The organism is Kineosporia mesophila, from assembly GCF_021129235.1.
Taxonomy (GTDB): domain Bacteria; phylum Actinomycetota; class Actinomycetes; order Actinomycetales; family Kineosporiaceae; genus Kineosporia; species Kineosporia mesophila.
The window spans coordinates 1-57,671 of the sequence record NZ_JAJOMA010000030.1; the positions used below are offsets into that span (position 1 = coordinate 1).

Genomic DNA, 57,671 nt, shown 5'->3' on the forward strand with positions numbered 1-57,671 from the left:
CCCGCGGCGCGGCCCAGCCCGCCCGGCCCGCCAGCCACTGCCTCACGACCGCCCAGATCGACCACGTCGTCCTCGAGCGCCATCACGTGGGCTTTGAGTGGTCCGAAAGACGCTGGGACAGTTTTAGTCTGGTGACACCCAACTATCAGTGCCTTCTCCCGGGACACGAGTACAGCGCCGGCGACCCCGACGGGTTCATGGTGCGCGAGGAGATCGTCGACTACCTGCGGGACTACGCGCGGACGTTCGATCCGCCGATCCACGAGGGCGTCGAGGTGATCCGGATGACGCATGACGGTCACCGATTCCAATTGCGGACGACGCGGGGCACCTTTCAGGCGTCCCAGGTCGTCATCGCCACCGGTGCCTATCATCGGCCGCGCATTCCTCGATTCGCGGAACGGCTCCCGGGCAGCGTGATTCAGATTCACTCCTCCGACTACAAGAACCCGGACCAGCTTCCCGAGGGCGCCACGCTGGTCGTCGGCACGGGTCAGTCCGGCTGCCAGATCGCCGAGGACCTGCACCTGGCCGGTCGCACCGTGCACCTGGCGACCGGTCAGGCACCGCGGGTGGCCCGGTTCTACCGGGGCCGGGACTGCATGACCTGGCTCGACGAGATAGGCCACTACACCAAGGGAATCACCGAGTTCGCCGATCAGGACGCGACTCGGCACAAAGTGAACCACTACGTCACGGGCAGGGGCGGCGGCCGGGACATCGACCTGCGTGCCTTCGCCCGCGACGGCATGCATCTGTACGGCCGCCTCAAAGACATCACGGCCGAGGGCATCACGTTCGACGACGACCTGAAGGCGAATCTGGACGGCGCCGATGCGGTCGCCGAGGGCATCAAGGATCTGATCGATGCCTACATCGAGTCCGAAAACCTCGACCAGCCGACCGAAGACCGCTACACACCGGTCTGGGAACCCGACCCCGACGTCCTCACTCATCTCGATCCGGCGAAAAGCGCTATCACCTCGGTGATCTGGTGCACCGGCTTCGACGCCGACTACCGCTGGGTGGATCTGCCGGTGTTCAACGGCCACGGCTACCCCTCGCACCACCGGGGCGTCACGAGCATGCCCGGACTGTACGTGCTCGGCCTGCCCTGGCAATGGACCTGGGGCTCGGGCCGGTTCCGCGGTGTCGGTGACGACGCGCGTCACCTGACCGAGCACATCGTGCGCAACACCCAGAGCAAGCGCCAGGTCGCATGAGTCACTGCGATGCCCATCGCCATCTCGGCGTGATGCCGGAATTCCCGTTCTACGGCGGCCCTCCGATCCGCGCGGATGTCACCGCCCGGGCCACGATCAAGGAGCTGATCGAGGACCTCGACCGGGAGAACACCGAGCGCGCGCTGGTCATCCCGAACTACGGCGTGCCGCAGCCGGATCTGGCCTTCGGCTTCAACGAGCTGGTGGTCGAGGCCGCCCAGACCGACGATCGGATCCGGGCCGGGCTGTGGGTCTCGGCCAAGCCGTCAGACGCCGAACGCACCGATCAGGCACTGAAACTGGCCGGGGAGCAGGGCGTCAAGGCACTCAAGCTCAGCTTCCTGCTGGGTGGCACGGTGGACGACGAGGCCGTGCAACGGGGTCTCGCCAGGATCTTCACCACCGCGCGCGAGAAGAACCTCGTCGTTCACGTACACACCAGCCCGGGCGGCGCGAGTGACATCGACGAGATCGGCAAGCTCGTCGACCTCTACGCCGACGACGTCAAGCTGCATCTGGTGCACTTCGGCGGCGGCATGAGCGGCCACATGAAACTCATCGGCGGCCGCTTCTTCGACTGGATCGGGCAGGGCAAGCAGGTCTACACAGACCTGTCCTGGGCGATCGGCTTCGCGCCGCGCTGGCTGGCGCAGGAGATCTCCCGGCGCGGCCTCGGCCACGACCGGGTGCTGTTCGCAAGTGATCAGCCCTGGGGCGATTTCGAGGGTGAATACGCCCGCCTGAAGGCAGGGTTCGGGGACGGCGAACTGGCCGACCACGCGCTCCGCCGCACGTTCGGCACGCTGTACGACTAGGTCCCGACATCACCGGAGGAAAAGTCATGGCCGACCTGACCGAGCTCGAGCGCAAGAGTCTCGACGAGATCCCCCACCCCTCGCTGCCCGAGGGTTCCAGCATCTACGGCGGCACCAAGGTCTTCCCCGACTACAAGGCCGAGAACGGCGAGACCTACTTCACGCTCGTGCACGGTATCGCCCACGAGTCGTCGGTCAGCTTCGTCGCGATCCTGCAGGCCACCCGCGCTCTGCGGAAAGGCTTCGAGTCAGCGATCTACTTCTACGGCCCGGGCTCGCTCAATGCCCTGGCCACGCGCGGTTTCCCGACCACCGGAAACAGCGCCTTCCCGGGTGAGCACAACATCAACGACTCGCTGAAGACATTCATCAAGGAGGGCGGCAAGGTCTACTGCTGCCGTTTCGGCCTGTCGCTGCACGGCGCCCGCGAGGAAGACCTGATCGAAGGGGTCATCCCGACGCATCCTCTCGACGTCCAGGACGCGGTGATCCACTACGCACGCAAGGGCGCCATCATCAACTCGACCTACATGATCTGAGGTTCCCCTCATGGACACCGTCACGAGAGTGAACCTCGCGGTGCACGGCGTGCGCGTCGACGCCCCGGTGCGGCGCAGTAAGGGCGCCGGGCCGAGCGACGACGGGCACCTGGTTCTCGACGGCGAGAACGCGGCCCTGCCGATCGTTTCCGACAGCCCCTACGTCATCCGAGAGGGCCGGGTCTACGAGGGCAGGATCGATCTCGGGCTGTCGGTGAACACCGTGCGGCGGCCGAAGTTCTACGACCTGGTCACGGCCGACGGTGTCCCCTACGAGAAGATCGCCCTGCTGCACGGTCAAGACGTGCTGGCCACCACGGTCGTGCAGACCTGCGTCCGCTACGACGAGGCGGAACGCTGCCGGTTCTGCGCGATCGAGGAATCGCTGCGGCAGGGCTCGACCATCGCCGCGAAAACGCCCGCGCAGCTGGCGGAGGTGGCCGAGGCCGCGGTCCGGCTGGACGGTGTGCGGCAGATGGTCATGACCACCGGCACCACCACCGGCCCGGACCGCGGCGCACGCAATCTGGTGCGCTCGGTCCGGGCGGTGATAAAAGCCGTTCCCGGGTTGCCCATCCAGGTGCAGATCGAGCCGCCGAAAGATCTTCAGGTCATCACCGACCTGAAAGAGGCCGGGGCCCAGGCCATCGGCATCCACGTCGAGAGCATGGACGACGAGCTGCGACGCCGCTGGATGCCCGGCAAGGGCAGCGTGCCGATGGCCGAGTACGAGGCCGCCTGGGACGAGGCCGTGCGGGTCTTCGGCCGCAACAAGGTCTCCACGTACCTCCTCATCGGCCTGGGCGAGACGCCCGACGAGCTGGTGGCCGGGGCGAAAACCCTGATCGACCGCGGTGTCTACCCGTTCGTCGTCCCCATGCGCCCGATGATGGGCACCCTGGCCCGCCGCGACGGCGCCACCACGGCGCCCGCGTCCGTCGTGACCGAGGTCACCGCCCGCGTCGGAGCCCTGCTGCGGGAGGCCGGGATGACCGGTGACGACCAGGGCGCCGGCTGCGCGGCCTGTGGAGCCTGTAGCGCTCTCAAGGCGGCCGGCGGATGACCGAGATCCTGTTCCGCACGCTGCCGCGCGGGGGTGAACTCGGCGAGGCTCTCCTGCGTGACCTGTCGGTACCGCGGCGCACGAGCGGTTTCGTGCTTGAGGACGCGGACGGTGAGACTCTCGCCGCCTATCACGCCTTGCGGCGTGAACAGTTCGTGGAGGAGCAAGGGCTCTTCGAGGGTAGCGACCTCGACGAGGTGGACGAAGACCCGCGCACCGTCGTGCTCGTGGCCCGCACCGCCGACGGCACGGTGCTCGGAGGGGTTCGACTCGGACCCGTCGGCGACCAGCCGGATGTCGGCTGGTGGCAGGGCGGGCGTCTGGTCGGCCGGGGCAATCTCGGGGCCGGTCCCGCGCTGGTGCGAGCGGCCTGCGCCCGGGCCGAGGCCGAGGGCGTGCTGCGGTTCGACGCCACCGTGCAGCCGCGGTACCGCCCGTTCTTCGCGAAACTCGGCTGGGACCACGTGCGCGCCATCGAGGTCGCCGGTGCACCCCACGAACTCATGCGCTGGCCCGTCCACCGCATCCAGACTCTCACCGAGGCGACCAAACGCGACCTCGGCGTCCTCTTGCACGATTTCACCCACGATCAGAAGGGCCTCGGCGGAGCCGGTTTCATCGGCGACGACGGTGCCCCGGTGCCCGGTAGCGACCTGGTGGCCGCCTGCGACGCCATCCTGCCCTCAATGGTGGAACGCGACCCGGACTGGGCCGGCTGGTGCTCGGTGCTGGTCAATCTCAACGACCTGGCCGCGATGGGCGCCACCCCGGTCGCCCTGCTCGACTCCGTGGGCGCCCGCGACAGCTCCTTCGCCGCGCGCGTTCTCGGTGGTCTGCGCCGGGCGGGCCAGGCCTACGGAGTGCCGGTGATCGGCGGGCACACCCAGTTCGGCGTTCCGGCCTCGCTCAGTGTCACGGCTCTGGGCCGCACCGACAGCCCGGTGCCGGGAGGTGGCGGCCGGTCCGGCGACCGGATCCGGCTCACCGCCGACCTCGAGGGCGGATGGCGGCCGGGCTACAGCGGCCGGCAGTGGGACTCCACCTCGCACCGCACCACCACCGAGCTCCGGTCCATGCTGAGTATGGTCGGGAGAAGTCTGCCCCGGGCCGCGAAAGACGTGTCGATGGCCGGGATCGCCGGAACGCTCGGCATGCTCGCCGAGGCCGGAGGGTGCGGGGCCGTGCTCGACGTGGCCGACGTGCCCCGTCCCGGTTCGGCCACCACCGGTGATTGGCTGACCTGCTTCCCGGGGTTCGGCATGATCACGGCCGAGGAACCGGGATCGGGTGAGCCCTGGGCCGGACCGGCCGTCTCCGCGGTCTGCGGTGAGCTGGTCGAGGGCGCGGGAGTGCAGTTGCGCTGGCCCGACGGGGACATCACGCAAGCCGTTCCGGGAGCGGTGACAGGCCTCGGAAGTGCCTGACCACGAACAGGAGTTGGAGTCATGAGCGCCATTACGCTGGGGGTCGTCTCGGCGCCGTTCGACCGCGATCTGGAGGGCGACTTCGCCCGGGTCGCCGTGCTGATCGACGAGGCCCGGGGCCGGGGTGTGCAGTTGCTCGCCCTGCCCGAGGCCACGCTCGGCGGCTACCTCAGTGACCTACGCGGAAGCGCCCCACCGCCACCGGCTTTCCGGCAGGACGGGCCGGAGATCGCCCGCCTGGCCGCGCTGGCCGGGGAGATGGTGGTCTGCGCCGGTTACTGCGAGCAGACCGACGACGGGAAGCTCTACAACAGCGTGGTCTGCGTCGACGGCAGCGGGGTGCTGGGTAACCACCGCAAGGTGCACCAGCCGCTGCGGGAAGACGCGCACTACGCGGCGGGCCAGGAGTTCGCGGCGTTCGACACACCGGTCGGCCGGATCGGCATGATGATCTGTTATGACAAGGCATTCCCCGAGTCCGCGCGTTCGCTGGCCCTCGACGGCGCCCAGATCGTCGTCTGTGTCTCCGCGTGGCCAGGCAGTCGCACCAACGCCCCGGAGAATCTCGAGGACGACCGCTGGAAGCATCGTTTCGACATCTTCGACCAGGCCCGGGCGCTGGAGAACCAGATCGTCTGGCTCTCGGCCAACCAGAGCGGCAGTTTCGGTTCACTGCGCTTCGTCTCCAGCGCCAAGATCGTCGGGCCGGGTGGGGACGTGCTGGTCGGCACCGGGGTCGCCGAGGGTCTCGCGGTGGTGGAGGTCGATGTGGACGACGCCCTCACCCAGGCGCGGCGCTCGATGGGGCACTTGCGCGACCGGCGTCCGGCGGCTTACACGACGCACGAACCGGTCGCTGTCGGGAGCTGACGAATGAGCGAGGTCACGATCGCGGCCGTGGCGGCCGGCTTCGGCCGCGACCTGGACTTCGACCTGGCCCGGGTGCAGACGCTGATCGAGCAGGCCCGCCGGGCCGGTGCGGAACTGCTGGTCCTGCCCGACGCGGCTCTGGGCGGATACCTGCCCGACCTGCGCAATCCCGATCCGGAATCGCTGCCACCGGCCCTGGAACCCGACCACGAGCTGATCGGCAAGGTGGCCGCGTCCGCTGCTGAGATGGTCGTCTGCATCGGCTACTGCGAGCTGGGCGACGACGGTGAGACCCGGTACAACAGCGCGGTCTGCCTGAGCGGTGACGGGGTGCTCGGGCGGCACCGCAAGGTGCACCTGCCCCGGGGCGAGGAACGGGCCTACGCCCCCGGCCACACGTTCAGCGCGTTCGACACCCCGGTCGGCCGGGTCGGCATGCTCATCGACTACGACAAGACCTTTCCCGAGTCGGCGCGCTCCCTGGCCCTGGACGGGGCGGGCATCCTGGCCTGCCTGTCGGCCTGGCCGACGAACATCAGTAACCGGGCGCCCCGGATGAGCGACGACCGGCAGTCCCGGTTGTTCGACCTCTACGACCGCTCCCGCGCCGCCGAGAACCAGGTGGTGCTGGCGTCGGCCAACCAGACCGGATCCCTGGGCGGCATGCGCTTCCTCGGGCAGGCCAAGGTGGTCGGCCCGGGTGGCGACATCCTGGCCCGCACCTGGGCCAAGGCCGGGCTGGCGGTGGCCACGGTCGATGTCGACGCGGAGATCACCCAGGCCCGCCGGGTCCTGGACCACCTCAGCGAACGCCGTCCCGACACCTACCGCTAGCGAACGGAAAACTCATGCCCGAGATGTACTTCCGCGTCACCTGGCCCGACGGAACGGCCCAGCGCTGCTACTCGCCGAGCCTGGTGATCGAGGACTTCCTGAAGCCCGGCGAGCGCTACCCGGTGGCGGATTTCGTACGGCGCAGTGACGAGGCCCTGACCATCGCCTCGAACCGGGTGCGGGAGAAGTACGGCTTCGCCTGTACCAGCGCGGCGGCGATGCGTGACGAGATCTGGGCCCGGGCGAAGGCCTGTCCGGAGGGTGAGGTTACGGTGGTGAGCTTCGAGCATCCCTGAACGGAGGTCTTCGCGGTGGCGGAACGGGAACCGAGAAGTGTCGTGGACGGCGCCTTCCGGGTGTTGCGGGCGCTGCCCGGCAGTGGGCCGGAGCATCAGGTGGCGACGCTCGCGCGGGCGACCGGGCTGCCCCGCCCCACGGTGCACCGTCTTCTGCGTCAGCTGCGGGAGTCCGGTGCGGTGGAGCTGCAGAACGGGCACTGGCACCTGGCCGCATCGCTGCTGGGCCTGGCCCAGCAGGTGGAGCCCCTGACCGGTCTTCGGGGAACCGCCTCGAAAGCGATGGCCGAGTTGCGTGAACAGACCGGGGCAGCGGTGTCTTTCGTGGTGCCGTCGGAAGATTCGTTCGTGGCGCTGGAGATGCTGCCCGGCCGTGACGCCCTGCCGATCGACGCCCGGAGCGGTGCACAGATGCCCGCGTCGACGGCGGCGGCGATGGTGCTCACGCCCGGTCGCATCCCGGCGGCGCGGCGGCGGTCGTTCGGGGCGGCGGTCGACGACGAGCAGGTGCTGCCCGGGCTCACCTGCTACGCGGTGCCGGTCGCCCTGCCCCGGGGGCGGCGAGCGTCCTTGCAGGTCGCCACCGCCGCGCACCGGCCGGCGGAGCGTCTCGCGGCGCCCGTCCACCATGCCGCCGCGGCTCTCGAACAGGCTCTTGTCCGTTCAGCGGACAGGGCGTAGGGGCCGGGCGGACCTTCCTCCATCGTGGCGGCGACCCATCCACGAACGGAAGGAACTCTCATGGCAGACCGGAAGATCGCCCTGGTCACCGGGGCCGGGCGCGGGCTCGGGCGGAGCATGGCCCAGCACCTGACGAGCGCGGGCGTGGCGGTGGTGGGTACCTGTCACCGCAGCGAACGGCCGGCGGACTCGGACGACCTCGTTTTCTGCCGGCTCGACGCCACCCGCACCGACACCTACCCGGAGTTCGTCGACACGGTGCGGCAGACGCTGCACGACCGCTTCGGCACGCAGACCCTCGACCACCTGGTCAACAACGCCGGGATCGGCACCTACGCACCCTACGACCGGACCACCCCGGAGCAGTTCGACGAGCTGGTCGGCATCAACCTGCGGGCGCCGTTCTTCCTCACCCAGGCCCTGCTGCCCCTGATCAACGACGGTGGCCGCGTGCTCAACGTGACGACCGCCCTGACCCGGGGCGTCGTCCCCGGGATGTCCGCGTACGCCGCGACCAAGGGAGCGATCGAGGTGCTGACCCGCTATCAGGCCGTGGAGCTGGCCGACCGCGGCATCCGGGTCAACACCCTGATGGGCGGGGCCGTGCTGACCGACTTCGGTGGGGGCATGATGCGCTCACCGCAGGTCCAGGAACTCGCCGCGCACACCATCGCCCAGGGCCGCATCGCCGAGCCCGACGACATCACCGCGGCCGTACCCGCCATCCTGTCCGACGGATTCCAGTGGGCCACCGGCTCGATCATCGACCTGTCGGGCGGCCAGAGCCTGTGAGCACGCAGGGGTAGCCCGGCATGCGTCTGGGGTCGTACACGGGGGCGAGGCAATGCCCGCCCCTGGTCTGACGACCGGCACCTCACATTGCGCCAGGATGAGATCACGGCGCGGCGCTGCTGCCACGCCGGCCATCGTCCGAGTGAGAGGTACCGATGAAGAAGCTCGCCACAGTAGGGGTTGTCGCGTTGGCTCTCGGTGGGACGGTGCTGATGTCGCCGGCCGCACAGGCCGCCACGGCGTTGCCCGCGACCGGTCACCAGACGGCCTACGTGCAGCGGGGTGACACCGTCACGGTGTACCGCGACGGCGCGGTGAAGGCCAAGGTGACCGCCGTGTCGTCCGCGCACCCCGGTGGCGACGGCAAGCTGGTGCTGACCGTCGAGACGAAGAAGGCCCTCTCGTTCAGCGCCGGTGACTGGCTCTGGGAAGACCCCAGCGGCGGCGACCACGAGGCCGACGACGCCAACCGCAAGATCAGCGTCCCGGCGAACACCACCAAGAAGGTGACCATCGACTACACCGGGGTGGGCAACGGCGACGTGATCTGGGCCCCGGGCCTGAAGACCGTGGCCGGTGCCTGGTACGTCAAGGGGCGGACGGTCACGGGGGCCTCTGAGCTCCTGCCCGCCAGTTACGTGCAGCGTGGCAGTGCGGTCACCGTCTACCAGGCCGGGAAGGCCGTCGCCAAGGTGACACCGACGTCGGCCAGGCACCCGGACGGCAAGGGCACGCTGAAGCTGAAGGTCGAGGCCCTGAAGAAGTTCTCCTTCAAGCCCGCCGGGTTCGTCTGGGAGGACGCGGACGGCGGGGACCACCAGGCGGTCAACGGCAAGAAGGCCGTCACGGTGAAGGCGAAGACGAACAAGACGATCACGGTGAAGTACACGGACGTGGCCGACGGTGCGCTGTTCTGGTCACCCCGGGCGGACGTCATCGCCGGAGCCTGGAAGATCGGCTGATCCTGGTCCGGGCTGACCCGCCGGTGGGTCAGCCCGGGGTGGGGTTCTGGAGTTCCTGGAGCCCGAGCACCCTCAGGAGGTCCAGCTTCTGCTCGTCCGGCGACCCCGGGAGGGCCGTCATGATGACGTTCGTCTGGTCACCCGGACCGCCGGTGACCCCCACGGCCTGGGTCCCGACCTGAGCTACTGCGCCTGCAGCGCTTCCTTCACCGCCTCCTCGACCCGCGCGTCCTCCCGGGCCTTCCGGCGGGCCCGGTTCCGGCGTGACACCACGACAGCGGTGACGATCAGGGCGATCAGGGCGACGATCACCAGCAGCAGAGTCCAGGGCAGCGCCCAGGCGTGGGTGGTGGCGGAGATCGCCGGGAGGCTGGTCGTCGAACCCGCCGCGTCGGTGATGACCGGCAGCAGGTGGGTGGTCGCGCTCAGGCGGCCCGAGGGCACGACGCCGGCGATCGTGCCGGTGACCTTCCAGCGCTCCCCCGGCAGGAGCTGCTGCGGGAGGCCCGACTGGCCGGCCGAGACCTTGAACCAGCCGAAGGGACCCTTCAGGGACGTCGCGGCCGAGCCCGACAGGATCGCGTTGCCGGTGTTGCGGAGCGTGTAACTGACTTCAGTAGAACCTTTTCCGGCCGGGTTGAGGGTGCCCTGGTAACCGACGGAGAGGTCTTCGATCGCGACTGCGGGCTTCAGGTCACCGTCCACGCGCAGCTTGATCTGGATCCCCAGGCGCCGGTCGACGTTGATGGTCTCGTCGGAGTCGGCCTGGGTCAGTGAGGTGATGATGCCGCCGGCGTGGTCGCCGGGCGTGGCGTTCTCCGGAATCTGCACGGTGAAGGGAAGTTCGGCGGTCTTGCCGGGTTCCACCAGCACGCTGGCGCGCTCGGCGTGCACCCAGGCGCCGACACCGATCGACTCGGCGTCCTTCGTCACCAGGTCCATCTGACCCGCCTCGGTGGTGAAACCGTCGGCGGCGTAAACCTTCAGGGTGAGCGGCGCGTTTCCCCGGTTGGCCACCACCATGGCGTCGTCGAGGGTGGCGCCGGGTTTCAGGTCGTAGCTGAAACTGGTGCGGCTGTCGCCGAGGTCGTTGGACGCCGTCCGTACGGTCCAGGTCACGTCATCAGTGGCAGCGGACGCGGTACCCGCACCCAGCAGGGTGGTCGCGAGGGCCAGCACGACCGCCGCAGTGGTTTTCAGGTGTCTCACGGTAACTCGTTCCTCGGGCGGAAGGAGTGGGGTGACCTTCCGGGGAAGGCCACCCCACCAGGGAAAATCAGCTGCTGAGAGCGGTGATCGTCAGGGTGGCGCGATAGCTACCCTGATCGACGCTGCTCGGGATCTTCAGGTCGAGGTCGGCGGCCAGCTTGGCCTCGCCCTTCTCGTGACCCGGATCCGCCTGACCCAGGGTGCGGGAGACGGACAGACCCTCACCCCCGTTCAGGCCGGACTCCACGGCGGTACCGGCCTTGGCGCCGGCCCCGGCCGTCGCGACCGCGGGCGTCCACCCGAGGAAGGAACCCGAGAACGTCTTGTCGGCGTCCTTGAAGTCACCCACCGCGGCCGAGATCGACCACGGGGAGAGCGAACTACGGGTGTCCTTCACGGTGATCGGGTTGATCGAGCCGGTGGCACCCAGGTACTTACCATCGTTGTCCTTGGCCGTACCCAGGTCGACCAGGCCGTTCTTGCCGTCGATCGTCCACCCGAACTCACCGGGGGCGGCCTTCGGCACGCGGACCTGGATCTGCTGGCCCTCACCGTGGTACGGGTGCACCGTGACCTTGTCGACCGTCGAGCCGACATTGGCCTCGCTGCGGATGTTCTCGACCACGAGCTGATCGTTGCGCACCTTCACCTTGACGTAGGTGCGGGTGTGCTCCTGGTTCTGGACCGAGTTGTACCAGTAGCGGGTCGGGTCCAGCGGGTCGGGACCGTTGCCCGCACCGCTCGTGCCACTGTTGTCCGGCGCGGTGATGTCGTAGTACTTGGAACCCGAGGCCGAGTTGGCCGTCACGTAGAGCACGCCACCGGGGCCCGGGTACACGTCGGCGGCACCGGGCTGCTCGTCCGCGTCCGCCTTCGCACCATTCTTGATCAGGTAGCTACGCGTGTAGGCGTGGTCGTGGCCCTGGAGCACCAGGTCCACGCCGAGCTTCGAGAAGGTGGTGGGGAAGTCGACCCGGCGGACCTTGTTGTCGGCATCCTTGGCGTGCGAGGCCGGCGAGTAGATCGAGTGGTGGTAGACGAGCACCTTGTACTTGGCGTCGGCACCGTGCTTGGTGATGACGTCGGTGACGTAGCTCAGGTGCGCCTCGTCACCGCCACCGCCCGAGGAGCTGGTGTAGCTGTTGCTGTTCAGGTCGATGAACAGCACGTCCTTGTACATGTACCAGTAGTCGCCGCCCGAGGTGTTGGACGTCGGGTTGCCGTTCACGTAATAGGACGCCGAGCGGTCGGTGTTCGGCGTGGCCAGGTGCTGCTCGTAGGCCTTGCCACCGACGTCGTGGTTACCGATGGTCGCGGCGTACGGCACCTGGCGCAGCTGCTCGGGGGCCAGGAACGCGTTCCACTGCGACTCGGTGTTGGCCGTCTCGACCTGATCGCCGCCGGACACCAGGATCTCGGCGTCCGGGTTGGCCTTCGTCGCCACGTCGAGCGTGTCGGCCCAGCCCGCCTGGTCGTTCGCGACGTTGCCCGACGCCCCGATCTGCGGGTCGCCGAGGAACAGGAAGTCGTACTCGCCGTCGAAGTCCTGGGTCTTGAAGGTGTAGGTCTTCGACCAGTTCCCGTCCGAACCCACGTGGTACGAGTAGGTGGTGTTCTCGGCCAGCCCGGTCAGCGTGGCGTGCCGGTTGTAACCACCGCTGGTCGCGATGTTGGCCCCGCCGACGGCGGAGAAGCTGCTGGCACCGGCCGGGAACTCACCGTTGACCACCTGGGCGGCCGGGGCGATCTGCGCCGCCTGGACGGTGTCGGCGGAGGAGTACCAGGTCACCATGCGCTGGGTCTCGTCGGCGCCGACGCCGAGGATGACGCCGGTGAGAGTGGCCGCGTCCGCCGCCTGGGCGGGAGCGGCGAAACCCGTGACACAGGTCACGAGGCCGAGTCCCAGGGCGGCGACCGGCCGGGCCAGTCGTCTCGCCCGGGATGCGTCTGTCAAAGACACTTTGGTTTCATCCCTTTCAGGGTGAACAGAATTGAGGCGGGCTCAACCTTCTGCCCCGCAATGAACGGATCATGAACCACAGAGGTGATTCCCGTTGCGCCGAGCGGTATATCCCTAGATCACGCGTTCGACGAACCAGAAGAGCCCCACCACCGAGACCAGCGCCGACACCGCCCCCGAGACCCAGAGCCCGGCCCGTGGCGCCCGGCGGCGCAGCAGCACCAGCACCGGGAAGAGCGCGAGAATCAGCCCGAGCTGCACGGCCTCGATGCCGATGTTGAACACCAGCAGCGACCAGAGCAGAGTCCACGACCAGGCCTCGTCGATGCCCAGGGCCCCGGCGAAACCCAGCCCGTGCACCAGGCCGAAGACGAACACCACGCCGAGCCGGGTCCAGCCGGCCCGGTCGAGACTGAAATAACCTCCTGCGGAATCAATGTCGGCCGCCGCCGGTCCCCGGCGCCCGAGCCGCCACAGATACCATCCGGCCACCACGGCGATCGAGAGTGCGATGATCGGCTCGACGACCTCGCCGGGCACCTTCACCAGCCCCAGGGCGGCCAGGACGAAGGTCACCGAGTGGGCCAGGGTGAACGACGTGGCGACCAGCACCACTTCGCGCAGGCGCCGCGACCCGGCGATCAGGGCGAGCAGGAAGAGGATGTGGTCGGGCCCCAGCAGCAGGTGCTCGGCGCCGAGCCGGAAGAACTCCCAGAACCGCTCCAGGCCGCTCTGGGCGAGATCGAAGGACGGGTGCGAGGCATCGAGAGCAGCACTGCCGTCGAGCCCGGCCAGGGAGTAGCTGACGATCGTCCTGGTACCCCGCACATAGCCCTCGGAGTCCGGGAACAGCGTGCTCGTCATGTCGTAATCTGCGCTGGTGCAGACCTGGTCGAGGGCAAGGAAGGCGTAGGGCACACCCTCCCGCTCGGCGACCGAGAAGGCGCCGGCCCGCTGCGGGGTGCAGCCGGTGACGGAGAAGCGATCGTCGACATAGGCCAGGACGGCGTCGGCGTGCGATTCCAGGGCGGCGGCCTGCTCCGTGGGATCGCCTCCCTCGAAGGCGGCGGTGCCGTCCCGGAACAAGGCGTCGTTCTTCTGGGTGTCCGCGGCCGAGACGACGAGCAGGTCGTACTCCAGGCCGATTTCGGTCCGGAGGTGGTTCTTCTCGGGTGAGGTGGCATCGACGTACACGACCGAGGAGAAGCCGTGCGCGAACGCCGGGGCCGCACCGGCGAGAACTCCCGCGGCGACGACGGCACCCAGCACGACGGCCCGGAAAGTGCGGCTGAACATGGAACTCCTTCTGTTGGCGCGTGCACGCTGTCGGCCCCAGGTGAATGGACCGAGCCCCGACGGCCAACAGCAGCGGAACAAACCGGACCGATCCGGTCTCGGGAACCGCACCGGGCTGTAGAAACGACGAGCACCCCGAAAACCCCACGGAGGAACCTGTGCTCTCGCCCCGCCGGGCGGTCGTCATCCTGGCCGCGGCGGCCCTGCTCGCCGGCTGCGGCGACGACTGGTCCGACCCCCACCCCGCCACCACCGCGATCGGCTCGCCCAAGCCTGGTTTCACCGACCCGTCCGCACCTCCCACCCCGGAGTCGACCGTCACCCCCGCGCCCGGGTCGTGGGACGACGTGCACCCGGGAAAGGGCTATCGGGTCGTGCTGCTCACGGCGGGCGACGACGCCGCGACGAAGTCCCTGGCCTCCGCGGTGAGAAGCTGGGCGGACGTCGAGAAGGTGGATCTGCGCACGGTGGACGCCACCGGTGAGCACGACCTGGTCCCGGGCATCACGAAAGCCATCGGGATGGGCCCGGAACTCGTCATCAGCGCGGGCAACGACCTGGTCGACCCGCTGACCCTGGTCACCGCCAGCCACCTCGACCAGCAATTCCTCGTACTCGGGGCCGAGATCCCCGAGCCTACGGGCAACGTCACGGCGGTGGGCTGGCCGGGTGCCTCGTTCCGCGGGGAGGGCCTGGCGGCATCCACGCCCTACGACCCGGCCACGTTCACCACTGACCGGGCCGCGAACGCCACCCGCGCGGGAGTGGCGGCCGTACTGACCCAGGTGACCGGGATCGTCCTCTGGCTGTCATGAAAAGAGGGGCCCGCTGGTCGGCGGTCCCCTCTGCAAGAATTACCGGGTTCCCGAACACCTTGCTCGCCTTGCCGATCGACAGGAACACGGTCTCGCCGGTGGAGTCGTCGAGCCCGTCGTTGTCGGTCGCGATGTGGACCCGGCCGTCACCACCGACGGTCAGGCCTCGAGCTTCTCCTGCGTCCAGCCGTGGGTGGAGCGCGGGAACGGCAGTAGCCTTTCCGGCGATTCCGTCCTCCAGGTGAGCGCAGGTCAACGAGCAGGTCGGAGCAGGACCTCGAGAATCAGGTCCCGCACCGCCGTGGCCTCGAAGGATGTTGAGGCGACGGACGGGTCGGAGCACAGCAGCACCGGCCCGTCGTCGGGGTCGGACGGTGCCCGGCCGTGACTGCCCCGCACCGGTGCCGGATCGAGCGGCACCACCTTCATCGCGTACCGCAGGCCGGCAAACTTGCGGGCCAGGGTCAGCGCGGCCCGGGCCTTCACCAGGCGATCGTGCGGATCCAGGAACAGTTCGGCCGGGTCGTAACCGGGCTTGCGATGGATCTCGACGCCCCGGGCGAAGTCGGGAGCCCGCGCGTCGTCGAGCCAGTAGTAGTAGGTGAACCAGGAATCCTTCTGCGCCAAGGCAACCAGCTCACCGCTGCGCGGATGGTCCAGGTTGTGCTCCTTCTTCCCGTCCTCGCCCAGCACCTCCCCCACCCCCGGCAGAGCTTCGAGCAGCTCCCGCACCCGGGGCACGTCCCGCTCGTCCTGCACGTACACATGGGCCAGCTGGTGATCGGCCACGGCGAACGCCCGCGAGACCCACGGGTCCAGGTACTCCATCCCGGCCTGCGTGTAGACCTCCAGCAGACCCTCACGCCGCAGCAGGCGGTTGATGTTGACGGGCCGGTCCACCGCGGTGATGCCGTACTCCGAGAGCACCACCACCGTGTAACCGCTCTCCCGGGCGAAGTCGATCAGACCACCCGCCACCGCGTCGATCTCCTGCGCCGCCCGGATCGCCTCCGGGCCGTCCGGCCCGAACCGCTGCAGGTCGTAGTCCAGGTGCGGCAGGTAACACAGCGCCAGACCCGGTCTCCGGGTCCCGATCAGCCGGCGGGTCGCCTGGGCGATCCAGGTCGAGCTGATGATGGACGCGGTCGGGCCCCAGTAGGTGAACAACGGGAAGGGGCCGAGTTCACCCGTGAGCTCGTCGTGCAGCGCCGCCGGACGCGTGTAGCAGTCGGCGTCCTTCTTCCCGTCGGCGTAGTAGATCGGCCTCGGCGTGAGGGTCCAGTCGGTGGTCGCCCCCATCGCGTACCACCAGCACACATTGGCCGCAGTCAGACCCGGCTGGTGGATCCGCGCCGTCTCCCAGACCTTCTCGGCCTCGATCAGCCGATTGTGCTGACGCCACAGGTAGACCTCTCCCTGGTCGCGGAAATACCAGCCGTTGCCGACGATCCCGTGCTCGCTGGGCAACTTGCCGGTCAGGTAGGTGGCCTGGGCGCTGCACGTGAGGGCCGGCAGCACGGTACCGAGGGTCGCGCTGAACCCGGTCGAGGCCACCCGGGGCATGTGCCGCAGCAGCTTCGGCGTGAGCCCGACGATGTTCACAACCAGCACGGGCTTCACCGGATCGGCTCCAGACCTAGTTCAACGAGCTGTTGATGAGTCCAGTCAAGTTCTCCAGCAATGCCTTTGATTATTTCTTGAGTGCTTGAAGGACGCGTGTCACCCGGCAGTACGTCCCACGTGTAGGTCTCGACGTCCAGGTGGGTGGTGCGGGGATTCTCACCGCCGGCCAGGGCCTTCAGCGTCTGCTTCAGCTCGGGCTGCGTGGTGCGCCCGGTGTGGTTCAGCGGCAGGTGGAAATGCACCCGCCATTCCTGGTCCGGGTCGAACGACGTCAGCGTGTCCTCACCCAGGTCGTCCTCACCGGAACCGTCTTCCTGGCGAATCTGGTGCAGGAACCGCGGCTCGGCGAAATCGGACAGCCAGGAACGGTCGTCACCGGTGACCCGCAGCGCGTTGGACACCTGGGCCTTGTAGATGTTCCCCGCTGGGCCGAGACTCTCGAACTGGGTGGCAAGATGACAGGCGTCGGCGCACAGACCGATCCACTCCGGAACCCCGAGACGCCCGACCGCGGCGACCGCCTCGTCCATTGTTTCGACCACACAACCCGGCTCGGGCTCGACCGCCAGCCGCACCGGGCGGCCGTACTCTCCCGCCAGGGACTTCAGTTCGGCCGCGACGGCGAGCATCGCGGCGTCGGCGGGCGCCGTACCGTCGGGGAAACGGGTGCGCCAGCCGAAGGGAAGCGTGGAGATACTGCCCTCCCGGGCATCCTCGGGGAGGATCTGATGCAAGACCCGCGCCAGGTCGAGCGTGTAGTCGAGCCGTTCCTGCTCCAGCCAGTCCGGGCGGTAGACCGCCCCTTTCACCACCGCGGCCTGGAACGCCCGGTGCGGGAAGCCGTTCAGGGTGACGACCTCGAGACCTTCGGCCGTGAGCATCTTCCGCAGCCGGTCGAGGGCCTGGGCGTCGGTGGCCAGGTGCCGGGCGGCAGGCGCCGGCAACCACAGGCCGACCCCGAGCACCGGCCAGCCCAGGTGCCGGCGCACCGGCCCGGCGTAGGTGTGCAGCTGGGCCAGGATGCCTTCGAGATCCTCGGCCGGATGCATGTTGGTGCAGTACGACAGATGAATCACGCTGCCGTCACGATGCCGGAACCGCATCAGGCCCGTTCCCCTCGCTGGATCGAATTGCCCTGCGACAACGAGTCGTCCGTCTGCACCGTGAGTTCCAGGCGGTCGCTCTGGGCGTAGAACTCCACCGGGTTGTCCCAGACCAGGCGCTCCACCTCGGACTGCGCGAATCCGGCGGCCAGCAGGGCCTGCGCGGTCTTCGCGACCTTCAGCGGGTCGCTGCGGCCCCAGTCGGCGGCCGAGTTCACGATGATCCGCCGGGTGCCGAGGTCCTGGGCCAGCAGCACCATCCGGCGCTCGTCCATCTTGGTCAGGGGGTAGATCGAGAACCCGGCCCAGACTCCGGCATCCAGCACCACCTGAGCCGTCAGCTCGTTGTTGTGGTCGACCAGCACCCGTTCCGGCGCGATCCCCGACTCCTTCACCACGTCGAGGGTGCGGCGGGTTCCGGCCAGCTTGTCGCGGTGCGGGGTGTGCACGAGCACGGGCAGGTCGAACTCCACGGCCAGAGCGAGGTGCTGGGCCAGCAGCTCGTCCTCGGCCGGGGTGATCGAGTCGTAGCCGGTCTCGCCCACGCCGACCACGCCGTCCTTGGCCAGGTAGCGCGGCAGGATCTCCATCACCTCGGCCCGGAACGAGGGATCGTTGGCCTCTTTCGGGTTCAGGGCGATGGTGCAGTGGTGAGCGATGCCGAACTGGCCCGCACGGTAGCGTTCCCAGCCGATCAGCGCGTTGAAGTAGTCGACGAACGACCCCACGCCGGAACGCGGCTGGCCCGTCCAGAACGACGGTTCGACCAGGGCCGCCACCCCGGCCGCCGCCATCGCCTCGTAGTCGTCGGTGGTGCGCGAGGACATGTGGATGTGGGGCTCGAAGATCCTCATAACGGGGCTCCTCTCCGGTCCAGGGCCGCGGATGCGGCCCGACGGCGTTCCGGGTCGTCGGCCGTGAGCTGCTGCTCGATCCGGGCCAGCTCACCGGACGGCGGGAACCGGTCGATCACCGGCCAGACCTCCGGAGCGACCGACCGCCCCGCACAGACCCGCTCCAGCACGAAACCGGCCAGCATCTTCGAGGTCCGGGCAGTGGCCCGCCGGGTGAGGGCCGGCACCCGGTCGAGCGGGATCTCCATGAAGACACACTTCATGAGCACCTGGTCGACCTCCTCGTCAGTCAGCCGCTCCACCACGGCCGGGTTGGCCGACGCGGTGACCAGCCGGGGGTCGTTGCTGCGGAAGGCGTCCCGGGCCAGCTCCAGCAGCACGTCGTCCACCCCCAGCTGAGCGGCGGACAGGATGATCGCCCGGCGCTCGTGCACGTCGCCGTAGCGGTAGAGCGCGGGGATCTCGCTGCGGTCGGGAAGGGCACGGAGCAACCGGATGCGGACCGACTCGTGCTCGGCCCCGACCTTGCGGGCGGCCATCGGGAACCAGCGCCGGATCGTGGTCGGGTCGGCCCGCACCTGGACCAGCGCGCTACGAACCCAGATCTCGGCACTGCTCGTGATCGTCATGCGCGCTCCTGGGCACCACGAAGGAAATCGATGGATCCAGGCACCGTCTCGTGGGCCCGGTGCGAATGCCGCGACAACTCGACCGCCACCAGACCGTCGAAGCCCGCCAGAGCCTTCAGAACGGGCGGGAAGTCGACGTCACCCTCACCGAAGTTCAGGTGCTCGTGCACTCCGGTGCGCATGTCGTCGATCTGCACGTAGGTCAGGTCGTCCCGGACAGACGCGATCACCTGCGGGATCGAGTGCCTCTCGGTGACCAGGCAGTGCCCGATGTCGAGGGTGAGACCGAACAGATGGTGGTTCAGCTCGTCGTGCAGGGCCTGCCAGTCGTTCACGGACGCGATGAACATGCCCGGCTCCGGTTCGAAAGCCAGTTTCACCCCGAGTGGTTCGGCCGTGTGGAGCACGGACTCGCAGCCCTGCAACAGACGGCGCCAGGCGATTCCCTGCCCGACCTGGGGACGGCGGGCACCGCTCCAGAGCGACACCGCCTCGGCGCCGAGGTCGGCGGCCACCCGCACGGCGATGCGCAGAAACTCCACGCGCCGGTCGCGTCCGTCGTCGCTCAGCAGGGTGGGCTCGTGCTTGCGCCGCGGGTCCAGCACGAACCGGCCGCCGGTCTCGACCACCACGGCCAGCCCGAGATCCCGCAGCCGGTCGGCGATCACCGAGACCTTACGGGGAAGGTCGGGGCCGAGCGGGTCCAGATGGTGATGATCCAGCGTCAGCCCGACCCCGGCGTAGCCGTGGTCGGCGAGCATCCGCAGGGCATCGTCCAGCCGATGATCCGCGAGTCCGTTGGTGACGTAGGCGAAGCGCAGCCCGCTCACGGTGTTTCCTCCCTGTGCATCTCAGGTCACCCGCCGGCGGGTGGCGAGGTTTCGGGCGGCATACCAGAGGACGAGGAGCCCGGCACCCGTGCCGGGTTGCCCGTTGGTCGCGGTGAGAGTTCCCTGCAGAGGCAGCATCCCGAGCACTCCGGTCTTCACCACCTGTTGCAGACGGGAGGCCGAGGGGTCGCCGGCCGCTGCGAGGGAGGCTCGGATCGAGGGGAGGGTGTAGAGCGCGGCGGCTGTCGTCGCGACGGCCCAGGACGCGGGATCGACGGCGGCCTTCGGGGCGGACGACGCCGGGAACGCCTGTTTCGCGGTGGCCGGAGTCGGGGTGGCCGGAGTCGGGGTGGCCGGTCTCGGGGTGACCGGTCTCGGGGTGACCGGAGTCGGGGTGACCGGTCTCGGGGTGGCCGGTCTCGGGGTGACCGGTCTCGCGGTGGCCGGTCTCGGGGCGGCCGGTCTCGGGGTGGCTGTTGTGAGTGCGGTGACGGTGATGGCCGCCGTGGTCACCGCGGAGGTCAGGGCGACCTCCCGGTTTCCGCCGTCGACCTCATGACGACTCACCCGGGTGATCATGTAGGTGTGGGCCGCCACCAGGGCTGCCGGCAACGCTGCGGCGCGGAAAGTCCGGCTGCCGCGCTGCACATCGATGAACCGGCAGGCGGCCATCACCCAGGGCCCGGCCGCGGTGTCCTTGGCCGCGAAGTCGTAGGCCAGCACCGAGCCGGTGGTGGCGAGCGAGTACGCGACGCCGCGTCGTCCCGACCCCCACCCGGCGACCACCAGGTCCGCCGCCAGCAGACCGGCTCCCACCGCCAGGGCCCGCTCCGGCGTGATGCGGCCCGAGGGGATGGGGCGATCGGGTCTGTCCACGGCGTCCACTTGTCGATCCGCATAATCGTTCAGCGCCATACCCGCCATGTAGGCCAGGGCCGACGACACCGCCGCGGCCGCCGTGCCCCGCGCGCCGGTGTCGCCGCCGGCCGCCGCCCCGAGCAACGCATCACCGGGCGCGCTCAGCACCGCCGGCAACCGCACCAGGTCGGCGTAGACGTTCACGCGCCGTCCCTCACGCCGCCGTCCCTCACGCCGCCGTCCCTCACGCCGCCGTCCCTCACGCCGCCGTCACCCACGCCGCCATCCCTCACGCCGCCGTCACCCACGCCGCCATCCCTCACGCTGCCACCCCTCACGCCGCCGTCTCGGAACTCACCGGCCCACGCCACCAGTCGACGGAACTGGTGATCGAGGCGGTGTTCGTCCGAGCCGAGAGGATCCTTGAAGAAGAACGCGAGGGCATCGAGCGCACCGACCTGACCGGCGAGGCGGGCCCGGGCCGTGAAGCGGGCCAGGTCGATCACCAGCGGGGCGGCCAGGGCGGAGTCACAGCCCTGCCAGGTGATCTGCATCGTCATCGGCGTGCCCAGGAATCCGGCGAAACGTACGTGGTTCCAGGCGGTCTTCCACTCGCCCAGGTCCTCGACGTAGTCGATGTGGACGGGTGCGGCGACGTCCGGGCTGAAGATCTCCCGCACCGAGCGGGCCTTCGAGGCGAGCTTCGCCGCGGCGCGGTCGGAATCGGCCAGCGCCCGGCCGTCACCACCGCCCAGCAGGTTCAGCCCCGCCCACGAGGTCACCTTCAGGTTCCGGCTGCCGAACATCGAGGCCAGAGCGGTTTTCACCAGAGTCTCGCCGGTCTTGCCGTCCCGCCCGGCGTAGACCGTGCCCCGCTCCACCGCCAGCTCGTGCAGGGCCGGGATCGCGGCACCCATCGACGGGGTGAAATCGATGAACGGAAGGCCCGCGTCGAGAGCCGCGTAGGCGTACAGAGCACTGGCGGGCACAGGATTCTCACCGGCATCGAGTGCCTGGTTCAGCGCCGCCAGATCCTCGTGCACCGGTAGCACCGGCGAAAGCGGCTCGGTGGAAGCGATGTTCACCACCACTACGGTTTCCAGGTCGTGCTGGTCCCCGAATGCCAGCAGATCGCGCTGGATCTGCTCGATCGCGTCGCGCCCACCGCCCCGCACCCCGGGGCACACCCGGGCGTCCACCGCCTCGAGCGCGGGGCGGGCCAAGGGCAGGGCGTGGGCGGGCAGCACGCCGGCCTGGACGAGCTCCTCGGCGCGACCCTTCATCGAGACCTCGGCCAGGTCGTGCCCGCCGATCACCAGATTGCCCGGCGGAACCAGCCGGAGGCCGGCGAATTCGTCCAGCTCGCTGACCATTCCGGTAGTGGCGCGATCACCCGCACCGGCCGCCAGCAGGGCCAGGCCCGCGGTCACCGTGGTTCCGATGGACCCTCTGGCCCCGATCAGCCACAACCCGACAGTCACGGTCGCACCTCCGGCACGCGCACCGGGTCGCCACTGACGCCGATGTCGGTCAAAAGGTAACAAGCTGGGCGTTGGCTGACAACACTTCGTGTCACATATTCGCAGCAGCGGGTAATTCTTTGTTCAGCGGGAGATCAAAGACGGCTAGCTCCCGGGACGAAGTAGCAGGAACGGACGCAGGGAGTCCGGGTCAGCCAGGGCGTCGCGGCTGACGGCGCGGTCCACCGGCACGCCGGCCAGGATCTTTTTGACCGGAACCTCGCACTTCTTGCCGTTCAGGGTGCGGGGCACGACCGGGATGCGGATGAAGCGGTCCGGAACGTGCCGCGGCGACAACTGTGCCCGCAAGGCCTTGCGCAGCGGCTCTTCCACGTCGTCGATGGCCGCGCCGGCGGCCATCACCAGGAAGCAGAGCAGTTCGCCCTGTGTGGTGTCGATGACGAGGGAGTCGCTGACCTCGTCGAACGCCTCCACCACGGAGTAGAACTCGGCCGTGCCCATCCGCACACCCCCGCGGTTCAGCGTGGAGTCGCTGCGGCCGTGGATGACGAACGAGCCGCGGGCGGTCGCGCGCACCCAGTCACCGTGCCGCCACAGGCCCGGGTAGGTCTCGAAGTAGGCCTCGCGCAGACGGGTTCCGTCCGGGTCGTTCCAGAACGACACCGGCATCGAGGGCATCGGCCGGGTGATGACCAGCTCCCCGACCTCGTCCACGACGTCTTCGCCCTTCTCGTCGAAGGCGTGCACGTCGGCCCCCAGCGAGGCACAGGACAGCTCCCCCAGCCAGATCGGCACCGTGGGGGCGCTGGTCAGGAAGGCCGTGCAGACGTCCGTGCCACCGGAGACCGAGCAGATGCGCACCTGCCGGCCGACGGCCGAGCCGATCCAGCGGAAACTCTCGGGCGAGAGCGGTGATCCGGTCGAGCCGATGGATTCCATGGCACTGAGGTCGTACCGCTCACGCGGCACGATGCCCGACCGGGCGGCGGACTGGATAAACGGGGCCGAGACCCCGAAGAGCTTCACCCGGTGGCGCGACGCCAGCTCCCACAGCCGGAACGGGCCGGGATAGGCCGGGCTGCCGTCGTAGAGCAGGATCGTGCAGCCCGCGAGCAGCCCGCCGATCAGGAAGTTCCACATCATCCAGCCGGTGGTGGTGAACCAGAAGAACACTTCCCCCGGGCGCAGATCATGCTGTAGTCGAAGGGATTTCAGCTGCTCCAGCAGAATTCCGCCGTGCCCCTGCACGATGCCCTTGGGCAGGCCGGTGGTGCCGGACGAGTAGAGCACCCACAGCGGGTGGTCGAACGGCACCGGCTCGAAGGCGAGCTCCCCCGGTTGCGAGGTGAACTCGTCCCACGTCACCTCACCGGCCGCGCGCACCGGCTCGAGACCCAGGTCGAGATAGGGAAGAATCACCGTGAGGTTCAGCGAGGGCATGCTCTCGCGCAGCGTGGTCACGGTGTCGCGGATGCTGTAACCCTTGCCGTTGTAGACATAACCGTCCACGGCCAGCATCACCCGGGGCTCGATCTGGGCGAACCGGTCGGTGACGGCCCGGGCCCCGAAGTCCGGCGAGCAGCTCGACCAGATCGCCCCGAGCGAGGCCGAGGCCAGGAAAAGCACCAGCGCGCCGATACCGTTCGGCACCAGCGCCACCACCCGGTCGCCCTTGCCGACGCCGGCCGCGACCAGACCGACCCGCGCCCGGCCGACGAGATCCCGTAGCCGGGCGTGGGTCAGGGTGTGCTCCACCCCGTCTTCCCGCACGAAAATCAAGGCCGTGTCGCCGTCCTCGCGCCCAGGACCGGGTGTGAGGGCATGCTCGGCGTAGTTCAGGGTCGCCCCGGGAAACCATTGGGCCCCGGGCATCGTGGCGTCGCCGAGAACCTGTTCGGGCTGAACACCGAAGCGCACGCCGAGATATTCGGCGGCCGCCGACCAGAAGTCCTCGAGATGCTCGACGGACCAGCGATGTAACGCGCTGTAATCCAGCTCGGCGAGCCGCACCTGACGGTGAGTGGCCAGCCACCGCGTGAAATCGGCGATCTGAGTGCGCCGGGCCGTATCCGCGTCCGGGCGCCACAATTGCGCAGCCGAACTGCTGTCCGAGTGCAACGTCATCGTTCAAGCTCCCTCGCTCAGATGCATCCAACTCTATGCGGCTCTAGACTCCTGGCGATATGGCAGAACATTCGCAGAACGGGTGGACCGTCCTGTCGAGCAACCGGCTGACCTGGTTCTCCGCAGCCGGGGGCCGGTTTGCTGCGGCCAATTCCGATGTCGCCTTCCTGGCGAAATACCTGATCGAGCGTTTCGACAAGGAAGTCGAGACGATCAAGGGCAAGGTGCTCGACGACTGGTCGTGGGCGCCGCGGAACGTGCGCGGGTCGACGTCCGTCATCAGCAACCACGCAAGCGCCACCGCCTGGGACCTCAACGCCACCCAGCATCCCCTGGGCGTGCGAGGCACCTTCACCACGAGCGAGATCGCCAAGGTCCACAAGATCCTCGCGTCGATCACCGACGGCAGCGGACACAAGATCTTCCGCTGGGGTCATGACTACATCGGCCGGATCGACGCGATGCATTTCGAGATCAACGCGTCGGTGGCACAGGTCAAGAAGGCACGGGCGGTGCTGAAGAAGAGACTGGAGGACGAGGAAGACATGAAGTGGACCGACCAGGTCAAGCTCACGTCCACAGACGCCAAGATCTGGGGCAAGCCCTACAAGAGCGGTGAGAAGGTCACGTTCGGCCTGATGGTCCGTTACCCCACCCTGGCGCGGAAGACCCAGGCCGACCTCAAGGCGTTCGCCACGGCCTCGGCCAAGCGCGACGCCGCGATGAAGGCCCAGCTGGACACCCTGATCGCAGCCGTCACGGCTCTGGCCGCGGGCTCCGCGACCGACGTGCGGCAGGCCTTCGCCGAGGGCACCAGCAAGCTGCAGGCCGAGGTGGCGAAGATCGACGCCGACGCCGACATCCTGGACGGCACCGAGGTCACGGACGCGGAGATCGACGCCGACGTGGCCGCGGCCATCGCGGAGGCGCAGGCACAGGAGGAAGCCGACCGGATCGAGGAGCCGGTGACCTCGAACGCCTGAGGTGCGCACTTCGCGTCCTCTGGCCGCCGTGATCATGCAATCCCCCAGCCTCCGGCCGGGAGGTGCCCCCACTCCCAGGGGAGGGGTTTGCATGATCACGGAAAAGCTTTCCCTGATCACGACGAGTGGTGTGCCCTCAGCGACGGGTCACCCCCTGCGTGGGATAGAACTGATCCCCATGAAGACACGGCTGACGGGCACCCCTGAACCGTGCTGACGGTGCACCGCAGCGCGCACGGCACCGACCTGGCGCACGCACTGGCCGGGGTACTGGCCGAGCCCCTGCCCGACGCCTTCGCGGTGGAGATGATCGCGGTTCCCGCCAAGGGCGTGGAACGGTGGCTCACCCAGCGCCTGGCCCACGTCCTGGGCACGGGCGCCGCCCCCGCACCCGGAACTCAAACTGCACCCGACGGAGTGTGCGCGAACGTCGAGTTCCCATCATCCGCTGATGTCGTCGAACGGGCCGTGCAGGACGCCTCCCCGGAGATCTCCGCGTCGGTGCGGGCCTGGACCCCCGACCGGGCCCGATGGTCACTGGTCGAAGTCATCGACGTGTCGCTGGGTGAGTCCTGGTGCGCCGCCCTGGCCCGGTATCTGCGCGGCGGGGCCGACACCGGCCGCCGTCTGGCCGTCGCGACCCGGCTGGCCCGGCTGTTCGATGAGTACGGCCAGGCCCGCCCGGCCATGATCAGCGCCTGGGCCCAGGGCCACGACGAGTTCGGCGACGGCCGCCGCCTGCACGACGACCTGATCTGGCAGGCGGAACTCTGGCGGCACCAGCGGGATCTGATCGGCCGCCCGGCGCCCGCGGAACTGCTGGAGGAGGCCTGCGCGAAGCTGCGGGAGAACCCGGCGCTCAGCTCGCTGCCCGGGCGGATCTCAATTTTCGGCGCCAGTCGCCTCTCCCCGGCCCGGGTGCAGGTGCTCGCCGCGCTGGCCGAGCACCGCGAGGTGCACCTGTGGCTGAACCATCCCTCGCCCCCTCTCTGGGAGGCGACGGCGGGCACCGCCCCGGCGATCCGGCGGGCCGACGACGACAGCCGCAGCCGGGTGCGAAACCCGCTGCTGGCGTCCATGAGCCGGGATCTTCTGGAACTTCAGCAGACCCTGCGGCGCTACGCCCCGCAGGCCCGCGACGTCGAGCACCCCTCTCCGGAGCGGCCTTCGACGCTGCTCGGGAACCTGCAACGCGATCTGTCCCGGGGTGAGACGAAAGACGTTGCCGATCGCCCGGTTCTGCATCCCACCGACACCAGCGTACAGGTGCACGCCTGTTACGGCCGGGTGCGCCAGGTCGAGGTGCTGCGCGAGACGATCGTCGGCCTGCTCGCCGACGACCCCACGCTGGAACCCCGTGACATTCTCGTGATGTGCCCCGACGTGGAGACTTTCGCGCCGCTGGTCGCCTCCGCCTTCGCGATCGGCGATCAGCCCGGCAGCGCGCAGGGCCACCCGGCCCAGCGCCTGCGGGTCCGCGTCGCCGACCGGTCGCCGCGCCAGACCAACGGCCTGTTCGACGTGCTCGGCCTGCTGCTCGAACTGGGCACCGCCCGCATCACCGCCCCGCAGGTGCTCGACCTGGCCGGGCGCGAGGCCGTGCGCAAGCGGTTCGGTTTCGACGACGACGATCTCGCCCGCCTGCGGGACTGGCTGGTGGGCGCCGGAATTCGCTGGGGTCTGGACGAGGGGCACCGGCAGGCCTGGCACCTCTCGTCGATCGGTCAGGGCACCTGGCGAGCCGGTCTGGACCGGCTCCTGCTCGGCGTCGCGGTGGAGGGCGACACCGAGCATCTCGGCGGTGTGGTCGGTATGGACGACGTGGACAGTGCCGACATCGACCTGGCCGGGCGGCTGGCCGAGCTGGTCGACCGGCTGGCCACGGCGCAGGAACTGATGTCGGGCCGGCATCCGGTGGCGCAGTGGCTGACCGGGCTGGAGGCCGCTGTGCTGGGGCTGGCCGGCACCGACCGCAACACCGCCTGGGAGGTCAACCAGCTGCGCTCGGAGCTGTGGGACGTGGCCGAGGCCGCGGCGAACAGCCCGGCCCCGTGCAGCCTGGCCGACCTGCGCACCGTGCTGTCCGACCTGCTCGCGGGCCGGCCGACCCGGTCGTCGTTCCGCACCGGCACACTGACCGTGTGCACGCTGGTGCCGATGCGCTCGGTGCCGCACCGGGTGGTCTGCCTGCTCGGCCTGGACGACGGCAGCTTCCCGCGCCGGGCCGACCCGGACGGCGACGACGTGCTCGCGCGCGACCCCTGGGTCGGGGAACGCGATCCCCGCAGCGAAGACCGGCAGCTCTTCCTCGACGCCGTCTGCGCGGCCCAGGAGAAGCTGGTCATCACTTACTCGGGGGCCGACGACCGCACCGGCGCGCCGATCCCGCCGGCCGTGCCGCTGGGCGAACTGCTCGACGCCGTGGACCGTACCGCCTGGATCGACGACGAGCGGGTGCGTGACCGCATCACGGTGAGGCATCCGCTCCAGCCGTTCGACCCCCGCAACTTCACCCCGGGCGTGCTGGGCCGGTCCGGCCCGTTCAGCTTCGATCAGCCGGCCCTGGACGGCGCCCGGGCCCTGACCCGCCCGAAGAACCCCGAAAAGCCTTTTCTGGAAGGCATTCTTCCGGCCCCCGTCCGGACCGCCGACATCGAGCTGGCCGACCTGCACCGTCTGCTCCAGCACCCGGCCCGCGGATTCCTGCGGCAGCGGCTCCAGGTCGGCGCGGCCCTGGCCGAGGACGAGCCGGACGACAGCCTGCCCGTCGAGCTGGACAGCCTGCAGAAGTGGGCGGTCGGCGAACGGCTTCTGCGGCAGCGACTCTCCGGCCTCTCACCGGCCGACTGCATCACCGTCGAGCTGCGGCGCGGGCTGCTACCGCCCGGTGAACTGGGCCGCACCCTGCTGGCCCAGGTCGGGCGCCAGGTGGAGCAGGTGCTCACGGCGAGCACCGTCGAGCGCGACACCGCGGCCGACTCCCGCGACGTCGACGTGACGCTGCCCGACGGTTCCCGGGTGACCGGCACGGTCGGCGGGGTGCGGGGGAAGACCGCGCTCGGGATGACCTTCTCGCGGCTCGGCCCGCGACACCGGCTGACCGCCTGGATCGACCTGCTCGCGCTCACCGCGACCGACCCGGGCGGTGGCTGGTCGGCGGTCGCCGTCGGGCGCGGTCGGGGCGGGGCCGCCCGCAGCGTCTTCGACCCGCTCGACCCCGACCTGGCCACCGGCGCCCTGACCGAGATCGTCGGCCTGTACCGGTCCGGCCTGCGCTCCCCCCTGCCGTTGCCGCTCAAGACCGGCGCGGCCTACGCCGCCCGGCGCTTTCGCGGCTCCCGGGTGGCGGCGGCCCGGGTCGAGGCGGAGAAGTCATGGGTGGACGACACCTTCCCCGGTGAGCAGTCCGATGCCGAGCACGCCCTGATCCTGGGCGACAAAGCCCGCCTGGAAACTCTTCTCACCCAGTCACCGGCACCGGACGAACAGGGTGAGGGCTGGGTGGCGGACGAGACCGACCGGTTCGGCCGGCTCAGCCGGCGCCTGTGGGACCGGCTGCTGGCGGCCGAACGCCTGGAGGGCAGATGACGACGACGGGCCAGCAGACCCTGCGCCGGCAGATCCCGTTCGACCTGAACGGCGAACTGCCGCGCGACACCACCACCATGCTCGAGGCCAGCGCGGGCACCGGCAAGACGTTCACCATCGCCGCCCTGGTGACCCGCTACCTCGCCGAGGGCCTGGCCGAGAACATGAGCGACCTGCTCGTGGTCAGCTTCAGCCGGGAGTCCACCCGCGAGCTGCGCGAGCGGGTGCGGGAGCGGCTGGTCAGCGCCCGCGACGGTCTGGCCCTGGCCGACCCGGCGATGATCGATCCCGGCGACCACGTGCTCGTGCACCTGGCCGACACCGACGAGCCCCGCCGCAAGCGCCGGCTGGAGCGACTCGATCGGGCCCTGGCCAGTTTCGACGCGGCCACCGTCACCACCATCCACGGCTTCTGCCAGCAGGTGCTCACCACCCTGGGCACCAGCGGCGACCACGACCCGCAGACCGTGCTGATGGAAGACGTGGCCGACCTGGTGAGGGAAGTGGCCGACGACCTGTACCTGCGCAAGTGGGGCTCCCCCGGAGCGCCCGCTCCCGACCTGGGCCGGGCCGAGTTCCACCAGCTGGCCCTGGACGCGGTCGCCGAGATGGCCGAGCTGGTGCCGGACCCGTCGATCGGCGGCATCCCCGGGCTGCGGGCCCGGATCGCCGGGGCGGTGCGCGGCGAGGTGGACCGGCGCAAGCGGCGCCTGGGCGTCTTCGGTTTCGACGACATCCTGACCCGGCTCTCCGCCACCCTGAGCGATCCCCAGGTCGGCCCGGCCGCCTGCGAAAGACTGCGTGCCCGCTACCGGTTCGTTCTGGTGGACGAGTTCCAGGACACCGACCCGGTGCAGTGGGACATCATCCGCCGGCCGTTCCACGGGCACTCCACGCTGATCCTCATCGGCGACCCGAAGCAGGCCATCTACGGGTTCCGCGGCGCCGACGTGCACGCCTACCTGAACGCCTTCGAGACCGCCGAGACCGTGCGCACCCTGCCCACGAGCTACCGCAGCGACGCGGGTCTGCTGCGCGGGCTGGACGCCGTGTTCCGTGGCTCCGCCCTGGGCGACGAGCGCATCCGGGTGACGCCGGTGGATGCCTTCCACACCGGCCGCCTGGTGCACGTCGACGGTGGTGACGCGGCAGTGCGGCTGCGGATCCTCTCCCGCGACGACCTGCCGCAGACCGACGGCGGACTGGCGAAGTCGCCACAGGCCCGGCTGGCGGTGCAGCACGACCTGGTGACCGAGGTGGTGCGCCTGCTGGACGGCGCCGGGCGGGTGCAGCCCCGCGACTCCTCGCCCGCGCGGGAACTTCGCCCCGGTGACATCGCCGTGCTGGTGCGCACGAACAACCAGGCCCAGATGGTGAACGCGGCCCTGGCCGAGGCCGGTGTACCGGTCGTGGTGACCGGCCGCACCAGTGTGTTCAGCACCCCGGCCGCGGCCCAGTGGCGACTGCTGCTGGAGGCGATGGAGCAACCCCACCGCACCACCCGCGTCCGCCGGCTGGCTCTGGGCTGTTTCTTCGGGGCCACCGCCCGCGACCTGGACGAGCGCGGCGAGGAGATCGACGAGGAACTCGCGCTGAACCTACGGGAGTGGGGCCGGGCCCTGACCGAGTTCGGCGTGGGCGCCCTGTTCGAGACCGTGGCCCGCAGTACCCACCTACAGCCCCGAATTCTCGGAATGCCCGGTGGGGAAAGGCTTCTGACCGACCTGCGGCACGTGACGCAGACCCTTCAGGAAGCCTCGGACACCGGCCAGCTGGGCCTGACCGGGCTGCTCGTCTGGCTGCGGCACCGTCAGGACGAGGCCGCCACCAGCGAGGGTGCCCTGGAACGCAGCCGCCGCCTGGAGTCCGACGCGGCCGCCGTGCAGGTGATGACCGTGCACACCAGCAAGGGCCTGGAGTTCCCGGTGGTGATGGTGCCGTTCGCCTGGAACCAGTGGGCGCCGAAGGAACGGGACATCTCCACGGTCACGTTCCACGACGGTGACCGGCGGCTGCGGGACGTGGGCGGTCCGGGTTCGCAGGCCTGGGCCGATCACCTGGCGGCCAGCCTGCAGGAAGACGCCGACGACGAATTGCGGCTCACCTACGTGGCTCTCACCCGTTCCCAGTCCCACCTGGTGATCTGGTGGGCGCCCACGTTCAACACCACAATGGCTCCGTTGCAGCGGATTCTTCTCAACCCCGATCCGGAACGCCCCGCGCCGCGCCGGATCCCGGTGCCCTCCGACACCGCGGCCCTGGCCGCGTTCGAACGCCTGGCCGCCGGCAGCGACGGTGGACTGACCGTGGAACTGGTGCGGCCGCGTCCTTCATCACCCTGGCAGTCACCGCCGGCGCGACCCGCGGCGCTGAGCGTGGCCGTTCTCGACCGGGAACTCGACCTGGACTGGCGCCGCACCAGTTACAGCGCCCTGACGGCGGCCGCGCACGACCTGCCCGGCGCACCCCTGAGCGAGCCGGAGGTGCAGCTCAAGGACGACGAGGGCTCCCCGGACGCACCGGCTCCGGCCACGGGCACCGGCGACCTCGAGCTGCAAGACGTCCCGTCGGTCTGGAACGACCTCCCGGCCGGCCCCCGCTTCGGCACCCTGGTGCACGAGGTGCTCGAACTGGCGGCCGAGGCGGGCAACGAGGAGGAGCTCCGGGTCACCGTGGCCGCCCGGGTGGCGCGCTCCGGGCCCGCCGTCGACGTGGAGACCCTGGTGCGGGCGCTGATCCCGGCCGTGTCCACGCCGCTGGGCCTGAGCAGCCTGACTCTGCGCGACATCTCGGCCCGTGACCGGCTCTCGGAGATGAACTTCGAGCTGCCCCTGGCCGGGGGCGACGATCCGGTGGCGCGCGACGTGCTGCTGTCCGACCTCGTGCCGCTGTGGCGCCGGCACTGCCCGGCTCCCGATCTGCTGCACGAATACGCCGACGCACTGGCCGATCTCGAGTCGGTCCCGCTGCGCGGGTACCTCAACGGCAGCATTGACGCCGTGCTGAGGATTCCCGGTCCGCGGTACGTAGTGGTCGACTACAAGACCAACCGCCTGGGGACGCCCGACGCGCCGGTCAGCGCGTGGGACTACCGGCCGGAAGCGATGACCGAGGCGATGATCGCGGCCCACTACCCGTTGCAGGCCCTGCTCTACGGCGTGGCCCTGCACCGGTACCTGCGCTGGCGCCAGCCCGGCTACGACCCGGACAGGCATCTGGGCGGCGTGCGATACCTGTTCCTGCGCGGCATGTCCGGGCCCGGTGTGCTCTGCGCGGACGGCACCGCCCCGGGCGTCTTCACCTGGAACCCGCCGAGCTCGCTGATCACGGCGACCTCCGATCTCCTGGCCGGTCTGGCATGACGGTCCGAGAACTCGACGAACCCGGCGACCCGCACCGCATCGCCGCCTCCGCCACCGGCCTGCTCGGCGAGTTCAACCGGGGCGGCATCCTGACCGCCGCCGACGTGCACGTGGCCCGGCGACTCGGGGCGCTCGGCCGTGAGGACGACGAAAGCGTGCTGCTGGCAGTCGCTCTCACCGTGCGATCGGTGCGGCACGGCTCGGTGGTGCTCGACCTGGCCACGGCCGCGCAGACCATCAGCCCCGACGACGAGGAAGAGGACGAAGACCCGGCCGAACCCGTGGCCGCGTTGCCCTGGCCGGACCTGAGCGCCTGGGTGACGCAGTGCGCGGCCAGCCCTCTCACCACCGGCCCGGTCCGGATGACCGGCAGCCGGCTGTGGCTTTCCCGGTACTGGGAGCAGGAACAGGCCGTGGCCGCCGAACTGCTGCTGCGCGCCGCCGACCGGCCCACCGACCTCGACGAGGGTGTCCTGGCCAAGGGCCTGCACCGGCTCTTCAGCGAGAAGCAGTACGCCGACCAGCAACTCGCCGCCGCCGTCTGCGCCCTGGCCCGGGTGGGCGTGCTCGCGGGCGGTCCGGGCACCGGTAAGACCACCACGGTCTCGCGCCTGCTGGCCCTGCTGCGCGAACAGCACCCGGAGTACCGCATCGCCCTGGCCGCCCCCACCGGCAAGGCCGCGGCCCGGCTGCACGAGGCGGTGCGCTCGTCCGCGACCGACCTGCCCGCCGCCGATCAGGCCCGGCTGGGGTCTGATCTCACCGCCACCACGCTGCACCGGCTGCTCGGCTGGCGCCCCGACGCGCGCAGCCGGTTCCGCCACGACCGTAACAACCGGCTGCCCTTCGAGGTGGTCATCGTGGACGAGAGCTCGATGGTCTCGCTCACCCTGATGGCCCGGCTGCTGGAGGCCCTGCGACCGGCGACCCGCCTGATCCTGATCGGTGACCCCGACCAGCTGGCCTCGGTCGAGGCCGGGGCCGTGCTCGGCGACCTGGTCGACCGCTCCAGCCTGGGCCACCGCACCGCCGACTTCACCGCCGCCCTGCAACGGGTGCTGCCCGGCAGCACCGTGCCCGGCGTGGAGCCCAGCCCCGACACCCCCACCGCCCGGTTCCGCAACGGGGTGAGCACGCTGCTGGCCACCCGCCGGTTCGCGGCCGGGGGCGACATTGCCGCCCTGGCCGCCGCTATTCGTGACGGTGAGGCCGACCGGGCCGTCGAGGTGCTGCGTTCCTCCTGCGACGCCGTCGAGTTCATCGAGCTGGCCGACGACGAGCGGGCCGGTCCCGAGCAGCTGGAACCGGTGCGGGCCGAGGTCCGGGCCGGCGCCGCCCAGGTGATGGCCGCGGCCGTGTCCGGGGACCGGGTCGCCGCCCTGGCCGGGCTGGAACAGCACCGCCTGCTCTGCACCCACCGCCGCGGCCCGCGCGGCGTGCAGCTGTGGAGCGACCTGGCCGCCGGGTGGATCTTCGAGGACCATCCGGTGGTGCCCCGCAGCGACGGCCGCTACCCCGGGGAACCGCTGCTCATCACCACGAACGACTACGAGAGTGGGCTCTACAACGGCGATACCGGCGTGGTGGTGGCAACGCCGGACGACACCCTGCTGGCCGTCTTCGGCCGGGGCGGAGACCCGATCCCCGTGCCCCTGGCCCGGCTCGGCGCCGTGCGCCCGCTCTACGCCATGACCGTTCACCGCAGCCAGGGCAGCCAGTTCGACCGGGTCAGCGTGCTGATGCCGGCCGCCGGGTCGTCGTTGTGCACGCGGGAGACGTTGTACACCGCGGTGACCCGGGCCCGTCAGCACGTTCGGGTGATGGGGTCCGAAGAGGCGCTGCGCACAGCCATTGCGCGCCCGGCCGCCCGGGCGACGGGCCTGCGCGAACGACTGAACGGATGACCTGCGCAAACGACCTAAATGCCATTAGCACGTGTCAGCATTTTTGCCCATAGGTGCAGCGCGAGATGTCAGACACATGTTGATCAACTTCCGCTAGCCATATTGCCCGTTTACTGTGAAGTACGTGTAAACAGCACCGGGAAATTCGGGAGCTCGCCATGAACAATGACGTTGTGCGAACCGCCGCGGCAGGTCCCCTCGACGGGGCAATTCCTCTGTCCACCAACAGCTCTGAGGTCGGCACGATGATGTCGTGCGACACCTGCGACCTGACCGGCGGACCCTTCCCGGCAGCCGAGGCTGCGCATCTGCGAGCCATCCACGACCGCCTCTTCCACGGCATCCTCTTCGCCGCCTGAACCCCCCTTCCATTCCTCCGTGATCATGCAGAACCTCCCCGGCGTTCTAGAACTGTCCGCGACAGAGTTCTAGAAGACTGGGGAGGTTCTGCATGATCACGAACGGGGTGTTGTTCCCCGGCCACGGCACCTAGGGTCGTTCTGACAACGTTGAGCAGCAGTGAGCAACGTCGGGCGACTCAGTGCGGAGGCCGGGATGCGGGTCGGTGTGGTCGGGTGCGGGCTGATGGGTGCGGGGATCGCCGAGGTCTGTGCGCGAGCCGGGCAGGACGTCGTCGTGGTCGAGTCGGGCCGGGAACGGGTCGAGGCCGGGCGGGCGCGGATCAGCCACTCGCTGGAGCGGGCACAGAGCAAGGGCAAGATCGAGTCGGCCGCTCAGGTGCTCGAGAACATCAGTGTCGAGGACGATCTCGCGGCCCTGGCCGACCGGGAACTGGTCATCGAGGCGGTGGTCGAGCACGAGCAGACCAAGCTCGAGCTGTTCGCCCAGCTCGACCAGATCGTGAAGGCGACTGACGCGATCCTGGCGAGCAACACGTCCTCCATCCCGATCATGAAGATCGCCACGGCCACCGGCCGGGCCTCGCACGTGCTGGGCATCCACTTCTTCAACCCGGTGCCGGTGCTCTCCCTGGTCGAGATTGTGCCCAGCCTGCTGACGTCGGACGAGACCACGCGCCGCGCGGAGAACTTCGCCCAGGAGGTGCTCGGCAAGCACGCCATCCGCAGCCCGGACCGGGCCGGCTTCGTGGTCAACGCGCTGCTGGTGCCCTTCATCCTCTCGGCGATCCGGATGCTGGAGTCGGGCTTCGCCACCGCCGAGGACATCGACGAGGGCCTGGTGCGGGGCGCCGCCCACCCGCAGGGTCCGCTGCGCCTGGCCGACCTGATCGGCCTGGACACCACCGCCGCGATCGCCCGGTCGCTCTACGACGAGTTCAAGGAACCCCTCTTCGCCCCGCCGCCCCTGCTGAGCCGAATGGTCGAGGCCGGTCTGCTGGGCCGCAAGTCCGGCCGGGGGTTCTACGCCTACTGATGACTGTTTGTTGTCTGGGAATCTCCTGGGCCGGGTCGCGCTCGACCGGGCGCTCGGGAGACCATGTAAAGGTGACGCGCACAGACTGCACCGAACCGGCCGCCCCTCGTGAAGAGGCCGGCGCATGAGCCTGAGCGGTCCGACCAGCGGCCCGGTCGAAGGCGGCCGCGCCCTGTTCAAAGGCCGGATCCTGGGCTTCCCGGTGCATCTGGACTGGTCGTTCATCATCATCATGGCCGTGCTGGGCTACATGTCCACGCCCAGCTCGATGGTGGGCCTGGCCGTCTGGATCCTGATCACGCCGGTGATGGTGCTGGCCCACGAGCTGGGCCACGCCGTGGTCGCGCGCACCACCGGCGCCCAGCCGGAGATCGCGCTGGCCGGCTTCGGCGGGGTCACGAGCTTCACTCCGCCCGGTGAGATCTCCCGGGCCCGCTCGATCGCGATCTCCCTGGCCGGCCCGGCGGTCGGCCTCGCCATCGGCTTCACCCTGATGTTCCTCGAGGCCACCGTGTGGACCGAGATCACCAGCGAGTGGGGCTGGTACGCACTGCGTTTCGGCATCTTCACATCGCTCGGCTGGAGCGTGCTGAACCTGCTGCCGATCCTGCCGCTCGACGGCGGCCAGGCGATGCGGGAGTTCCTGCCCGGCGACCCGATCACCCGGCTGCGCCGCGCGGCCATGGTCTCGATCGTCGTCTCCGTGCTCGCCGCCCTCGCGGCCTACCAGTTCCTGAGCGGCCAGATCTTCCTGGTGATCTTCCTGCTCTTCTTCGCGGTCAACAACTTCCTGACCGTGCGCGACCTGAGCCAGAACCGCTCGGTCAGCTCCGACGGCCAGCCCGGGCCCCAGCCGGGTCAGAGCCCGGAGACGATGATCGTCGACATGCTCTGGCGCAACCAGGCCGAGCGCGCCCGCCAGGTGATGCACAGCCTGCCAGAGGGAGTGCCGATCGACCTGGCGCTGCACGGAGCGGTGCTGAGCCTGACCGGTGACGCGCCGCAGGGGCACGCGCTGCTGGAGCAGGAAACACAGCGCCGTCCGGGAGACCCGAACATCGCCGCCATCCTGGCCCTCACCCAGGCTCTGGAGCACGACTGGGACGCCCTGATCCACACCATGCAGGGCCCCCTCGGACCCCTGATCCCGCCGCCGGTGCTCGATCGCGCAGTGGTCGAGGCCCGGGCCACGGGCCGCGACGACGTGGCGGGCCGGCTGACCTTCCTGCGAACCCCCACTCCCTGAACCCCCGACTGAGGACGCCCACCAGCCTCTGGTGGGCGTCCTCACCTGTTCGTGATCATGCAAATCCCCCAGCCTTCGGCCGGGAGGTGCCCCCACTCCCCGGAGTTCTAGAACGCTGGGGAGGTTTTGCATGATCACGGAGGAAGGGGCGGCGGCTAGCTCAGGATCGGTATCAGGCCGATTGCGAAGACCAGGTAGAACACCCCCGCGACGGCCAGCCTCGCGGGGGTCAGACGGTGGGCGGCCATGGTCGCGAGCAGGTAGACGATGGCGATCATGGTGACGATGCCCGACCAGGTCAGGGCGCCGTCGAAGTGCCAATCGGTGAAGAGCAGGCCGAGGCCGCTGGGCACGGTCGCCTGGATCATCATGGCGCCGGAGATGTTGGCCAGGGCCAGCCGCACCTTGCCCTGACGGACCCAGATGATGGCGTTCATGATCTCGGGCAGCTCGGTGGCGATCGGGGAGAGCAGCAGGGCGGTGACCGTGCCGGAGAGGCCGATCATCGGGCCGATCGCGTCGAGCTGGTGCACGAAGAGCTGCGAGGCGATGAAGATGACCACCAGCGTGGCCGCGGTCTGCGCGAGAACCGCCCAGGTGGCCGGGGAATCGGCGTTCGGCTGAAGTTTGAGGGGTTCCAGTTCGTCGTCCTCGTCACCGCCGTCGTGGCCGCCCTGGCTGCTCATCTCCTTCCCGAAGTAGAGCAGGTAGACCGCGAAGAACAGCAGCCCCAGAACGGGTTTGAAGGTGAAGGCGACCAGGCCGAGCGCGACCTTGAACACGAAGACGGCGAGGAACCACTTCTGGTCGCGGGCCAGGCGGGCAGTGTCTTGCGGGGTGCCGAGGGCCGAGGGGCCGGTCAGATCCTCAGATGCTCCACCGTCGCCCGCGGTGACCAGCTCACGCGTCAGAATCCGCTTGCGGTACAGCAACATTGCGCCGGTGACGCCGTACGCGACGGTGGCCAGGGCGAGCGGGCCGCCCATCGCGGCGCCGACGCCGATGTCCTTGGCGTCTTCGGTGGCGCCCGTGGTGACGGCCACCAGGGTGACGACAGACTCCGGCAGGGCGGTTCCGAACGCGGCGAGAATACTGCCGACAGCCATCTTTCCGACGTTGAGCCGTTGGCCGAGCCATTCGACGGCGTTGACGAACCACTCACACGAGAGGTAGATCGCCACCGCACAGACGATGAGCAACACGAAGTGCCACACGATGTTTTCCCCAGCCTGGTCCGCGTCGTCGACGGGATCTGAGGCTTTCGGGGAAGCTTCGATCCCGAAAACGGACGCACGAATGCGTTCCTGTTTCGGGACCGAAGGTCTCGTCCACCTGCACCAGGCAGGTCTCACGACCGGAGAGCCAGGCTCTCAGTATGTCGACCGTGAGTTCGCGGACTACTCCCCTCCGGAACACCAAGAGCGTGACACACGCCCAGAGGCCCACGCAATCGCCGGAGCACCCATGTGGCCCAGGCAACACCGCTATGGACGGCATTGTGGGTATTCGCTGCACTCTGACCGCAACGAATACCCACCAAACCGGTCACTCGACGGGCTTCTCCACCGGAGTGGCCTCCGTGGCCGCGGTCTGGGCCGGGGTCGGCGTGGGAGTCGGGACCGCAGTGCTCAGCGACCGGCCGGGCAGGTGGGCCGCCAGCAGCTCGGCCAGGTGCAGCCCCTGCTTGTCGGCCAGCTGCTCCAGCTGGGTACGGCACGAGAACCCGTCGGCCAGCACCACGGCGTCGTCACCGGCCTCACGGACGGCGGGCAGCAGCGCGTTCTCGGCCACCGCCACCGAGACCTCGTAGTGCCCCTTCTCGACGCCGAAGTTCCCGGCCAGGCCGCAGCATCCGCCCACCGACTTCACCGAGGCCCCGGCCCCGGCCAGCAGATCGGCGTCGGCCTGCCAGCCCATCACCGCGTGCTGATGACAGTGCGGCTGCGCAACGGCGGAAACACCTTCCAGTGTGGGCGCTTCCCAGTCGGGCAGCGAGGTCAGCAGCTCGGCCAGAGTCTTCAGGGAGGCGGCGAGGCGAGGGGCCCGGGGGTCTTCGGGCAGCAGCTCGAGGATGTCGGAGCGCAGCGCCGCCGTGCACGACGGCTCCAGGCCGACGATGGTGAGGCCCTCGTCGAGTGCCTCCTCGAGTACGTCGAGGGTGTTGCGCAGCTGCTTCTTCGCCCCGTCGAGCTGACCGGTGGAGATCCAGGTCAGACCGCAGCAGGCGTTGCCGACCGGCAGTTCGACCCGCAGCCCGGCGTCTTCGAGCACGGCCACGGCGGCCTGACCGACCGCCGGGGAGAAGTGATCGGTGAAGGTGTCGGCCCAGAGCACGACCCGCTGACGTCTACCGGCCGGCGCCTTGTGACGGGAGAACCACTGCCGGAACGTTTTCGGAGCAAATCGAGGCAGTTCCCGGCGGTGGTCGATGCCACCGGCGCGCTTCGCGATCGCGGCCACCGGGGCCAGCCCGGTCAGCGCGTTGACCACCCGCGGCGCATGCGAGGCAAGGTCGGCCCAGCGCGGAAGCCAGCCCAGAAGATAGTGATTCGCCGGGCGCAGCCGGCCCTTGTACTTCTGGTGCAACGCCTCGGCCTTGTACGTGGCCATGTCGACCCCGGCCGGGCAGTCGGCCGAGCAGCCCTTGCACGACAGGCACAGGTCCAGCGCGTCGTGCACCTCCGGCGACTTCCAGCCGTCGGAAACCAGCGTGCCGTTGGCCATTTCCTGCAGCACCCGGGCGCGGCCGCGGGTCGAGTCCTTCTCGTCCTGGGTGGCGAGGTAGGACGGGCACATCACGCCGCCCGAGCCGGTGGTGTCGGCCCGGCACTTGCCGACGCCCACGCAACGGTGCACGGCGGTGCTGAAATCGCCCTTGTCGTGCGGGTAGCTGAAGGCCAGGTTGGTGCGCAGCCGGTGCGCGGCGGGCACCCGCAGGTCGGCGTCCAGGGGCGCGGGGCGCACGATGATGCCCGGGTTGAACAGGTCGGCCGGGTCGAACAGGTCCTTCACCGCGGCCTGGAGGGCGATGGCCTCGGGCGAGTACATCTTCGTGAGCAGCTCGCCCCGGGCCCGGCCGTCGCCGTGCTCGCCGGACATCGAACCGCCGTGCCGGCTCACCAGATCGGCCGCGTCGAGCATGAACTCACGCATGCGGGAGGGCTCGGTCTCGAACGGGAAGTCGATCCGGGCGTGCACGCAACCGTCACCGAAGTGCCCGTACGCCAGTGTGTCCAGACCGTGGTGGTCGAGCAGCGAGAAGAACTCGCGCAGGTAGGTGCCGAGCTTCTCCGGCGGTACGGCGGCGTCTTCCCAGCCCGGCCAGGCGGGTGCGCCGGCGGGGGAACGCCCGGCCAGGCCCGCGCCGTCCTCCCGGATCCGCCACAGAGCCGCAGCCGTGGAACCGGTGACCACCCGCGTCCCCAGAGCATCCCCGTCCCGGCACAGGGCGGCCGCGGCCGCCTCGGCCTCGGCCTGGGTCTCGCCGAACACCTCGGCGAACAGCCAGCCCGCACCGGCGGGCAACTCGGGAACCGCCGCCTCTCCGCGACGGGCGCGCAGGACGTCCACAATTCTCGAATCCAGACCCTCCAGCGCCACCAGGGGGTGCGACAGCAGCGCGGGCACCACGTCGGCGGCCGCGGCCATGTCGGGGTAGCCCAGCACGGCGAGCGCCGTGGCCTTCGGGGCGCGGACCAGGCGCACGTTCGCCGAGGTCATGATCGCGAGTGTGCCCTCGGTGCCGGAGAGCATGCGGGCCAGGTCGACGCCGTTCTCGCTGAGCAGGTGCTCCATCGAGTAGCCGGAGACCTGGCGGCCGAAACGGCCGAACTCGGTGCGGATCAGGGCGCGGTTGGTGTCGACGAGCTTGGACAGCTGGGCGAGCAGGGCCCCGGCCGAACTGCCGGACGTCTGGCTCGGGAGCCCGTCGCGCCCGTAGCGGGCGGCGGTGAACTGGGTGCCGGCGGAGGTGATGACGTCCATCGACACGACGTTGTCGGCCGTGCGCCCGTAGGCCAGAGCCCTTGAGCCGCAGGCGTTGTTGCCGATCATTCCGCCCATCGTGCAGCGGGCGTGGGTGGAGGGGTCGGGCCCGAAGCGCAGGCCGTGGGGGCGAGCGGCGGCCTGGAGCGAGTCGAGGATGACGCCGGGTTCGACCACGGCGGTCTCGGCCTCGGGGTCGAGGCTGATGATGCGGTTCATGTGCCGGGAGTAGTCGAGCACGATGCCGGTGCCGATGGCGTTGCCGGCGATGGAGGTGCCGGCGCCGCGCGCGGTGAGGGGTACGCCGTAGCCGAGGGAGACCCGGACGGCGGCCTCGACCTCGTCGGCATCGCGGGGGAACACCACCACCTGGGGCACCACGCGGTAGTTGGACGCGTCGGTGGAGTACTCGGCCAGCCGTCGGGAAGAGTTGTCCACCTCGGAGATCCCGGCCTGGCGCAACGCCCGGGCGACGTCGTCGGCCTGACCTTCTGCCGGATTCGCGGTGGTTGTGGTGTCCACGGTCGTCACTGCTGGCTTCCTCCTGCTGCTCCCGCGCGCACGCGCGGGTTTCAGTGTGCCCTGCGAGGCTGGGGGCGGCAGAGCTGGGGCGGGGTCCGGGGAGGTTTGCATGATCACGACAAGAGTGCGGGCGGACGGTCCCGTCGATGTCGAGGTGGCCTGGTTGCGGTATCTGGAGCCGGAACGGTGGACGACGTGGTCGCCCCAGCTGCGCCGGATCGAGTACGACTTCGGGCGGCTGCGGCCGGGCACGGGCGGCCGGGTGTTCGGTCCCCTCGGGTTGTGGCTGAATTTCTGGATCGAGGACGTCGACGAGGACGCCCGCACCTGGACCTGGGTGGTGCGGCGGGGGCCTTTCTCGGTGGTGCTGCAGCACGGCGTGGAGCCCGGGCCGCGGGGCAGCCGCACCTGGCTGGCCCTGCGCGGCCCGGCGCCGCTGGTGCTGCCGTATCTGCCGGTGGCCCGGATCGCCTTAGGCCGTCTGGTCAGTCTGAGCGATTAGGAACCGTTGGTGCCTGCCCGCAGCCAGGACAGGACGGCCAGGACGCGGCGGTTGTCGTCGGACCCGGCCGGGATGTCCAGCTTGCCGAAGATGCTCGCGGCGTAGTTCTCCACGGTCTTGTGGCTGAGGTTGAGCACCGCGGCGACGCCGGCGTTGGACCGGCCCTCGGCCATCTGGCGCAGCACCTGGCGTTCGCGCACGGTCAGGGCGGCCAGCGCGTCCTGCCGCCGCGAGTGCCCGATCAGGCTGTCGACGAGGGTGGCATCGACCAGCGACTCCCCGGCCGCGATCCGCACCAGGGCGTCGCGCAGGGTGCCCACGTCGTCCACCCGGTCTTTCAGCATGTACCCGCGCCCCGCACTGCCGTTGGCAAAAAGTTCTGCCGCGTAGGCGGTCTCCGCGTAGGTGGAGAGAATGAGCACCCCCACCCCGGGATTCGTCTCGCGGATCCGGGCGGCGGCGTGCAGCCCCTCGCGGGTGTAGGTCGGCGGCATCCGGATGTCGAGAATGGCCACCTGCGGCCGGGCCTGCGCCAGGCCGTCGACCAGGTCGTCGGCGTTGGATGCCTCCAGGCACACCTCCACCCCGACCTGCCCCAGCAGCAGTTTCAGCCCGCCCCGGAACAGACTGGAATCGTCCGCAATCGCTACCCGCACGTCTGCCCCCTCGCCCGGAACACCTGACGTCTCTGGCCGTTCACCACGTACCCACCCCTCAGCTCTCTCATCGGTAGGGGATCTCCGCCGTCAGCGTCGTGCCGGCCCCCGGTGGGCTGTCGAGCAGCAAGGTCCCCCCGGCTGCCCGCACCCGTTCCCCGAGCCCGCTCAGGCCGGTACCCGCGGCCAGGTCGGCACCGCCGCGACCGTCGTCCTCGATCGTGAGCCGCAGCGTGTTGCCGGTGTCCGCGCCGCGGACGTCGATCCGCGACGCCGACGCGTGCCGCACCGCGTTCGTGATCGCCTCGGCCGCGACGAAGTACCCGGCCACCTGGGCCGCCATCGGCAGACCGCGCTCGGGCAGGTCGACCTCGACGGTGACCGGCTGCGCGGCGCCGATGCGGCGCACCGCCTCGGCCAGACCGACCTGGTCCAGCACCGAGGGATGCAGCCCGGCCGCGATCTCCCGCAGCTCGCCCAGGGCCAGTTTCAGCTGCTCGGCGGCGTAACCGACGGCCGCCTCGAGCTCCGTGGGCTGGGGCTGCTCGATCTGGGCCAGCAGCCCCTGGACGCGGGCCAGGGCACCGTCGTCCAGGTCTCTCTCCAGTGCCTGCCGCTCGGCCAGCTGAGCGGCGACGATGCGGGCGTGGGAGGCGCGCACCAGTTCCAGCTGGGCGCGGGCCTCGACCTGGAGACGGGCGTTCTCGATGGCCAGGCCGGCGGCCGAGCTGACCGCCTCGACCAGGTCGGGATAACGCCAGAGGGCCTGGTCGGCGCGGATCATGGCCAGGCGGGCGCCGTTGGTGGAGGTGATCGGCAGCAGCAGGCCGTGATCACCGGTCTCGCCGCCCCGCTCGGCCGAGGTGGCACCGTGCCGGTCGACGTAGGCCCCGATCTCCGCGGCCCAGTAGTGGATCTCCAGGCCGGGGTCGGCGAGCACGTTGCGGAAGGCCTCTTCCAGCCGTTCCGGGGTGCGCTCGACCCGCAGGCGCGGCAGCAGGTCGGCGATCACCACGCTGGCCAGGCGGCGGCGCACGGTGGCGATGACGAAGGCGACGGGCACGGTGAGCAGCAGCGCGGTCTGCACCACCAGAACATCGTCGAAAGCTTCACCGCGTAGCCCCATCACGTGCGTGATCGAAGCCGTCATGCTGGCCGTACCGGCGATCGCGGCGGCCCCGGCGACCGGCAGCAGCAGCCTGCGGTCCAGGCCCCGGATACGGCGGCTACGGCGCACCCACAGCACCAGGAAGCCGGTGGCCAGTAGCACCTCACCGATCGAGGAGACCAGGGTCAGCGAGTGGTGCAGGCCGGGATCGGTGGGCAGCATCGGCCACCCGGCGGCACGGGCGGGCCGACCCGCGAAGTCACCGGAACTGAGCACGACGGCGATCCGGCCGATCAGGATCCAGGCGGTCAAGGCCCGCAGGAATCGGCGTTCACCACGGCTGACCGCCTTCTGGTCGGGATAACTGGTGATCGCCCAGGCCGCCAGGACCAGCGTCATCGGGGCGGCCAGGAACGCGACCAGATGCCAGGGCCCCCGTTTGACCTCCTCGATCCAGCTCAGCGGCCAGACGCAACCCGCGAGTACCAGGGCCCGGCCGGCCATCGCCTGACCGGGCTCCCGGGAGAGGATGACGCCGACGGCCACCAGGGCACCGGCGAAGGCGACGGTGGGGGCGGCCAGCTGGGGCAGCGACTCCCAGAGCGGGGCGAGGGCGATCGACGCCGCCGCGGAGACCACGACCCCGGACAGCAGCGCGCCGGGCCACGGCACCGGGCGCAACCGCGCAGCCGGCGAACCACCACCTCCGGGCGGGGCCGGCGCCGGCGACCTGACGGTCATGGCGTTGGCTGACAATCCATCTCTCAGTTGCCGTGACCGCACCCCGGCGAACTGCCCGGGCCTGGCCTGATCTGCCTGATTCGCACATGCGCGTTACTGAACAGCACCAGAGAGTATCTGCTGGCGAGCGCAATGACCCCATCCAGGACGGATCACGCAGGGGTGAAGCCTGTGCGTGACGAGCGAGATACGTCGCGCCGGAGGGTGGTGACTGTGCTGGGACGGGGGTGCTGACCTGGGTACTGACGGGGTTCAGGTGCAGGGAATGGCCGCGACCATCAGCGAACCGCCGCGCGAAAGGGTGGAGAACATGATGTCGCCGCCCAGGGCCCGCACCCGGTCGAGCATGCCGGGCAGCTCGGCATCGAGCCGCATCTGGGCCGGGCGCCGGGCGTCGTCCTCCACCTCGATGGTGAGCACGCCCTCGGCCTGGTGCCCGCGGATGCAGACCCGGGAGGCCGCCGGGGTGGGACCGGCCTGCCCGGCCTGGGCGGCGCCCTTGAGCGCGGCGCAGATCAGGTAGTAGGCGGTCTCCTCGGTGGCGGCCGGGAAACGCCCCCGGGGCAGGTCGGAGTCGACGATCAGCGGCTGCTGCTGGGCCACCGCCTCGATCGCCGCCCAGAGCCCGGCCTGGCTGAGCACGGCCGGGTGGATGCCCCGGGCCAGGTCGCGTAACTCGTTGAGGGCGAGCGCGATCTCGGCGCTCATGGCGCGCAGGCGCTCGCGCGAGACCTCGCTCATCCCGGGCGAGTCCGAGGCTGCCAGCACCAGCCGGAGGGCCAGCAGCCGCTGCTGGGCCCCGTCGTGCAGGTCGCGCTCGACCCGGCGGCGCTCGGCCACCCCGGCCTGCACCGCCTGCATGCGCACCTGGCGCACCTGGCTGAGCCGCCCCAGCACCGCGGCCTGGAGCTGGGCATTCTCCAGGGCCAGGCCGCTGGCGGCCAGCGCGTTCGAGACCACCTGCGGGTGCCGGCGCAGCCCCGGGTCGGCCTCGATGACGGCGAGCGGGCTCCCGCCGGGTGCCGTGACCGGCAGCACCAGCCGGCCCGGCTGATCGTCGAGGGACAGGCCGGAGGGGGCGCCGGTGATGTCGACGTGGGTGTTCAGGTCGGGCGCCCAGTAACGCACCCGCAGCGTGTCGTCGCGCAGCGCCGCGCGCAGGGCGGTCTGCACCGCCTCGGGGGTGGGGCGGCGCTGCACCTGCTGGATCAGGGTGAGCACGGCGTTGTCGGCCAGGCGGCGCCGCACCACGCTGATCAGGAAGGCCAGCGGCACCACGGCCAGGACGGCCGGCTGGAACGCGTAGACCGCGTCCATCCGATCACCGCTCAGGCCGAGCAGTTTCGCCACCGGCACGGCCCCGGCGGCCAGGCCGGCGGCGGGCGCCGCCAGGGCCATCGGGGCGAGCAGTTCCCGGTCGAGCCCGCGCATGCGGCGGATGCGGATGATCCACAGCAGCAGGAAGCCCGCGATCAGCGCCACCTGGAGGGAGCGCAGGACCTCGGCGATGCCGTCGTTGGTGGCCCGGTCGGCGTACACGGTGATCCAGAAGGTGCCGGGGTCGTAGTCCTTCCACCCCGGCCGCATGGTGACGTTCTCCGCGACGATGCCGCCGACCACGACGCCGCCGAGCACCCGGACGAAGACCCGCTCCACCCGGTTCATCAGCGCCGGGTCGGGGTAGCGGAACATCGCCCAGACGGCCAGCGAGATCGCGACGTAGCTGCTGATGCCGGAGACGAAGGGGAGCGGGCCGACGGCCCATTCCTCGCTCCAGCCGAGCGCCCAGAACTGCCCGGAGAGGATCAGCAGGACGGCGGTGCGGCGGTGCCCGGGCTCGCTCCAGAGAATGGCCCCGGCGCAGCTGAACATCGCCGTGAAGAGGATGCTTCCGGCGGCCACGGCGAGGTAGTCCCGCCACAGCGGCCCGAAGATCAGGGCGCCGAGAAGGGTGAGGGCGGCGGTGACGGCCAGGGTGCGGGACCACTGACGACTCGAGGACACCGGAGCCGGAGGTTGTTGCGACGTCCGGGCCAGGGACGTCGTCCTCACCGTATTCACCCTGATGGCCTACAAAGATTCGGACAAGAGGGATATCCCCTGTTTCGATCCGGTTGAATCGGCCCGCGCTGGTTGTCGGTACCGCCCCGGAGTGCCAGCCTGTGCGCATGCCGAGCCTGCGTGGTCCCGGGATCGACGACCGTTTCGACCCCAGCGACCTGGACGATGTCCGGGAGCGAGTCGTCGCCCCCACCGTCGAGGCTTTGCTCCGACCGGGTGAGCTGCAGGCGATGGATGTGGGACGCGGTCCGGCGCAAGAGATCTGGGCCCAGGTGACGGCGCTGGGCAAGACCTGGCAGGCGGCCTTCTGGTTCGGCCCGCAGGCCGACCCGGAGGAGACCCTGGGCGAGGTCGCCTACTACCTGGCCGACCGGCTCGAGGACTGGATCTGCGAGGAAGTGGCCTGGGGCGAGCAGCGCATCGCGGACATCCGGATCCCGGCGCGACGACAGAGCGCCTGACCCGTCCCACCCCACCGTTCTCACTAGCTGAATGTAATACGAGTGGACGACGCACAGGCATCGTCCGCTCGATTAATCCCGGTAGCGGAAGCCGTCGAGGAAGCGCCGGAAGGCGCCACCCTGGACCGGCAGAGGGGCCGCCGGGGCGGGAGCCGTGCGGCGCTGCGTGGCGATCGGCTTGTCGTAGTCGGTGCGGGCGATCGCGTCGACCACCTCCACCTCGGTGAAGTCGTCCGAGCCGGGGATCGACGGCACGAACCCGACCAGCACGCCGTTGGCCATCACCTGGGCCTCCAGACCGGCCGAGCCGTCGGTGTCCCAGATCGCCTCCCGGCCGCCGGGCAGCTTCACCCAGAGACCGAACTGATAGACGCCGGCCTTCTCCATCCGCGCGTCGATGCCTCGTTCCCGCAGCGCGTCGACCACACGCCGGGCCCGGTTCTCTTCCATACCGGCCAACGTAACCCGCTGATCCTGGGAAGTGGCTGGACGGGATCTGCACATTTCTTAACCTCGGCCGAAGGTCTACCTGACCCCGCTTCCCCCAAGATCGCTCAACGTGTCACGAAAGAGGATCGATGCCCGGGCCGCCGCCGCGCTGGTGGCGTTCGCCGTCGTGGCCGTGACCGGAGGCGTGTTCTACACGCAGTCCGGCTCCAGTCAGGCCGACGCCCAGCTGGTGCTGTCGCGCCCCGATGTCGCCATCGCGCAGCAGAACGCGCAGGCCCCGGACGACGCACCCGACACCGGTTCCGAGCCGACGGCCACGCCGTCCACCTCCCCCACGCCGAAACCGAAGCCGAAGAAGAAGACGGCCCCGGTGACGCCGACGGCCGGGGCCAAGGTCGAGAAGGCCGCCTCCGGGAGTGCCGCCCCGAAATCCACGGGCTCCACGTCGTCCTCGAAGTCGTCCTCGAACAAGAGTTCGGGCACCACGTCGACCAAGGTGGCGGCGAACTCCTCGGGCGACCAGGTGCAGTTCGGCAAGACCTACAACGGCATCGCCACCTTCTACGCGGCCACCGGCGCCGGCAACTGCTCGTACGACCCCACCGGCAACCTGATGGTGGCCGCGATGAACCAGACCCAGTACGACGGCTCGCAGACCTGTGGCGCCTACGTCGACGTGACCGGCCCGAAGGGCAACACGATCCGGGTCAAGATCGTCGACCGCTGCCCGGAGTGCAAGCCGGGGCACATCGACCTCTCCGCCGAGGCCTTCGCCCAGCTCGCCGCCCCGGTCACCGGCCGCATCGACATCAGCTGGAAGATGGCCAGCCCCAGCCTCTCCGGGCCGGTGAAATACGTGTACAAAGACGGGTCCACCCAGTGGTGGTGCGGCATCCAGGTGCGCAACCACCGCAACCCGATCCGCAAGGTCGAGCTCAAGGGACCGAACGGCTGGGTCACCCTCGAACGGCAGATGTACAACTACTTCCTCTCCGCCGGCGGTGAGGGCTGCGGCGGCCAGGTCCGCATCACCGACGTGCAGGGCAACCAGCTCACCGACAGCGGCATCAAGATCTCCCCGCTCGTCGAGCAGGCCGGCGGGAAGCAGCTCCCCGCAGCCTGAACCGCCAGAACGTGGACGCGGTGAGCCCCGGTGAGCGGTCGAGACGGACCGATGACGTCGGAGACCGGCACGGGTACGGCCGTGGTCACGCGGACCGGAACTCAACCATCCTCATCGCCCGGGACCGGCCGGGAGCGACGGCCGCCCGGGAACGGAACGGGTCGCGGTCAGTCTTCGCTGACCGCGCGGACCACCCGGTCGCGACCGCTCCGCTTGGCCTCGTACAAGGCCGAATCGGCCTTGTTCATCAGTGACTCCGCGGTCTCCTCGGCCCTCCACCAGCAGTAACCGATGGAGATGGACTGCCCCCGGGGCACCGACCGGCGCACCCGGTCGAGCACCTCACCGGCCAGCGCCTCGTCACAGTTCGTCAGGGCGATCGCGAACTCCTCACCGCCCCAACGGGCCACCGTGTCCTCGGTGCGCAACTGCCCCCTCGCCGCGTCCGCCACCTCGCGCAGCAGCGTGTCGCCCTCCAGGTGGCCGTAGGTGTCGTTGTAGACCTTGAACCGGTCCACGTCGGCCACCGCGATGACGAACGGGTCACCGGTGCGCTGGGCGAGCGCGAGCAGCACCGACAGCCGCTCGTCCCACGACCGCCGGTTCGGCAGGCCGGTCAGCTGGTCGGTGCCGGCCAGGTCCTCGTAGCGGCGCAGCAGGTCGTCGTGCTCCAGCGCCAGCGCGGCCTCGTCGGCGAGCTGCGCGACCGCCTTCAGCCGCCGGTCGCCGACATCGGTGAGCTCCTTGTCCCAGGTGATCCCGAGCAGTGCCGTCATCTCACCGCCCTTACGGATCGGCTGGTACAGCAGCGACTTCGCGTTCACGAGCCGGACCATCCGCTGACTCACCAGCGGGTTCCCCTCAGCCCGGTCGATGAACATCGGCTTCTGCTCGCGCCAGACCGCCGCCGTGGCCGGAACGCTCCAGGCCGGGTAGGTGGAACCGACCAGGGTGAAGTCCGAACATCCGGTGATCACGAACTCGTCCGGGCCGCTGCGCTCGAAAACCGTTGCGATGGAGGCCCCGGCAATCTCCACCAGGGCCGTGACGATCGCGGTGCGGGCATCGTCACCGGCCAGGATGCGACGTGTCACCCGGGCGATCGCGGCCAGGTTGGCCTCGCTGTCGGCCAGCTCCGTCTCGGCCTGGTGCCGATCGGTGATGTCGAAGACGTGCGCCAGCAGGTGTGGTTCGGGCTCGCCGTCATCGATCCAGCTGAGCCAGGCCGAGGCCCAGGCGAGCACGCCGTCGTGGCGCCGGAACCGCACCAGCACCTCCAGGCTGGAGCCCGGGTTGCTCCGCAGCCGACGCATCGCCTCCGGATGCGCGTTGTTGTCGGCCGGATGCACGAACTCCGAGCGCAGGCGCCCGATCAGCTCGTCCTGCGGCACACCCAGCAACCGGGACATGGCCGGGTTCGCCGAGATCAGGCGGCCCTCGGCGTCGGTGAGGGTGATGCCCATCGGAGAACCGTCGAAAATGCTGCGGAACTTCTCCTCCGACCGGGCGATCCGGGCCGTGGTCCTCATCCGCTCGGTGATGTCCCGCGCCGCGCAGTGAATCTCGAGCCGTTCGCGCTCCGGGTCGTAGAGCGGCGCGAGCGTGCACTCCATCCAGTGCCAGATCTTGTCCTGGGCGATGAGACGGACGGTGACCAGCTCCGAGGCCCCGTTCCCGACCGCCTCCATCGCCGTCCGCATCGCCGGCCGGTCGTCCGGGTGCACCCGGGTGAGCAGCATCGTGCTCACCTCCAGGTCGACCCGCCGGCCGGGCCCGGCCGACCGGTCGACGGACGGGCCCAGGTAGGTGATCCGCCCGTTCAGCGTGCAGCGGGCCACCACGTCACCGGAGTTCTCCGCCAGCAGCCGGTACTCGCTGCGCGAGCGGGCCAGCTGGCGCTGCGAGGCCGTGCGCAGCTCGATCTCCCGCGCCTGCTCGATGGTGCGCCGTCGCAGTTCCAGCTGGGTCGACACCTGCCGGGCCAGGGCCCGCATCCCCTCGCGCTGGCCCGGCGAGAGCGTGCGTTCCACCCCGTCGATGACACAGATCGTGCCGAGCACCGCGCCGCTCGCCGCGGTGACCGGGAATCCCGCGTAGAACACGGCCAGGGGTGGACCGATCACGGCCGGGTTGTGTGCGAACCGCGAGTCCCGGCGCAGGTCGGGCACCTCCAGCTCGGCCCGGTCGCGCACCACGTGGTCACAGAACGCGACCTGCCGGGCGGTCGCGCACAGGTCGGTGCCGACCTTGGCCTTGAACCACTGGCGCTGGGCATCGATCAGGGTGACCAGGGCGATCGGGCAGTGGGTGAGGGTCGCGGCCAGCTGCACCAGATCGTCGAAGCCCTGTTCGGGAGGGGTGTCGAGGACGTTGAGGGCGTGCAGGTCGGCGAGGCGCTGCTGCTCTTCCTGGGCCCCGGGACCGTCCTGGCCCTCCTGCCCAGGGGCCGAAGGGGTGAACTGCTGCGGCACGACCGCAGAGGTGGCCCCGGAGGCATCCGGGCGCGCGCCATCGTCGGACGCCGGGGCGGCTTCCCGGGACATCCGGGCGCCGTTCGCGTCACCCATCGTCATCTCCAGGCGGGTATCGGCAGAATGCCCACGAAGGCTGAGCGGACCGTGTGAACGAGGTCACCGGAGGGCCATATAGAGGCAAGCTCGCAGGCAAGAGCACGCGGGCTCCTTCGCGCCGGACCGAAGGTGGTGCAATCATCAAACCTGTGTCCGATCTAGCACCCCAGACGATTTCCTACCCGGCCCCCGGGTCACGGCCGTCGCGAGGTGGGCAGGAGATCCTCGCCCCTCACGTGATCGTGCTGTTCGGGGCCACCGGTGACCTCGCCCGCCGCAAGTTGCTGCCCGGCATGGCGCACCTTGCCGCTTCCGCACTGGCACCGGACATCCAGGTGGTCGGCACGTCCCTCGAGGACATGAGCGACGATGCGTTCCGCACGTTCGCCCACGCCGCCATGCAGGAGTTCGGTACCCACAAGCTCACCGAGGAGCAGTGGGACACCTTTGCGAAGAACCTCTGCTACGTACCCCAGTCCGCCGGACCCGAGGCCCTGGCCCAGGCCGTCGCCGACGCCGAGGCCCAGCTCGGGCCGGACACGCGGCGTCTGCACTACCTGAGCGTGCCGCCGAAGGCCGCCCTGGCCGTCATCACCATGCTGCGCGACGCGAAGCTGGTGGAGAAGTCCCGGGTGGTGATGGAGAAGCCGTTCGGCACCGACCTGACGTCGGCCATCATCCTCAACGACCAGGTGCACGAGACCTTCCGGGAGAGCCAGATCTTCCGGATCGACCACTTCCTCGGTAAGGAAGCGGCCCAGAACATTCTCGCGTTCCGTTTCGCCAACGGCCTTTTCGAGCCGATCTGGAACCGGAACTTCATCGATCACGTGCAGATCGACATTCCGGAGACCCTGGGTCTCGGCGGCCGGGCGAACTTCTACGAGAGCACCGGCGCCTACAAGGACATGGTGGTCACCCACCTGCTCCAGGTGATGGCGTTCGTCGCGATGGAGCCGCCGACGGCACTGGAGCCCCGGGCCATCAGCGAGGAGAAGAACAAGGTCTTCCGCTCGATGCTGCCGATCGACCCGCGCGACGTGGTGCGCGGTCAGTACAGCGGCTACCGCGGTGAGGACGGCGTCGCCCGCGACTCCGACACCGAGACCTTCATCGCCCTGCGGGCCGGCATCGACAACTGGCGCTGGGCCGGCGTGCCGTTCTACCTGCGCACCGGCAAGCGTCTGGCCGAAGGCGCCCGGATCATCTCGATCGCCTTCAAGGAGGCGCCGAAGTCGATGTTCCCGGCCGGCTCCGGGGTCGGCGCGGCCGGTCCGGACCACCTGACGTTCGACCTCGCCGACGCCTCCAAGGTGTCGCTGTCGTTCTACGGCAAGCGGCCCGGCCCGGGCATGAAGCTCGACAAGCTGTCCATGCAGTTCTCCACCCAGGAGACCGAGCGGGCCGGCGACGTGCTGGAGGCCTACGAGCGGCTGATCCTCGACGCCATGCGCGGCGACCACACGCTGTTCACCACGGCCGAGGGCATCGAGTCGCTCTGGGAGCGGTCGATCCCGCTGCTGGAAGACCCGCCGCCGGTAAAGCCGTACGCACCGGGCACCTGGGGCCCGAACGCGATCCACCAGCTCATCGCCCCGCACGCCTGGCGTCTGCCGTTCGAGCGAGCCTGGCGCGAACACCGGTAACAAACCTGTTGGCAAACTGTTAGGCGACGGTTCCGTCAGCCCGCCAGAAGAACCGATTGAGGACGAGGAAGAGCACCGCTCTTCCTCGTCCTCCGTCGTTTTGCCTGGCCACCGGGCCCGGGGCCACTGGGCAGCGACGTTTCCGCCGAGTTTCATGGCGGTTTGCCAGTCGTTGCCCAGTGAAATCCCGGGTGCGCAAGGGGGCAGAAGCGCGCAAGCACCCCTTGACGCGGTCCGCATCCTGCGCAAGTGTTACGGCCAAATCGTAAGGCGTCTTTATAAACCCCTTCGTAGCAGTTCATCGGCGGCGCGTCCGCCACACCTCCCCCGTCACCATCAGGCAACAGGAGTTTCTGCGATGAACAGACGAACCCAGGCCTTCGCGGTCGGCATCACCGGCCTGGCCCTCACCCTCTCCGCGTGCGGGGGTGGCACCGGCGGTAGCAGCGAGAGCGACGGCGGGGGCAAGGTCGACTCGATCAAGCTGGTCGCGGCCGAGTACTCGGACAAGACCCAGGGCTTCTGGGACGCGTTCGCCAAGACCTACCAGGAGAAGACCGGCATCAAGCTGGACGTCCAGGTGGTCAGCTGGGACGACATCGACCAGCAGAGCAGCACGATGATCCAGAACGGCAACCCGCCGGACATCCTGAACCTCAACGCCTACGCCAGTTACGCGCAGGACGACCTGCTCTACAGCGCCGACGACGTGCTGTCGCCCGAGGTGAAGTCCGACCTGCTGCCGAACTTCGTCACCAGCGGCACCTACGAGGGCAAGCTCTACGGCATGCCCGACCTGTCCTCGGCGCGGGCCCTGTTCTACAACAAGGACCTGTTCAAGGACGCCGGTATCAAGGCCGCCCCGACCACCTGGGACGAGTTCGCGGCCGACGCCAAGAAGATCGCCGACCTGGGCGACGGGGTCGCCGGGTACGCCGAGCCGATGGGCCCGGAAGAGGCCCAGGCCGAGTTCTCGATCTGGATGTTCAACAACGGCGGCAACTGGAAGACCGACGGCAAGTGGTCGATCAACTCGGCCGCCAACGTCGAGACCCTGTCGTTCCTGAAGAAGCTCGCCGACGACGGCGTCACCCAGAACAACCCGGGTAAGACCAACCGCACCGACGGCGCCTTCGCCGACTTCGCCGCGGGCAAGGCCGGCATGGTCGTGGGCTTCTCGCCGCTGGCCGGCACCCTGGACGAGAGCAAGAAGGTCGACTACGGCGTGGCGCCGATGCCGACCAACAACGGCGACGAGCCCAAGTCGTACGGCGTCACCGACTACCTGATGGCGTTCAAGAAGGACGGCAACGCCGACGCGATCAAGGCCTTCTACGACCTGTATTACCAGCCCGACCAGGTGAACACGTTCATCAAGGACGAGGGCTTCCTGCCCGTCACCCAGTCCGGCGTGGAGAAGTTCAGCTCGGACGAGAAGCTGAAGGTCTACCTCGACACGCTCACCGGCGTGCAGCTCACGCCCACCGACGACCCGAAGTGGGACACAGTGAAACTGGCTGTGCAGCAGAAGATCGGCGCCGCTGTGGGTAAGGACGGCGACCCGCAGGCCGTCCTCGACGACCTGCAGAAGCAGGCCGAGTCCGGGAACTGAGTTGACCGACCAGCTCGACGCCTCGGCGGGCGCGGCCGCACCACCGGCCGCGCCCGTCGCGCGTTCCCCCCGATTCCGCCGTCGGCGGCACGAATCCGGCTATGCCAGCGGACTCTCAGCCATCCCCTGGCTGATCGCCCCGATCGTCCTGATCGCCGGTGTCGTGGTCTACCCCGCGATCGCCCTGGTGCAGGCTTCCCTCTCGGACTACTCGATCACCGGCCTGCGCCGTGGATCGGCCGGTTTCGACAACTACATCGACATCTTCCAGCACGACGACCTGGGACTCGTGCTCTGGAACACCCTGGTCTGGGTGGTCGTGGTGGTGGCGCTGACCATCCTCTTCGGCCTGGGCCTGGCCCAGTTCATGAGCAAGGAGTTCCGCGGCCGCACGGTGATGCGCTGGGCCATCATCATTCCGTGGGCCGCCTCGCTGGTGATCACCGCGCGGCTGTTCACGCTGATCCTCGACTACGAGCACGGCATCCTGAACCAGATGCTGGTCACCCTGCACATCATCGGTGAGCCGATCGACTTCCTCGGCAACGACTCCTGGGTGATGCCGTCGATGATCCTCGTCGGCGTGTTCGTCTCCCTGCCGTTCACCGCGTACGTGCTGCTGGCCGGGCTGAACGCGATCCCGCAGGACCTGATCGAGGCCGCCCGCATGGACGGCGCCTCACCCTGGAGGATCTACCGGCACATCACCCTGCCGCTGCTGCGGCCGGCCATGCTCGTGGCCAGCGTGCTGAACCTGATCTACGTGTTCAACTCGTTCCCGCTGATCTACACGCTGAACGACCGTAATCCCGGCTTCACCCACGACACGTCCATCACCTACAGCTACAAGCTGGCGTTCAAGGCGGCCGAGCGCAGCGTCGGCATGTCCGCCGCGATGGGCGTGATCAACGTCCTGCTCATTCTGGTGGTCGTGATGATCTACCTGCGGATCATCCGCTGGAGGGAGGTGACGCAGGCGTGACTCTTCAGAGAAGGCTCCGGCCGTACTATCTTTCGCTGATCGGCCTGGTCATCACCGTGGTGTTCGTATCGCCGTACGCGGTGATGCTGCTCGATGCGCTGCGCCCCAGCGGCGACGTGCTGGCCTCACCCCCGTCGTTCCTCCCGCGCGAGTGGCAGTGGAACACCTTCGGCACGGTGCTGTCCGACTCGAGGTTCCTGAACTGGCTGAAGACGTCGGTGATCGTGGCCGTCTCCTCGACCGTGATCGTGCTCCTGGCGGCGATCCCGGCGGCCTACTTCACCGCCCGGTTCCGGTTCCCCGGCCGTACGGCGTTCCTGCTGGTGGTGCTGATCACCCAGATGTTCTCGCCGACCTCGCTGGTGGTGGGGCTCTACCGGGAGTTCTTCGACCTCACCATGGTCAACACCTACGCCTCGATCATCATCACGAACGCGGCGTTCAACCTGGCCTTCGCCATCTGGATCCTGCAGGGGTTCTTCTCCTCGATCCCGAAGGACGTCGAGGAGGCCGCCCACCTGGACGGCTGCGGGCGGGTGCGCACGCTCTGGCACGTGATGCTGCCGCTCACCCTGCCCGGCCTCGTCACCACCGTGATCTTCACCTTCATCGCGGCCTGGAACGAGTACGTGGTGGCCCTGACCCTGATGCAGGACGACGCCAGGAAGCCACTGACGGTGGGTATCAACTCCTACGTCACCGGCTACCAGCAGCACTGGGACGAACTGTTCGCCGCGTCCCTGATCGCCGTGGTCCCGGTCGTGATCCTCTTCGCCATGATCGAGAAACACCTGGTGGGAGGCCTGACCGCCGGCTCGGTCAAGTGACCTGACCCCTTCGTGACCAGACAGAACCTCCCCGGGCCGAATCATCGGCCCGGGGAGGTTCTGCATGATCACGGTAGGCTGAGGGGAACCTCACTGTTTCGGTCGAGAATCTTGACAACAGTGAGGTAGTCCTTAATATCGATGGGAGCAGCGTAAGACGTTGCAGCCGCCGTCGCCCCACAACAAGGCGACAGGTGAATGTTCCTGCATCGCAGGCATTTTTGGCTGCCCGTACAGCGCCGTCGGGCTTGCGAACTGCAGGGGCTGACCATCTCGTCAGCGCTGCGCCCCGAGCGCGGCGCCCGGCTGCTGTGAAGGATGTGGAACGGTGAAGATCGCCGTGGTCGTGGGCAACCCCAAGCCCGCCTCCCGAACTCTGCGCGTGGCGGAGTCCGTCGCCGACGCGATCGAGAAACTGCTGCCCGGCGAGAGCGCCGAGCGTCAGGTGATCGATCTGGCCGACTACTCGTCCCGGCTGTTCGAGTGGCCCGAACCGACGCTGGCCGAGCTGAACGACGCGGTCGCCGCCAGCGACGTGCTGGTCGTGGCGTCCCCCACTTACAAGGCCACCTACACCGGCCTGCTCAAGGCCTTCCTCGACCGCTACCCCAGCAACGGCCTGGGCGGCGTCGTGGCCGTACCGGTGATGACCGGCGCCTCCGCCGACCACTCGATGGCCACCGAGGTCAACCTGCGTCCTCTGCTCGTCGAACTGGGGGCCACCGTGCCCTCCCGGGGCCTCTACCTGGTGATGACCAGGATCGCCGAACTCGACCAGATCACCGCCGAGTGGGGGTCGGCGAACGCCGCGACCCTGGTCCCCGCGATCAGCGGGCGGATCGAGAGCAGGCGGGAGGTCACCCGTGGCTGACAACACCCTCGCCTTCGACGGCGCCCAGTTCCGCAAGGTCGTCGGCGGCTTCGCCTCCGGCATCGTGGTGGTCACCGCGATCAACGACGGCGAGCCGGTGGGCATGACCTGCCAGTCGTTCTTCAGTCTCTCGCTCGATCCGCCGCTCATCGCCTTCTCCCCCTCGCTGACGTCGTCGAGCTATCCGCGGATCCGGGAGTCAGGTGCGTTCTGCGTCAACATCCTGGAAGCCGGCCAGGAGGCGCTCTGCAACCAGTTCGCCCGCAGCGGGACGGACAAGTGGCGGGGCGTGGACTGGGAGCCCGGAGTGACCGGCAGCCCGCGTCTGGAGGGCGTGCTGGCCTCCATCGACTGCGAGCTGGAGACCGAGTTCGTCACGGGTGACCACTACCTGACCGTGGGCCGGGTGCGGTCGCTGCACGCCACGCCGGGCCTGCACCCGCTCCTCTACTTCAACGGCGTCTACCGCCGTCTGCACCCGCACCAGGAGCTCGGGGCGCGCAGCGCGTAGGACCTCCCCGGCAGTTGCCCGGCCCGCCCCCGCTGACGGGAACCTCCTGGGTCGGGCAGACTGCCGACATGGAAGACGACGACGACGAGCTGACCATCCTGGTGGGCGCCGCGGAGGGATCTACGGCGCTGGAGCGTGACGGCATGCTGCGTCGGCTGGAGGAAGCGGTCACCCTGGCCGTCGCGGAGTGCACCAACGAGGGCTACCTGACCAACGGCAGCACCGGCGAAGTCGACATCAGCCTGACCGTCGCGGCGCCCGGCCTGGCCGCGGCCGAGGCGCTCA

47 protein-coding genes (1 of these 47 running past the window's edge) are annotated in these 57,671 nt (G+C 69.6%); 29 read left to right on the forward strand and 18 right to left on the reverse strand.

Translation table 11 applies throughout. The features are described 5' to 3' along the window. The 11 genes from LR393_RS30155 to LR393_RS30205 all read left to right on the forward strand — a co-directional run. Positions 1 to 1,223, forward strand: a 1,223-nt coding sequence (locus LR393_RS30155; RefSeq protein WP_231488481.1) for an MSMEG_0569 family flavin-dependent oxidoreductase, incomplete at its 5' end; no start/stop codon positions are given. Continuing rightward, entirely contained in the window at positions 1,220 to 2,038 is an 819-nt protein-coding gene (locus LR393_RS30160) for an amidohydrolase family protein (protein WP_231488483.1), read from the forward strand. The genes LR393_RS30155 and LR393_RS30160, both read left to right, overlap by 4 nt. A gap of 26 nt (positions 2,039 to 2,064) precedes the next feature. Further along, complete coding sequence (locus LR393_RS30165) at positions 2,065 to 2,577, forward strand: MSMEG_0572/Sll0783 family nitrogen starvation response protein (RefSeq protein ID WP_231488485.1); 513 nt, start codon at positions 2,065 to 2,067, stop codon at positions 2,575 to 2,577. Positions 2,578 to 2,587: 10 nt separating this feature from the next. Next, complete coding sequence (locus tag LR393_RS30170) at positions 2,588 to 3,640, forward strand: MSMEG_0568 family radical SAM protein (RefSeq protein WP_231488487.1); 1,053 nt, start codon at positions 2,588 to 2,590, stop codon at positions 3,638 to 3,640. Continuing rightward, complete coding sequence (locus tag LR393_RS30175) at positions 3,637 to 5,064, forward strand: MSMEG_0567/sll0787 family protein (protein WP_231488489.1); 1,428 nt, start codon at positions 3,637 to 3,639, stop codon at positions 5,062 to 5,064. The genes LR393_RS30170 and LR393_RS30175 overlap by 4 nt, the downstream gene beginning before the upstream one ends. Positions 5,065 to 5,085: 21 nt before the next feature. Beyond that, positions 5,086 to 5,934, forward strand: a complete 849-nt coding sequence (locus tag LR393_RS30180; RefSeq protein WP_231488490.1) for a carbon-nitrogen hydrolase family protein — start codon at positions 5,086 to 5,088, stop codon at positions 5,932 to 5,934. A gap of 3 nt (positions 5,935 to 5,937) precedes the next feature. Continuing rightward, on the forward strand, positions 5,938 to 6,768 hold the full coding sequence (locus tag LR393_RS30185; protein WP_231488491.1) for a carbon-nitrogen hydrolase family protein: 831 nt from the start codon (positions 5,938 to 5,940) through the stop codon (positions 6,766 to 6,768). 14 nt (positions 6,769 to 6,782) lie between these two features. Next, complete coding sequence (locus tag LR393_RS30190) at positions 6,783 to 7,064, forward strand: MSMEG_0570 family nitrogen starvation response protein (protein WP_231488492.1); 282 nt, start codon at positions 6,783 to 6,785, stop codon at positions 7,062 to 7,064. Between the two features lie 15 nt (positions 7,065 to 7,079). Further along, the gene (locus LR393_RS30195; RefSeq protein ID WP_231488493.1) at positions 7,080 to 7,745 is read left to right on the forward strand and encodes a helix-turn-helix domain-containing protein; all 666 of its coding nucleotides are present in this window, start codon (positions 7,080 to 7,082) and stop codon (positions 7,743 to 7,745) included. 60 nt (positions 7,746 to 7,805) lie between these two features. Beyond that, the gene (locus LR393_RS30200) at positions 7,806 to 8,537 is read left to right on the forward strand and encodes an SDR family NAD(P)-dependent oxidoreductase (RefSeq protein WP_231488494.1); all 732 of its coding nucleotides are present in this window, start codon (positions 7,806 to 7,808) and stop codon (positions 8,535 to 8,537) included. Between the two features lie 155 nt (positions 8,538 to 8,692). After that, positions 8,693 to 9,499 carry a hypothetical protein gene (locus LR393_RS30205; RefSeq protein ID WP_231488495.1) on the forward strand — a complete coding sequence of 269 codons (807 nt, stop codon included), beginning with the start codon at positions 8,693 to 8,695 and terminating at the stop codon, positions 9,497 to 9,499. A 183-nt stretch (positions 9,500 to 9,682) separates the two neighbouring features. On the opposite strand, the gene LR393_RS30210 is transcribed toward LR393_RS30205, so the two are convergent. The 3 genes from LR393_RS30210 to LR393_RS30220 all read right to left on the reverse strand — a co-directional run bounded on the left by LR393_RS30210 (position 9,683) and on the right by LR393_RS30220 (position 13,964). Next, complete coding sequence (locus LR393_RS30210; RefSeq protein WP_231488497.1) at positions 9,683 to 10,708, reverse strand: WxL protein peptidoglycan domain-containing protein; 1,026 nt, start codon at positions 10,706 to 10,708, stop codon at positions 9,683 to 9,685. Positions 10,709 to 10,775: 67 nt separating this feature from the next. Continuing rightward, positions 10,776 to 12,668, reverse strand: coding sequence for a purple acid phosphatase family protein (locus tag LR393_RS30215; protein ID WP_231488498.1), 1,893 nt, complete (start codon positions 12,666 to 12,668; stop codon positions 10,776 to 10,778). 114 nt (positions 12,669 to 12,782) lie between these two features. Next, complete coding sequence (locus LR393_RS30220; RefSeq protein WP_231488500.1) at positions 12,783 to 13,964, reverse strand: HupE/UreJ family protein; 1,182 nt, start codon at positions 13,962 to 13,964, stop codon at positions 12,783 to 12,785. 158 nt (positions 13,965 to 14,122) lie between these two features. Here LR393_RS30220 and LR393_RS30225 point away from each other — a divergent pair, with 158 nt between their 5' ends. Next, positions 14,123 to 14,779 carry a type 1 periplasmic-binding domain-containing protein gene (locus LR393_RS30225; RefSeq protein ID WP_231488502.1) on the forward strand — a complete coding sequence of 219 codons (657 nt, stop codon included), beginning with the start codon at positions 14,123 to 14,125 and terminating at the stop codon, positions 14,777 to 14,779. 252 nt (positions 14,780 to 15,031) lie between these two features. Here LR393_RS30225 and LR393_RS30230 read toward each other — a convergent pair whose 3' ends face one another. From LR393_RS30230 to LR393_RS30265, 8 genes are all read right to left on the reverse strand, one after another. Further along, on the reverse strand, positions 15,032 to 16,399 hold the full coding sequence (locus LR393_RS30230; RefSeq protein ID WP_345718833.1) for a nucleotide pyrophosphatase/phosphodiesterase family protein: 1,368 nt from the start codon (positions 16,397 to 16,399) through the stop codon (positions 15,032 to 15,034). Continuing rightward, on the reverse strand, positions 16,396 to 17,505 hold the full coding sequence (eboE, locus tag LR393_RS30235) for a metabolite traffic protein EboE (RefSeq protein WP_231488505.1): 1,110 nt from the start codon (positions 17,503 to 17,505) through the stop codon (positions 16,396 to 16,398). Before eboE ends, LR393_RS30230 begins: the two co-directional genes overlap by 4 nt. Further along, positions 17,505 to 18,359, reverse strand: coding sequence for a TatD family hydrolase (locus LR393_RS30240; protein WP_231488507.1), 855 nt, complete (start codon positions 18,357 to 18,359; stop codon positions 17,505 to 17,507). Before LR393_RS30240 ends, eboE begins: the two co-directional genes overlap by 1 nt. Beyond that, entirely contained in the window at positions 18,356 to 18,988 is a 633-nt protein-coding gene (locus LR393_RS30245; protein ID WP_231488508.1) for an EboA domain-containing protein, read from the reverse strand. The genes LR393_RS30240 and LR393_RS30245 overlap by 4 nt, the downstream gene beginning before the upstream one ends. Then, positions 18,985 to 19,818: a sugar phosphate isomerase/epimerase family protein gene (locus LR393_RS30250; RefSeq protein WP_231488510.1), complete on the reverse strand. Its 834-nt coding sequence runs from the start codon at positions 19,816 to 19,818 to the stop codon at positions 18,985 to 18,987. The genes LR393_RS30245 and LR393_RS30250 overlap by 4 nt, the downstream gene beginning before the upstream one ends. A gap of 21 nt (positions 19,819 to 19,839) precedes the next feature. Then, positions 19,840 to 20,880 (reverse strand): SCO3242 family prenyltransferase, encoded by a 1,041-nt coding sequence (locus tag LR393_RS30255; protein ID WP_231488512.1) that lies wholly within the window; start codon positions 20,878 to 20,880, stop codon positions 19,840 to 19,842. Further along, positions 20,877 to 22,157, reverse strand: a complete 1,281-nt coding sequence (locus LR393_RS30260) for an inositol-3-phosphate synthase (RefSeq protein WP_231488514.1) — start codon at positions 22,155 to 22,157, stop codon at positions 20,877 to 20,879. Before LR393_RS30260 ends, LR393_RS30255 begins: the two co-directional genes overlap by 4 nt. 144 nt (positions 22,158 to 22,301) lie before the next feature. Continuing rightward, a complete protein-coding gene (locus LR393_RS30265) occupies positions 22,302 to 24,281 on the reverse strand; it encodes an acetoacetate--CoA ligase (RefSeq protein WP_231488516.1) in 1,980 nt (659 codons plus the stop codon). A gap of 59 nt (positions 24,282 to 24,340) precedes the next feature. Between LR393_RS30265 and LR393_RS30270 the strand changes: the two genes are divergently transcribed. The 7 genes from LR393_RS30270 to LR393_RS30300 all read left to right on the forward strand — a co-directional run bounded on the left by LR393_RS30270 (position 24,341) and on the right by LR393_RS30300 (position 36,759). Further along, the gene (locus LR393_RS30270; protein ID WP_231488517.1) at positions 24,341 to 25,264 is read left to right on the forward strand and encodes a M15 family metallopeptidase; all 924 of its coding nucleotides are present in this window, start codon (positions 24,341 to 24,343) and stop codon (positions 25,262 to 25,264) included. Between the two features lie 210 nt (positions 25,265 to 25,474). Continuing rightward, positions 25,475 to 28,852 carry an exodeoxyribonuclease V subunit gamma gene (recC, locus tag LR393_RS30275; protein ID WP_231488519.1) on the forward strand — a complete coding sequence of 1,126 codons (3,378 nt, stop codon included), beginning with the start codon at positions 25,475 to 25,477 and terminating at the stop codon, positions 28,850 to 28,852. Then, the gene (locus LR393_RS30280) at positions 28,849 to 32,214 is read left to right on the forward strand and encodes a UvrD-helicase domain-containing protein (RefSeq protein ID WP_231488521.1); all 3,366 of its coding nucleotides are present in this window, start codon (positions 28,849 to 28,851) and stop codon (positions 32,212 to 32,214) included. Before recC ends, LR393_RS30280 begins: the two co-directional genes overlap by 4 nt. Beyond that, positions 32,211 to 34,118 (forward strand): exodeoxyribonuclease V subunit alpha, encoded by a 1,908-nt coding sequence (gene recD / locus LR393_RS30285; protein WP_231488522.1) that lies wholly within the window; start codon positions 32,211 to 32,213, stop codon positions 34,116 to 34,118. Before LR393_RS30280 ends, recD begins: the two co-directional genes overlap by 4 nt. A 158-nt stretch (positions 34,119 to 34,276) precedes the next feature. Then, positions 34,277 to 34,477, forward strand: coding sequence for a hypothetical protein (locus tag LR393_RS30290; RefSeq protein ID WP_231488524.1), 201 nt, complete (start codon positions 34,277 to 34,279; stop codon positions 34,475 to 34,477). A 196-nt stretch (positions 34,478 to 34,673) separates the two neighbouring features. Further along, entirely contained in the window at positions 34,674 to 35,513 is an 840-nt protein-coding gene (locus LR393_RS30295) for a 3-hydroxybutyryl-CoA dehydrogenase (protein WP_231488593.1), read from the forward strand. Positions 35,514 to 35,637: 124 nt separating this feature from the next. Then, a complete protein-coding gene (locus LR393_RS30300) occupies positions 35,638 to 36,759 on the forward strand; it encodes a zinc metalloprotease (protein ID WP_231488526.1) in 1,122 nt (373 codons plus the stop codon). Between the two features lie 155 nt (positions 36,760 to 36,914). Here LR393_RS30300 and LR393_RS30305 read toward each other — a convergent pair whose 3' ends face one another. Both LR393_RS30305 and LR393_RS30310 read right to left on the reverse strand, forming a co-directional pair. After that, positions 36,915 to 37,973, reverse strand: a complete 1,059-nt coding sequence (locus LR393_RS30305; protein ID WP_231488528.1) for a sodium:calcium antiporter — start codon at positions 37,971 to 37,973, stop codon at positions 36,915 to 36,917. 331 nt (positions 37,974 to 38,304) lie between these two features. Then, positions 38,305 to 41,376 (reverse strand): FAD-binding and (Fe-S)-binding domain-containing protein, encoded by a 3,072-nt coding sequence (locus LR393_RS30310; protein ID WP_269328126.1) that lies wholly within the window; start codon positions 41,374 to 41,376, stop codon positions 38,305 to 38,307. Between LR393_RS30310 and LR393_RS30315 the strand changes: the two genes are divergently transcribed. Further along, positions 41,375 to 41,767, forward strand: coding sequence for an SRPBCC family protein (locus LR393_RS30315; protein WP_231488531.1), 393 nt, complete (start codon positions 41,375 to 41,377; stop codon positions 41,765 to 41,767). The two genes, LR393_RS30310 and LR393_RS30315, sit on opposite strands and share 2 nt — an antisense overlap. Here the strand turns inward: LR393_RS30315 and LR393_RS36760 are convergent. The 3 genes from LR393_RS36760 to LR393_RS36765 form a co-directional block, all read right to left on the reverse strand. Continuing rightward, positions 41,764 to 42,423 carry a response regulator transcription factor gene (locus LR393_RS36760; RefSeq protein ID WP_231488533.1) on the reverse strand — a complete coding sequence of 220 codons (660 nt, stop codon included), beginning with the start codon at positions 42,421 to 42,423 and terminating at the stop codon, positions 41,764 to 41,766. The two genes, LR393_RS30315 and LR393_RS36760, sit on opposite strands and share 4 nt — an antisense overlap. A gap of 67 nt (positions 42,424 to 42,490) precedes the next feature. Beyond that, a complete protein-coding gene (locus LR393_RS30325) occupies positions 42,491 to 44,272 on the reverse strand; it encodes a sensor histidine kinase (protein WP_231488535.1) in 1,782 nt (593 codons plus the stop codon). Positions 44,273 to 44,524: 252 nt separating this feature from the next. After that, entirely contained in the window at positions 44,525 to 46,324 is a 1,800-nt protein-coding gene (locus LR393_RS36765; protein WP_231488537.1) for a sensor histidine kinase, read from the reverse strand. 116 nt (positions 46,325 to 46,440) lie between these two features. Between LR393_RS36765 and LR393_RS30335 the strand changes: the two genes are divergently transcribed. Continuing rightward, entirely contained in the window at positions 46,441 to 46,794 is a 354-nt protein-coding gene (locus LR393_RS30335; protein WP_231488539.1) for a hypothetical protein, read from the forward strand. Positions 46,795 to 46,866: 72 nt separating this feature from the next. On the opposite strand, the gene LR393_RS30340 is transcribed toward LR393_RS30335, so the two are convergent. Continuing rightward, entirely contained in the window at positions 46,867 to 47,244 is a 378-nt protein-coding gene (locus LR393_RS30340; RefSeq protein ID WP_231488540.1) for a hypothetical protein, read from the reverse strand. Between the two features lie 109 nt (positions 47,245 to 47,353). Here LR393_RS30340 and LR393_RS30345 point away from each other — a divergent pair, with 109 nt between their 5' ends. Further along, on the forward strand, positions 47,354 to 48,367 hold the full coding sequence (locus tag LR393_RS30345) for an expansin EXLX1 family cellulose-binding protein (protein ID WP_231488541.1): 1,014 nt from the start codon (positions 47,354 to 47,356) through the stop codon (positions 48,365 to 48,367). A 167-nt stretch (positions 48,368 to 48,534) separates the two neighbouring features. On the opposite strand, the gene LR393_RS30350 is transcribed toward LR393_RS30345, so the two are convergent. Beyond that, entirely contained in the window at positions 48,535 to 50,940 is a 2,406-nt protein-coding gene (locus LR393_RS30350) for a sensor domain-containing diguanylate cyclase (protein WP_231488543.1), read from the reverse strand. Between the two features lie 146 nt (positions 50,941 to 51,086). Between LR393_RS30350 and zwf the strand changes: the two genes are divergently transcribed. The 7 genes from zwf to LR393_RS30385 all read left to right on the forward strand — a co-directional run. Next, the gene (zwf, locus tag LR393_RS30355; protein ID WP_231488545.1) at positions 51,087 to 52,583 is read left to right on the forward strand and encodes a glucose-6-phosphate dehydrogenase; all 1,497 of its coding nucleotides are present in this window, start codon (positions 51,087 to 51,089) and stop codon (positions 52,581 to 52,583) included. 358 nt (positions 52,584 to 52,941) lie between these two features. Further along, complete coding sequence (locus LR393_RS30360; RefSeq protein WP_231488546.1) at positions 52,942 to 54,195, forward strand: extracellular solute-binding protein; 1,254 nt, start codon at positions 52,942 to 52,944, stop codon at positions 54,193 to 54,195. Position 54,196: 1 nt separating this feature from the next. Beyond that, entirely contained in the window at positions 54,197 to 55,177 is a 981-nt protein-coding gene (locus LR393_RS30365) for a carbohydrate ABC transporter permease (RefSeq protein ID WP_231488548.1), read from the forward strand. Beyond that, complete coding sequence (locus LR393_RS30370; RefSeq protein ID WP_231488549.1) at positions 55,174 to 56,004, forward strand: carbohydrate ABC transporter permease; 831 nt, start codon at positions 55,174 to 55,176, stop codon at positions 56,002 to 56,004. The genes LR393_RS30365 and LR393_RS30370 overlap by 4 nt, the downstream gene beginning before the upstream one ends. A 328-nt stretch (positions 56,005 to 56,332) precedes the next feature. Beyond that, positions 56,333 to 56,875, forward strand: a complete 543-nt coding sequence (locus tag LR393_RS30375) for an NADPH-dependent FMN reductase (protein WP_231488550.1) — start codon at positions 56,333 to 56,335, stop codon at positions 56,873 to 56,875. Then, positions 56,868 to 57,386, forward strand: coding sequence for a flavin reductase family protein (locus tag LR393_RS30380; RefSeq protein WP_231488551.1), 519 nt, complete (start codon positions 56,868 to 56,870; stop codon positions 57,384 to 57,386). Before LR393_RS30375 ends, LR393_RS30380 begins: the two co-directional genes overlap by 8 nt. A 68-nt stretch (positions 57,387 to 57,454) precedes the next feature. Further along, positions 57,455 to 57,671, forward strand: the 5' end (the start) of a protein-coding gene (locus tag LR393_RS30385; protein WP_231488552.1) for a hypothetical protein. The gene runs 1,043 nt beyond the window's last position; 217 of the gene's 1,260 nt are visible here — the first part of the coding sequence; the start codon lies at positions 57,455 to 57,457; its stop codon lies beyond the right edge, outside the window.

Bases quoted from the DNA above. Each gene is read 5' to 3' on its own strand.
- LR393_RS30315 (WP_231488531.1), top strand. From the start codon at position 41,375: ATGATCACGACAAGAGTGCGGGCGGACGGTCCCGTCGATGTCGAGGTG.
- LR393_RS30295 (WP_231488593.1), top strand. From the start codon at position 34,674: ATGCGGGTCGGTGTGGTCGGGTGCGGGCTGATGGGTGCGGGGATCGCC.
- LR393_RS30270 (WP_231488517.1), top strand. From the start codon at position 24,341: ATGGCAGAACATTCGCAGAACGGGTGGACCGTCCTGTCGAGCAACCGG.
- LR393_RS30200 (WP_231488494.1), top strand. From the start codon at position 7,806: ATGGCAGACCGGAAGATCGCCCTGGTCACCGGGGCCGGGCGCGGGCTC.
- LR393_RS30180 (WP_231488490.1), top strand. From the start codon at position 5,086: ATGAGCGCCATTACGCTGGGGGTCGTCTCGGCGCCGTTCGACCGCGAT.
- LR393_RS30310 (WP_269328126.1), bottom strand. From the start codon at position 41,376: ATGCAAACCTCCCCGGACCCCGCCCCAGCTCTGCCGCCCCCAGCCTCG.
- LR393_RS30245 (WP_231488508.1), bottom strand. From the start codon at position 18,988: ATGACGATCACGAGCAGTGCCGAGATCTGGGTTCGTAGCGCGCTGGTC.
- LR393_RS30170 (WP_231488487.1), top strand. From the start codon at position 2,588: ATGGACACCGTCACGAGAGTGAACCTCGCGGTGCACGGCGTGCGCGTC.
- LR393_RS30335 (WP_231488539.1), top strand. From the start codon at position 46,441: ATGCCGAGCCTGCGTGGTCCCGGGATCGACGACCGTTTCGACCCCAGC.
- LR393_RS30220 (WP_231488500.1), bottom strand. From the start codon at position 13,964: ATGTTCAGCCGCACTTTCCGGGCCGTCGTGCTGGGTGCCGTCGTCGCC.
- LR393_RS30205 (WP_231488495.1), top strand. From the start codon at position 8,693: ATGAAGAAGCTCGCCACAGTAGGGGTTGTCGCGTTGGCTCTCGGTGGG.
- LR393_RS30340 (WP_231488540.1), bottom strand. From the start codon at position 47,244: ATGGAAGAGAACCGGGCCCGGCGTGTGGTCGACGCGCTGCGGGAACGA.
- LR393_RS30360 (WP_231488546.1), top strand. From the start codon at position 52,942: ATGAACAGACGAACCCAGGCCTTCGCGGTCGGCATCACCGGCCTGGCC.
- eboE (WP_231488505.1), bottom strand. From the start codon at position 17,505: ATGCGGTTCCGGCATCGTGACGGCAGCGTGATTCATCTGTCGTACTGC.
- LR393_RS30185 (WP_231488491.1), top strand. From the start codon at position 5,938: ATGAGCGAGGTCACGATCGCGGCCGTGGCGGCCGGCTTCGGCCGCGAC.
- LR393_RS30350 (WP_231488543.1), bottom strand. From the start codon at position 50,940: ATGACGATGGGTGACGCGAACGGCGCCCGGATGTCCCGGGAAGCCGCC.
- LR393_RS30240 (WP_231488507.1), bottom strand. From the start codon at position 18,359: ATGAGGATCTTCGAGCCCCACATCCACATGTCCTCGCGCACCACCGAC.
- LR393_RS30165 (WP_231488485.1), top strand. From the start codon at position 2,065: ATGGCCGACCTGACCGAGCTCGAGCGCAAGAGTCTCGACGAGATCCCC.
- LR393_RS30265 (WP_231488516.1), bottom strand. From the start codon at position 24,281: ATGACGTTGCACTCGGACAGCAGTTCGGCTGCGCAATTGTGGCGCCCG.
- LR393_RS30290 (WP_231488524.1), top strand. From the start codon at position 34,277: ATGAACAATGACGTTGTGCGAACCGCCGCGGCAGGTCCCCTCGACGGG.
- LR393_RS30280 (WP_231488521.1), top strand. From the start codon at position 28,849: ATGACGACGACGGGCCAGCAGACCCTGCGCCGGCAGATCCCGTTCGAC.
- LR393_RS30325 (WP_231488535.1), bottom strand. From the start codon at position 44,272: ATGACCGTCAGGTCGCCGGCGCCGGCCCCGCCCGGAGGTGGTGGTTCG.
- LR393_RS30160 (WP_231488483.1), top strand. From the start codon at position 1,220: ATGAGTCACTGCGATGCCCATCGCCATCTCGGCGTGATGCCGGAATTC.
- LR393_RS30190 (WP_231488492.1), top strand. From the start codon at position 6,783: ATGCCCGAGATGTACTTCCGCGTCACCTGGCCCGACGGAACGGCCCAG.
- LR393_RS30300 (WP_231488526.1), top strand. From the start codon at position 35,638: ATGAGCCTGAGCGGTCCGACCAGCGGCCCGGTCGAAGGCGGCCGCGCC.
- LR393_RS30175 (WP_231488489.1), top strand. From the start codon at position 3,637: ATGACCGAGATCCTGTTCCGCACGCTGCCGCGCGGGGGTGAACTCGGC.
- recD (WP_231488522.1), top strand. From the start codon at position 32,211: ATGACGGTCCGAGAACTCGACGAACCCGGCGACCCGCACCGCATCGCC.